52 protein-coding genes (2 of these 52 only partly in view) are annotated in these 56,775 nt (G+C 64.2%); 31 read left to right on the top strand and 21 right to left on the bottom strand.

The window, feature by feature from the left end; translation table 11 throughout:
• Positions 1 to 107: the start of a DUF4164 domain-containing protein gene (locus JJE66_RS14850; protein WP_027530137.1), read on the bottom strand. Its footprint begins 214 nt before the window's first position; the window shows 107 of its 321 coding nt (coding positions 1-107); the start codon lies at positions 105 to 107; its stop codon lies off the left edge, out of view.
• Between the two features lie 402 nt (positions 108 to 509).
• Between JJE66_RS14850 and tkt the strand changes: the two genes are divergently transcribed.
• The 10 genes from tkt (at position 510) to JJE66_RS14800 (ending at position 11,133) form a co-directional block, all read left to right on the top strand.
• Positions 510 to 2,495: a transketolase gene (gene tkt / locus JJE66_RS14845; RefSeq protein ID WP_200514974.1), complete on the top strand. Its 1,986-nt coding sequence runs from the start codon at positions 510 to 512 to the stop codon at positions 2,493 to 2,495.
• Between the two features lie 149 nt (positions 2,496 to 2,644).
• Positions 2,645 to 3,652 carry a type I glyceraldehyde-3-phosphate dehydrogenase gene (gap, locus tag JJE66_RS14840; RefSeq protein WP_200514973.1) on the top strand — a complete coding sequence of 336 codons (1,008 nt, stop codon included), beginning with the start codon at positions 2,645 to 2,647 and terminating at the stop codon, positions 3,650 to 3,652.
• Positions 3,653 to 3,791: 139 nt separating this feature from the next.
• Positions 3,792 to 4,988 carry a phosphoglycerate kinase gene (locus JJE66_RS14835; protein ID WP_200514972.1) on the top strand — a complete coding sequence of 399 codons (1,197 nt, stop codon included), beginning with the start codon at positions 3,792 to 3,794 and terminating at the stop codon, positions 4,986 to 4,988.
• 62 nt (positions 4,989 to 5,050) lie between these two features.
• Positions 5,051 to 6,118 carry a class II fructose-bisphosphate aldolase gene (fba, locus tag JJE66_RS14830; protein WP_200514971.1) on the top strand — a complete coding sequence of 356 codons (1,068 nt, stop codon included), beginning with the start codon at positions 5,051 to 5,053 and terminating at the stop codon, positions 6,116 to 6,118.
• A gap of 283 nt (positions 6,119 to 6,401) precedes the next feature.
• Positions 6,402 to 7,427, top strand: a complete 1,026-nt coding sequence (locus JJE66_RS14825; RefSeq protein ID WP_200514970.1) for a class I fructose-bisphosphate aldolase — start codon at positions 6,402 to 6,404, stop codon at positions 7,425 to 7,427.
• Positions 7,428 to 7,430: 3 nt separating this feature from the next.
• Positions 7,431 to 8,099 carry a thiamine phosphate synthase gene (locus JJE66_RS14820; RefSeq protein WP_200514969.1) on the top strand — a complete coding sequence of 223 codons (669 nt, stop codon included), beginning with the start codon at positions 7,431 to 7,433 and terminating at the stop codon, positions 8,097 to 8,099.
• Positions 8,100 to 8,107: 8 nt separating this feature from the next.
• Complete coding sequence (locus tag JJE66_RS14815; RefSeq protein WP_200514968.1) at positions 8,108 to 9,214, top strand: tetratricopeptide repeat protein; 1,107 nt, start codon at positions 8,108 to 8,110, stop codon at positions 9,212 to 9,214.
• 82 nt (positions 9,215 to 9,296) lie between these two features.
• Positions 9,297 to 10,082 (top strand): inositol monophosphatase family protein, encoded by a 786-nt coding sequence (locus JJE66_RS14810; RefSeq protein WP_200514967.1) that lies wholly within the window; start codon positions 9,297 to 9,299, stop codon positions 10,080 to 10,082.
• A gap of 336 nt (positions 10,083 to 10,418) precedes the next feature.
• On the top strand, positions 10,419 to 10,850 hold the full coding sequence (locus JJE66_RS14805; protein ID WP_200514966.1) for a type II toxin-antitoxin system RelE/ParE family toxin: 432 nt from the start codon (positions 10,419 to 10,421) through the stop codon (positions 10,848 to 10,850).
• 1 nt (position 10,851) lies between these two features.
• Entirely contained in the window at positions 10,852 to 11,133 is a 282-nt protein-coding gene (locus JJE66_RS14800; RefSeq protein WP_246756190.1) for a DNA-binding transcriptional regulator, read from the top strand.
• A 232-nt stretch (positions 11,134 to 11,365) separates the two neighbouring features.
• Here the strand turns inward: JJE66_RS14800 and JJE66_RS14795 are convergent, their stop codons facing one another.
• From JJE66_RS14795 to JJE66_RS14780, 4 genes are all read right to left on the bottom strand, one after another.
• Entirely contained in the window at positions 11,366 to 12,493 is a 1,128-nt protein-coding gene (locus JJE66_RS14795; protein WP_200514964.1) for an AAA family ATPase, read from the bottom strand.
• Positions 12,494 to 12,615: 122 nt separating this feature from the next.
• Complete coding sequence (locus tag JJE66_RS14790; protein ID WP_200514963.1) at positions 12,616 to 15,777, bottom strand: multidrug efflux RND transporter permease subunit; 3,162 nt, start codon at positions 15,775 to 15,777, stop codon at positions 12,616 to 12,618.
• A gap of 6 nt (positions 15,778 to 15,783) precedes the next feature.
• Positions 15,784 to 16,974 (bottom strand): efflux RND transporter periplasmic adaptor subunit, encoded by a 1,191-nt coding sequence (locus JJE66_RS14785; RefSeq protein WP_200514962.1) that lies wholly within the window; start codon positions 16,972 to 16,974, stop codon positions 15,784 to 15,786.
• A gap of 170 nt (positions 16,975 to 17,144) precedes the next feature.
• Positions 17,145 to 18,227 carry a cyclopropane-fatty-acyl-phospholipid synthase family protein gene (locus JJE66_RS14780; protein ID WP_200514961.1) on the bottom strand — a complete coding sequence of 361 codons (1,083 nt, stop codon included), beginning with the start codon at positions 18,225 to 18,227 and terminating at the stop codon, positions 17,145 to 17,147.
• Positions 18,228 to 18,424: 197 nt separating this feature from the next.
• On the opposite strand from JJE66_RS14780, the gene JJE66_RS14775 reads away from it, so the two are divergent.
• The 4 genes from JJE66_RS14775 (at position 18,425) to JJE66_RS14760 (ending at position 21,426) form a co-directional block, all read left to right on the top strand.
• Positions 18,425 to 19,447: a flagellar motor protein MotA gene (locus JJE66_RS14775; RefSeq protein WP_200514960.1), complete on the top strand. Its 1,023-nt coding sequence runs from the start codon at positions 18,425 to 18,427 to the stop codon at positions 19,445 to 19,447.
• Positions 19,448 to 19,471: 24 nt separating this feature from the next.
• Positions 19,472 to 20,500, top strand: a complete 1,029-nt coding sequence (locus JJE66_RS14770) for a peptidoglycan -binding protein (RefSeq protein ID WP_200514959.1) — start codon at positions 19,472 to 19,474, stop codon at positions 20,498 to 20,500.
• A gap of 130 nt (positions 20,501 to 20,630) precedes the next feature.
• On the top strand, positions 20,631 to 21,077 hold the full coding sequence (locus JJE66_RS14765; protein ID WP_200514958.1) for a GNAT family N-acetyltransferase: 447 nt from the start codon (positions 20,631 to 20,633) through the stop codon (positions 21,075 to 21,077).
• Between the two features lie 67 nt (positions 21,078 to 21,144).
• Positions 21,145 to 21,426, top strand: coding sequence for a hypothetical protein (locus JJE66_RS14760; protein WP_200514957.1), 282 nt, complete (start codon positions 21,145 to 21,147; stop codon positions 21,424 to 21,426).
• 17 nt (positions 21,427 to 21,443) lie between these two features.
• Here JJE66_RS14760 and JJE66_RS14755 read toward each other — a convergent pair whose 3' ends face one another.
• Complete coding sequence (locus JJE66_RS14755; RefSeq protein ID WP_200514956.1) at positions 21,444 to 23,270, bottom strand: ABC transporter ATP-binding protein/permease; 1,827 nt, start codon at positions 23,268 to 23,270, stop codon at positions 21,444 to 21,446.
• Positions 23,271 to 23,472: 202 nt separating this feature from the next.
• Here JJE66_RS14755 and rpmE point away from each other — a divergent pair, with 202 nt between their 5' ends.
• Together rpmE and JJE66_RS14745 are read left to right on the top strand one after the other, a co-directional pair.
• Positions 23,473 to 23,700, top strand: a complete 228-nt coding sequence (gene rpmE, locus JJE66_RS14750; protein WP_027530154.1) for a 50S ribosomal protein L31 — start codon at positions 23,473 to 23,475, stop codon at positions 23,698 to 23,700.
• Between the two features lie 395 nt (positions 23,701 to 24,095).
• Positions 24,096 to 25,067, top strand: coding sequence for an IS110 family transposase (locus JJE66_RS14745; RefSeq protein ID WP_200513218.1), 972 nt, complete (start codon positions 24,096 to 24,098; stop codon positions 25,065 to 25,067).
• A gap of 209 nt (positions 25,068 to 25,276) precedes the next feature.
• On the opposite strand, the gene JJE66_RS14740 is transcribed toward JJE66_RS14745, so the two are convergent.
• Together JJE66_RS14740 and JJE66_RS14735 are read right to left on the bottom strand one after the other, a co-directional pair.
• Positions 25,277 to 25,786, bottom strand: a complete 510-nt coding sequence (locus JJE66_RS14740) for a DUF1465 family protein (protein ID WP_200514955.1) — start codon at positions 25,784 to 25,786, stop codon at positions 25,277 to 25,279.
• Positions 25,787 to 26,287: 501 nt separating this feature from the next.
• Positions 26,288 to 26,479, bottom strand: a complete 192-nt coding sequence (locus JJE66_RS14735) for a DUF1192 domain-containing protein (protein ID WP_200514954.1) — start codon at positions 26,477 to 26,479, stop codon at positions 26,288 to 26,290.
• A 120-nt stretch (positions 26,480 to 26,599) separates the two neighbouring features.
• On the opposite strand from JJE66_RS14735, the gene JJE66_RS14730 reads away from it, so the two are divergent.
• Positions 26,600 to 27,598: an NAD(P)H-quinone oxidoreductase gene (locus JJE66_RS14730; protein ID WP_200514953.1), complete on the top strand. Its 999-nt coding sequence runs from the start codon at positions 26,600 to 26,602 to the stop codon at positions 27,596 to 27,598.
• Positions 27,599 to 27,763: 165 nt separating this feature from the next.
• Complete coding sequence (locus JJE66_RS14725; RefSeq protein ID WP_200514952.1) at positions 27,764 to 30,640, top strand: EAL domain-containing protein; 2,877 nt, start codon at positions 27,764 to 27,766, stop codon at positions 30,638 to 30,640.
• A 48-nt stretch (positions 30,641 to 30,688) separates the two neighbouring features.
• On the opposite strand, the gene JJE66_RS14720 is transcribed toward JJE66_RS14725, so the two are convergent.
• Positions 30,689 to 30,949 (bottom strand): hypothetical protein, encoded by a 261-nt coding sequence (locus tag JJE66_RS14720; RefSeq protein WP_200514951.1) that lies wholly within the window; start codon positions 30,947 to 30,949, stop codon positions 30,689 to 30,691.
• Positions 30,950 to 31,094: 145 nt separating this feature from the next.
• Between JJE66_RS14720 and JJE66_RS14715 the strand changes: the two genes are divergently transcribed.
• A complete protein-coding gene (locus JJE66_RS14715; RefSeq protein WP_200514950.1) occupies positions 31,095 to 32,591 on the top strand; it encodes a diguanylate cyclase in 1,497 nt (498 codons plus the stop codon).
• A 13-nt stretch (positions 32,592 to 32,604) separates the two neighbouring features.
• Here JJE66_RS14715 and JJE66_RS14710 read toward each other — a convergent pair whose 3' ends face one another.
• On the bottom strand, positions 32,605 to 33,480 hold the full coding sequence (locus JJE66_RS14710; RefSeq protein ID WP_200514949.1) for a UTP--glucose-1-phosphate uridylyltransferase: 876 nt from the start codon (positions 33,478 to 33,480) through the stop codon (positions 32,605 to 32,607).
• Between the two features lie 251 nt (positions 33,481 to 33,731).
• Between JJE66_RS14710 and JJE66_RS14705 the strand changes: the two genes are divergently transcribed.
• Together JJE66_RS14705 and JJE66_RS14700 are read left to right on the top strand one after the other, a co-directional pair.
• Complete coding sequence (locus tag JJE66_RS14705) at positions 33,732 to 35,081, top strand: lytic murein transglycosylase (RefSeq protein WP_246756189.1); 1,350 nt, start codon at positions 33,732 to 33,734, stop codon at positions 35,079 to 35,081.
• Between the two features lie 140 nt (positions 35,082 to 35,221).
• Positions 35,222 to 36,925: an SGNH family hydrolase gene (locus JJE66_RS14700; RefSeq protein WP_200514947.1), complete on the top strand. Its 1,704-nt coding sequence runs from the start codon at positions 35,222 to 35,224 to the stop codon at positions 36,923 to 36,925.
• A gap of 121 nt (positions 36,926 to 37,046) precedes the next feature.
• Here the strand turns inward: JJE66_RS14700 and JJE66_RS14695 are convergent, their stop codons facing one another.
• Together JJE66_RS14695 and JJE66_RS14690 are read right to left on the bottom strand one after the other, a co-directional pair.
• Positions 37,047 to 37,421: a CsbD family protein gene (locus JJE66_RS14695; protein WP_200514946.1), complete on the bottom strand. Its 375-nt coding sequence runs from the start codon at positions 37,419 to 37,421 to the stop codon at positions 37,047 to 37,049.
• A 78-nt stretch (positions 37,422 to 37,499) separates the two neighbouring features.
• Positions 37,500 to 38,237, bottom strand: coding sequence for an SDR family NAD(P)-dependent oxidoreductase (locus JJE66_RS14690; RefSeq protein WP_200514945.1), 738 nt, complete (start codon positions 38,235 to 38,237; stop codon positions 37,500 to 37,502).
• Positions 38,238 to 38,337: 100 nt separating this feature from the next.
• Here JJE66_RS14690 and JJE66_RS14685 point away from each other — a divergent pair, with 100 nt between their 5' ends.
• On the top strand, positions 38,338 to 39,117 hold the full coding sequence (locus JJE66_RS14685; protein WP_200514944.1) for an SDR family NAD(P)-dependent oxidoreductase: 780 nt from the start codon (positions 38,338 to 38,340) through the stop codon (positions 39,115 to 39,117).
• A gap of 204 nt (positions 39,118 to 39,321) precedes the next feature.
• Positions 39,322 to 40,209 carry a TauD/TfdA family dioxygenase gene (locus tag JJE66_RS14680; protein ID WP_200514943.1) on the top strand — a complete coding sequence of 296 codons (888 nt, stop codon included), beginning with the start codon at positions 39,322 to 39,324 and terminating at the stop codon, positions 40,207 to 40,209.
• A gap of 59 nt (positions 40,210 to 40,268) precedes the next feature.
• On the opposite strand, the gene JJE66_RS14675 is transcribed toward JJE66_RS14680, so the two are convergent.
• Complete coding sequence (locus JJE66_RS14675) at positions 40,269 to 40,913, bottom strand: YqgE/AlgH family protein (RefSeq protein WP_200514942.1); 645 nt, start codon at positions 40,911 to 40,913, stop codon at positions 40,269 to 40,271.
• Between the two features lie 142 nt (positions 40,914 to 41,055).
• Here JJE66_RS14675 and JJE66_RS14670 point away from each other — a divergent pair, with 142 nt between their 5' ends.
• From JJE66_RS14670 to JJE66_RS14650, 5 genes are all read left to right on the top strand, one after another.
• Positions 41,056 to 41,895 carry a protein-disulfide reductase DsbD domain-containing protein gene (locus JJE66_RS14670; RefSeq protein WP_200514941.1) on the top strand — a complete coding sequence of 280 codons (840 nt, stop codon included), beginning with the start codon at positions 41,056 to 41,058 and terminating at the stop codon, positions 41,893 to 41,895.
• A gap of 280 nt (positions 41,896 to 42,175) precedes the next feature.
• Positions 42,176 to 43,555 carry an oligosaccharide flippase family protein gene (locus JJE66_RS14665; RefSeq protein ID WP_409362809.1) on the top strand — a complete coding sequence of 460 codons (1,380 nt, stop codon included), beginning with the start codon at positions 42,176 to 42,178 and terminating at the stop codon, positions 43,553 to 43,555.
• Between the two features lie 41 nt (positions 43,556 to 43,596).
• Entirely contained in the window at positions 43,597 to 43,833 is a 237-nt protein-coding gene (locus JJE66_RS14660) for a hypothetical protein (protein WP_200514940.1), read from the top strand.
• A complete protein-coding gene (locus JJE66_RS14655) occupies positions 43,830 to 44,150 on the top strand; it encodes a type II toxin-antitoxin system RelE/ParE family toxin (RefSeq protein WP_200514939.1) in 321 nt (106 codons plus the stop codon). The genes JJE66_RS14660 and JJE66_RS14655 overlap by 4 nt, the downstream gene beginning before the upstream one ends.
• Positions 44,151 to 44,339: 189 nt before the next feature.
• Positions 44,340 to 45,164 (top strand): sulfite exporter TauE/SafE family protein, encoded by an 825-nt coding sequence (locus JJE66_RS14650; protein WP_200515367.1) that lies wholly within the window; start codon positions 44,340 to 44,342, stop codon positions 45,162 to 45,164.
• A gap of 71 nt (positions 45,165 to 45,235) precedes the next feature.
• On the opposite strand, the gene JJE66_RS14645 is transcribed toward JJE66_RS14650, so the two are convergent.
• The 8 genes from JJE66_RS14645 to cysG form a co-directional block, all read right to left on the bottom strand.
• On the bottom strand, positions 45,236 to 46,024 hold the full coding sequence (locus JJE66_RS14645) for a 3-hydroxybutyrate dehydrogenase (protein ID WP_200514938.1): 789 nt from the start codon (positions 46,022 to 46,024) through the stop codon (positions 45,236 to 45,238).
• Position 46,025: 1 nt separating this feature from the next.
• Positions 46,026 to 47,201, bottom strand: a complete 1,176-nt coding sequence (locus JJE66_RS14640) for a patatin-like phospholipase family protein (RefSeq protein WP_200514937.1) — start codon at positions 47,199 to 47,201, stop codon at positions 46,026 to 46,028.
• Between the two features lie 78 nt (positions 47,202 to 47,279).
• Complete coding sequence (locus tag JJE66_RS14635; RefSeq protein WP_200514936.1) at positions 47,280 to 47,783, bottom strand: CAP domain-containing protein; 504 nt, start codon at positions 47,781 to 47,783, stop codon at positions 47,280 to 47,282.
• Between the two features lie 152 nt (positions 47,784 to 47,935).
• On the bottom strand, positions 47,936 to 48,661 hold the full coding sequence (locus JJE66_RS14630; RefSeq protein WP_200514935.1) for a phosphoadenylyl-sulfate reductase: 726 nt from the start codon (positions 48,659 to 48,661) through the stop codon (positions 47,936 to 47,938).
• Positions 48,658 to 49,173 (bottom strand): DUF934 domain-containing protein, encoded by a 516-nt coding sequence (locus JJE66_RS14625; protein WP_200514934.1) that lies wholly within the window; start codon positions 49,171 to 49,173, stop codon positions 48,658 to 48,660. The genes JJE66_RS14630 and JJE66_RS14625 overlap by 4 nt, the downstream gene beginning before the upstream one ends.
• Complete coding sequence (locus tag JJE66_RS14620) at positions 49,160 to 50,815, bottom strand: nitrite/sulfite reductase (RefSeq protein ID WP_200514933.1); 1,656 nt, start codon at positions 50,813 to 50,815, stop codon at positions 49,160 to 49,162. The genes JJE66_RS14625 and JJE66_RS14620 overlap by 14 nt, the downstream gene beginning before the upstream one ends.
• Positions 50,816 to 50,826: 11 nt before the next feature.
• On the bottom strand, positions 50,827 to 51,144 hold the full coding sequence (locus JJE66_RS14615; protein WP_200514932.1) for a DUF2849 domain-containing protein: 318 nt from the start codon (positions 51,142 to 51,144) through the stop codon (positions 50,827 to 50,829).
• Positions 51,141 to 52,568: a siroheme synthase CysG gene (cysG, locus tag JJE66_RS14610; RefSeq protein WP_200514931.1), complete on the bottom strand. Its 1,428-nt coding sequence runs from the start codon at positions 52,566 to 52,568 to the stop codon at positions 51,141 to 51,143. The genes JJE66_RS14615 and cysG overlap by 4 nt, the downstream gene beginning before the upstream one ends.
• A 236-nt stretch (positions 52,569 to 52,804) precedes the next feature.
• Between cysG and cysD the strand changes: the two genes are divergently transcribed.
• The 3 genes from cysD to JJE66_RS14595 all read left to right on the top strand — a co-directional run.
• On the top strand, positions 52,805 to 53,599 hold the full coding sequence (cysD, locus tag JJE66_RS14605) for a sulfate adenylyltransferase subunit CysD (protein ID WP_200514930.1): 795 nt from the start codon (positions 52,805 to 52,807) through the stop codon (positions 53,597 to 53,599).
• A 20-nt stretch (positions 53,600 to 53,619) separates the two neighbouring features.
• Positions 53,620 to 55,557, top strand: coding sequence for an adenylyl-sulfate kinase (gene cysC, locus JJE66_RS14600; RefSeq protein WP_200514929.1), 1,938 nt, complete (start codon positions 53,620 to 53,622; stop codon positions 55,555 to 55,557).
• Between the two features lie 355 nt (positions 55,558 to 55,912).
• Positions 55,913 to 56,775, top strand: partial view of a malate synthase G gene (locus tag JJE66_RS14595; RefSeq protein ID WP_200514928.1) — the 5' end (the start) only. The gene runs 1,303 nt beyond the window's last position; the window shows 863 of its 2,166 coding nt (coding positions 1-863); it begins with the start codon at positions 55,913 to 55,915; the stop codon falls past the right edge of the window.

The following is a 56,775-nucleotide window of genomic DNA, read 5'->3' as shown; positions in this document are numbered from 1 at the left end:
GCGCTCTCGAGCGCGTCGAGCGCCGCCGTGAGCCTGCGGGTCGCGATCTCGATCTCGACGGCGGAGGACTCCGTCATGGCAGAGCTGTTGGATACGCGATCGTTCATGCAGTCAGCGGCGGAACCTGTGGCGTTGCCCGTGGGCTTTTCCTTGGGCTTATCCTTGGGCTTGCCGCCCGGCAAAAGACTCGGTTCGGCAAGCGGTTAGAAGCAGAAATTTACGTGGCAAGCCAGCCGAGCGCAACGCCGCCGCGAAACTATGCACTGCTAGATCGGGATGAGATTCATCCCGATCTAGCAGTTTCTCTTGGACATGATCTCGCCGGAAAACCGGCCCGCCACTTTTCCGGATCATGCCGTAAGCAACTTTTCCGGCCAAACCGGCGTTTGATCGCCTTGGACTCCCGGAACCGAGGTGCTATCCCAGCCCCGACTTTCAGTGGCCGAAAGGCTTCTTTCCGCGCGGGCGCACTCCGTCGCCAAGCGCCTCATTTCAGACGGATTTCAGACATGACGCAGGTCGACCACACCCGTATGGCCAACGCGATCCGCGGCCTCGCCATGGACGCTGTCGAGAAAGCGAAATCGGGCCATCCGGGCCTGCCGATGGGCGCCGCCGACATGGCCACGGTGCTGTTCACGCAATTCCTGAAATTCGACATTGCCGCGCTGGACTGGCCCGACCGCGACCGCTTCGTGCTCTCGGCCGGCCACGGCTCGATGCTGCTCTATTCGCTGCTCCATCTCACCGGCAGTGCCGAGATGACGATCGAGCAGCTCAAGAACTTTCGCCAGTTGGGATCGCTGACGCCGGGACACCCCGAACACGGCCACACCAAGGGCATCGAGACCACGACCGGCCCCCTCGGCCAGGGCATCTCGACTGCGGTCGGCATGGCGCTCGCCGAAAAAATGCTGGCCGCCGAGTTCGGCAAGAAGATCGTCGACCACCACACCTATGTGATCGCCTCCGACGGCGACCTGATGGAGGGCGTGTCGCAGGAAGCGATCGCGATGGCCGGGCACTGGAAGCTCAACAAGATGATCGTGCTCTACGACGACAACGGCATCTCCATCGATGGCCCGACCTCGATCTCGGATTCCGTCGACCAGGTGAAGCGCTTCAAGGCGTGCGGCTGGGCCGCCGAGAAGATCGACGGCCAGGACCAGGCGGCGATCGCAGCCGCCATCACCCGCGCGCAAAAATCCAGCAAGCCGACGCTGATCGCCTGCCGCACCACGATCGGCTTCGGCGCGCCGCACAAGGCCGGCACCGCGAAGGCCCATGGCGAGGCGCTCGGCGCCGACGAGCTCAAGGCGGCCAAGGAAAATCTCGGCATCTCGCTCGAGCCGTTCTCGGTGCCCGACGACGTGCTGAAGGCGTGGCGCGCGGCAGGCAGCCGCGGCGCGGCGGCTCGTCAGGAATGGGAAGCGAGGCTCGGTGAACTCGGCAGCCGCAAGCGCGCCGAGTTCGAGCGCCGCCTGCGCCATGAGCGTCCGGCGTCGCTGGCAAAGGCATTCAAAACCTACAAGAAGGAACTGCTGGAAAAGCCGATGACTGCGGCCACGCGCAAGTCCTCGGAGGCCGTGATCGAAGTCATCGCCGGGGCGATGCCGATGGAATTCCTCGCAGGCTCAGCCGACCTCACCGGCTCCAACAACAACAAGGCGAAGTCGGCGACCGCTTTCTCCGCCAAGACGCCGAAGGGCCGCTTCATCCATTATGGCATTCGCGAGCACGGCATGTGCGCCGCCATGAACGGCATCTTCCTGCACGGCGGCTTCGCGCCGAACGGAGCCACGTTCCTGGTGTTCACGGACTACGCCCGTCCGGCCATGCGCCTTGCCGCGTTGATGGGCACCGGCGTGGTCTATGTGATGACCCACGATTCCATCGGCCTTGGCGAAGACGGACCGACCCATCAGCCGGTCGAGCATCTCTCCGCACTTCGCGCCATCCCGAACATGCGCGTGTTCCGCCCCTGCGACTCCATCGAGGTCGCCGAGTGCTGGGAACTCGCGCTCAACCGAATCGACGGACCGACCGTGCTGGCGCTGACGCGACAGAACCTGCCGCAGCTCCGCACCAATGCGCCGAACGAAAGCCCCTGCCAATATGGCGCCTACGAGTTGGTCGCCGCGCAAGGCGAAGCCAAGGCGACCCTGTTCGCCTCGGGCTCGGAGGTCGAGATGGCTGTGGCCGCCCAGAAACAGCTCGCCGAGCGCGGCATTCCGACACGGGTGGTATCGGTCCCCTCGCTCGAACTCCTGCTAGCGCAACCAAAGGAACGCCGCGACGAGATCATCGGCAAGGCGCCGATCAAGGTCGCCATCGAGGCCGCGGTGCGCTGGGGCTGGGACGCCGTGATCGGCCCGGATGGCGAATTCGTGGGCATGCATTCCTTCGGCGCCAGCGCCCCTCTCAACAAGGTCTTTCAGCATTTCGGCATTACCGCCGAGGCTGCGGTTAACGCTGTCCTGAAGCGCGTTTCCTGAGAGTTGAGCTTGCCAAAAAAAAGGACTACGTAATCTCTCATATGATCAAGCTCCGCCCGGCTGAACCGGGCGTCCGCCCTAAAAAACCCTCGCTGACGCGTTAACCGCGCGTCCGGCGGGATGACAACGGTCATTGAAGGAGACGAAAGATGGCAGTCCGCGTTGGCATTAACGGTTTTGGCCGCATCGGCCGCAACGTCCTGCGGGCGATCGCAGAGTCCGGCCGCAAGGATATCGAAGTGGTCGGCGTCAACGACCTCGGCCCGGTCGAGACCAACGCCCATCTGCTCCGTTTCGACAGCGTCCATGGCCGCTTCCCCGGCACCGTGACCGTCGACGGCGACACGATCAATCTCGGCGGCGGCAAGATCAAGGTGACCGCCGAGCGCGATCCCTCGAAGCTGCCCTGGAAGGATCTCGGCGTCGACATCGCGCTGGAATGCACCGGCATCTTCACCTCGAAGGACAAGGCCTCTGCGCACCTGACCGCCGGCGCTAAGCGCGTGCTGGTGTCCGCGCCGGCTGACGGCGCCGACGCCACCATCGTCTACGGCGTCAACCACGACACGCTGACCAAGGAGCACATGGTCGTCTCCAACGGCAGCTGCACCACCAACTGCCTCGCGCCGGTCGCCAAGGTGCTGAACGATCTGGTCGGCATCGAGACCGGCTTCATGACCACGATCCACGCCTATACCGGCGACCAGCCGACGCTGGACACGCTGCACAAGGATCTCTACCGCGGCCGCGCGGCGGCGATGTCGATGATCCCGACCTCGACTGGCGCCGCCAAGGCGATCGGCCTGGTGCTGCCGGAATTGAAGGGCAAGCTCGACGGCGTCTCGATCCGCGTGCCGTCCCCGAACGTCTCGGTCATCGACCTCAAGATCGTGGCCAAGCGCGCCACCGATCCGAAGGAGATCAACGCGGCGATGAAGCGCGCCTCCGAGCAGCAGCTCAAGAGCATTCTCGGCTACACCAACGCGCCGAACGTCTCGATCGACTTCAACCACGATCCGCACTCGGCGACCTTCCACGAGGACCAAACCAAGGTGCAGAACGGCACGCTGGTGCGCGTGATGGCCTGGTACGACAACGAGTGGGGTTTTTCGAACCGCATGGCGGACACCGCCGTCGCCTTCGCGAAGGTGATCTAACTCCGCTCTCGTGTCCCGGACGCGATGCAGCGTGAAACGCTGCTTCGCGGATCCGGGACCCATGTTCCTCCAGCGTCAACTCCCGGTTCTGCATCGCGGCACTTCGCGCCGCAATGCGCCCGGGACAAGAGAGCCAGAGATGACCAACAAATTCCGCACCCTCGACGACGTCGACGTGAAGGGCAAGCGCGTGCTGCTGCGCGTCGATCTCAACGTGCCCATGGACAACGGCCGCGTCAGTGACGCGACCCGGCTCGAGCGCGTCGCGCCGACCATCACGGAGATCGCCGACAAGGGCGGCAAGGTCATCCTGCTCGCGCATTTCGGCCGGCCGAAGGGCCGCGATGCAAAGGAGTCGCTGAAGCCGGTGGCCGAAGCGCTGTCGAAGGTCGTGAACAAGCCGGTCGCGTTCGCCGAGGATTGCATCGGCGAGCCCGCGGCGAAGGCCGTCGCTAGCCTGAAGGATGGCGACATCCTCTGTCTGGAAAACACCCGCTTCCACCCGGAAGAGGAAAAGAACGATCCGGATTTCGTCGCGGAGCTCGCCAGGCTCGGCGACATCTGGATCAATGACGCGTTCTCGGCGGCGCACCGCGCCCACGCCTCGACCGAAGGCCTCGGCCACAAGCTGCCGGCCTATGCCGGCCGCACCGTGCAGGCCGAGCTCGATGCGCTGGAGAAGGCGCTGGGCTCGCCGACCAAGCCGGTCATCGCCATCATCGGCGGCGCCAAGGTCTCGACCAAGATCGACCTGCTGGAAAACCTCGTCAACAAGGTCGATGCGCTGGTGATCGGCGGCGGCATGGCCAACACCTTCCTGCACGCCCAGGGTGTCGGAATCGGCAAATCGCTGGCCGAGAAGGATCTCGCCGCGACTGCGCTGCGCATCATGGAGAAGGCGGAAGCCGCCAACTGCGCCATCATCCTGCCCGTGGACGCCACCGTTGCCTATCGTTTTGCCGCCAACGCGCCCTCGCATGCCTATGGCCTCGACGCGATCCCGGCGGACGGCATGATCCTCGACGTCGGCCCGCAGTCGATCGCGCGCATCCATGCGGCGATCGACGATGCCGCGACGCTGGTCTGGAACGGACCGCTCGGCGCCTTCGAGATGCAGCCGTTCGACCGCGGCACGATGGCGGCCGCGAAGCATGCCGCCGAACGCACCAAGGCGAAAAAGCTGGTCTCGATCGCGGGTGGCGGCGACACCGTTGCGGCCCTCAACCAGGCCCATGTGGCCGGTCAGTTCACCTATGTCTCGACCGCCGGTGGCGCATTTCTTGAATGGATGGAAGGCAAGCCCCTGCCCGGCGTCGAAGTTCTGCGCACCAAGTAATTCATCGGCAAGAAATCAGCAAGAAACAAGCGGCCCTTAGGCCCAAACGGAGAGAAAGACAGATGGCTCGGATCACGTTGCGTCAATTGCTCGACCATGCGGCGGAGCACGATTACGGCGTCCCGGCCTTCAACATCAACAACATGGAGCAGGCGCTGGCGATCATGGACGCGGCCAACCAGGTCGACGCCCCCGTCATCATCCAGGCCTCGCGCGGGGCACGCTCCTACGCCAACGACATCATGCTCAAGCACATGATGGATGCGGTGACCGAGATCTATCCGCACATCCCGGTCTGCGTGCATCTCGACCACGGCAACGGCCCCGACACCTGCATGACCGCGATCCAGGCCGGCTTCACCTCAGTGATGATGGACGGCTCGCTGAAGGCCGACGGCAAGAGCCCGGCCGACTGGACCTACAATGTCGGCGTCACCAAGACCGTGACCGACATGGCCCATCTCGGCGGCATCTCGGTCGAGGGTGAGCTCGGCGTGCTCGGCTCGCTCGAGACCGGCATGGGCGACAAGGAAGACGGCCACGGCGCCGAAGGCAAGCTCAGCCACGACCAGCTGCTGACCAATCCGGACGAGGCCGTGAAATTCGTCCAGGAGACCCAGGTCGACGCGCTCGCGATCGCGATGGGCACGTCTCACGGCGCCTACAAATTTACCCGCAAGCCGGACGGCGACATCCTCGCCATGAACGTGATCGAGGAGATCCACCGCAAGCTGCCGAACACGCATCTGGTCATGCACGGCTCCTCCTCGGTGCCGCAGGACCTCCAGGACATCATCAACGCCTATGGCGGCAAGATGAAGCCGACCTGGGGCGTGCCCGTTCCCGAGATCCAGCGCGGCATCAAGCACGGCGTGCGCAAGATCAACATCGACACCGACAACCGCATGGCCATGACCGGCCAGATCCGCAAGGTCCTCAAGGACAATCCGGAAGAGTTCGATCCGCGCAAGTACCTGAAGCCCGCGATGGAAGCCATGACCAAGCTGTGCAAGCAGCGGCTCCAGGAGTTCAATACCGCCGGCCAGGCCGCCAAGTTCAAGAAGGTCCTGACCCCGGCAGAAATGGCCAAGCGCTACGCCAAGGGCGAGCTCGCCCCCCGCGTCGCGTGATCTATCCCTCCCTCTCCCCGCTCTTCGCGGAGAGAGGGTCGGGTGAGGGGCTGCTTCCACAAAGGACGGTGAAAAACGGACTCGCGGAGAGTCCCCCTCACCCGGTCGCTTCGCGACCGACCTCTCCCCGCAGGCGGGGCGAGGTGAACCTTTGCCAGCCGCTCCTTTTTCGCCCCAACCGCCTCCTATCCCCCTTCCCCTGCGACCAACGTTAACTCGGCAATTGCCCGAGAACCGTCTATTTTCACAGGCAAGGGCAGCATCGTTTTGGGAGGACCTCTCGATGAATCTGACTGAGCTCAACAGGATCGCGACCGCCATGGTCGTATCAGGCAAGGGCATCCTTGCCGCCGACGAATCCTCCGGCACCATCAAGAAGCGGTTTGACGCGATCGGGGTGGAATCGACGGAATCAAGCCGCCGCGACTATCGCGAAATGCTGTTCCGCTCCAGGGACGCCATGAGCCGGTACATTTCCGGCGTGATCCTCTATGACGAGACGATCTGGCAGAATGCTGCGGACGGCACGCCGCTGGTCAAGCTGATCGAGGATAGCGGCGCCATCCCCGGCATCAAGGTCGACGAGGGCACGCAAGCCTTGCCGATGTGCCCGGGTGAAACCGTCACCGTCGGGCTCGACAAGCTCGCCGATCGCCTGAAGACATATTACGAGCGCGGCGCGCGCTTCGCCAAATGGCGGGCGGTGATCGATATCGGCACCGGAATCCCCTCCATGACGGCGATCAGGGTCAATGCCCATGCGCTGGCGCGCTACGCCGCGCTCTGCCAGGCCGCGCAGATCGTGCCGATCGTCGAGCCGGAAGTGCTGATGGACGGCGACCACGACATCGACCGCTGCTATGAGGTGACGAGCCGCGTGCTCAACAAGACGTTCCAGGAGTTGCGCGTGCAGCGCATCGCGCTCGAAGGCATGGTGCTGAAACCGAACATGGCGATATCAGGCAAGAAGTGCGCGAAGCAGGCTTCCGTCGAGGAAGTCGCCGAGAAGACGATACGGCTGCTGAAGGCGTGCGTGCCGGCGGCAGTGCCCGGCATCGCCTTCCTCTCCGGCGGCCAGTCGGACGAGGAGGCGACCGCGCATCTCAACGCCATGCACAAGCTCGGCCCGCTGCCCTGGGGCCTGACCTTCTCCTACGGCCGCGCCCTGCAGGCCGCGCCGCAGAAGGCCTGGTCCGGCAAGGCCGAGAACGTCACGGCCGGACAGAACGCATTCAGTCATCGCGCACGCATGAATGGCCTCGCCTCCAAAGGCGAATGGCAAAGCAGCCTGGAACAGAAGGCAGCCTAGATCTTGTCGAACAAATCGCCTCCGCCGCGCCCGGCGCCGCGCCTCTATCTCGCGACGCCTGTTGTCGATGATCCCACATCGCTTCTCGCCGAGCTGCCGGCCCTGCTCGCCGCGGCCGATGTCGCAGCCGTGCTGGTACGGCTGAAGGAGACCGACCAGCGCACCATGATCTCGCGGATCAAGGCCTTGGCGCCGATCGTGCAGAGCGCCGGCGCGGCCCTCCTCATCGACGGCCATCCTGATCTGGTCGCGCGCGGCGGCGCCGACGGCGCGCACCTCGCAGGCATCGCCGCACTGGAGGAGGCGATGCCGTCGCTCAAGCCCGACCGCATCGCCGGCGTCGGCGGGCTCGAGACGCGCCACGAGTCGATGGACGCCGGCGAGATCGGCGCGGACTATTTGCTGTTCGGCGAGCCCGACGCCAAGGGCCAGCGACCGTCGTCCCAGGCGATTGCCGAGCGGCTGGACTGGTGGGCCGAGCTGTTCGAGCCGCCCTGCGTCGGCTTCGCGGTCTCGTTCGAGGAGGCTCATGACTTCGCCGCCAGCGGCGCCGATTTCGTGCTGGTCGGCGATCTGGTCTGGGCCGACCCGCGCGGGCCCGAGGCCGCGCTGATCGAGGCCGACGCCGCGATCAAGAAGGCCTACACGGCTGTTGCCGTGGGCCAGAGCTAGCGCCCGCCATGACGCTCCCGCGCATCACGCTTCTGGCCACGCTGCTGCTGGCAGCGCCCGCGGCCGCGCAGCTCCAGATCACGCCGCCGGCGACGATCCCAAGCCCATCGACCGAGAAAGCCAGGGAAAATCCGAAGGAAAAGCCCAAGGAAAAGCTGAAGGAAAAGCCGAAGGTCGCGCCCCACACGATCACCAAGAAAAAGGAGGCCGCACCAAAGCCATCGGCCTCGCCGAGCCCGACGCTGCCGGCAACCGTGATCCCGGCGCCGGCGACCGACGATTCCAACGTCGACCTCGTGTTCGGCGCCTATCAGCGCGGCCAGTACAAGACCGCCTTCGATCTCGCCAGTGCGCGTGCCAAGACCGGCGACGCCAAGGCCATGACCATGCTGGGCGAGCTCTATTCCAACGCTATGGGCATCAGGCGCGACTACGCCAAGGCGGTCGAGTGGTACAAGCGCGCGTCCGACGCCGGCGACCGCGAGGCGATGTTTGCGCTCGCGATGCTGCGCATTGCCGGCCGCGGCGGTCCTGTCGACAAGGGCGAGGCGGTCAAGCTGATGGCCTCCGCCGCCAAGCTCGGCGAGCCCAAGGCCGCCTATAACCTCGCTTTGCTTTATCTGGACGGCCAGACCCTGCCGCAGGACGTCAAGCGCTCCGCCGAACTACTGCGCCAGGCGGCGGATGCCGGCGTGCCCGAGGCTCAATACGCGCTCGCGACCTTCTACAAGGAAGGCACCGGCGTGCCCAAGGACCTCGACAAGTCGGTGCGGCTGCTCCAGGCCGCCTCATTGGCCGACAACGTCGATGCCGAGGTCGAATATGCCATCGCGCTGTTCAACGGCACCGGCACGCCGAAGAACCAGCCGGCGGCCGTGGCGTTGCTGCGCAAGGCGTCCCGCCAAGGCAGCGCGATCGCACAAAACCGGCTGGCCTGGGTCTTGATCAACGGCATGGGTGCGCCCGTGGACAAGATCGAGGGGTTCAAATGGCACCTGGTGGCCAAGACGTCGGGCAAGGGCGATCCCGAACTCGACAAACAGCTTGCCGATCTGCCTGCTGACGACCGCGCCAAGGCCGAAGCCGCCGCCAAGAAATGGCTCGGGACCAAATGACTTGACGTTTGGTCCCTCGCGGGGCACCCAATCCCCTCAAATGGCGTGATTTCGCGCCCCTCCCCGATCAAGACCAGAGCTCATGCTGTATTCCGCCACTATCAACGTCATGGTCAAAGCCGCGCGCCGCGCCGGCCGCAGCCTCAAGCGCGATCTCGGTGAGATCGAGCATTTGCAAGTCTCGCTGAAGGGGCCGGCAAACTTCGTCTCGCTCGCTGACAAGCGCGCCGAAGAAATCCTCTATCAAGACCTCGCCAAGGCCCGGCCGGGCTACGGCTTCATCGGCGAGGAAGGAGGCCAGCGCGAAGGCTCCGACAAGAGCCACACCTGGATCGTCGATCCCTTGGACGGCACCACCAACTTCCTGCACGGCATCCCGCAATTCGCGATCTCCATCGGGCTTTCGCGCGAAGGCACCATCATCGCCGGCGTGATCTACAACCCCGCCAATGACGAGCTCTACATCGCCGAGCGCGGCAAGGGCGCCTTCCTCAACGATCAGCGCCTGCGCGTCGCCGGCCGCCGCCAGCTCAACGAATGCGTGGTGGCCTGCGGCCTGCCCCATCTCGGTCGCGGCGACCACGAGGAATTCCGCCGCGAGATGACCGCGATCCAGGACCGCGTCGCGGGCCTCCGCCGCTTCGGCGCCGCCTCGCTCGACCTCGCCTTCGTCGCCGCCGGCCGCCTCGACGGCTATTGGGAGCGCGACCTGCAACCCTGGGACATCGCCGCCGGCCAGATCATGGTGCGCGAAGCAGGCGGCACCATCAGCGACATCAACACACCGGGCGATGCCCTGGTGACGGGCGACGTCGTGTGCGGAAATGAGTTCGTCCACGGGGAGCTGGTGAAGGTGTTGCGGAAGTAGGCGGGCCGCATTGACAGTGCGCTCCCTCGCCCCGTTCTTACGGGGAGAGGGTTGGGGTGAGGGGCCGCTTCCGCAAAGACTGTACGAATTGGACTCGCGGACAGTCCCCCTCACCCGGATCGCATCTCACGATGCGATCCGGCCTCTCCCCGCAAGCGGGGCGAGGTGAAGAAAGCGACTTACGGCTACAACGCCAACCGCGTTCTCTGCCGTTGGCGTTGTCCAGGATCGCTTAAGCGCTGCACGCTCTCGCTCCCAAAAACGCACGATTCTTGCGCACAATCATCTTGAAATATAGCACTACAAACTCTAGTTTATAGAACTAGAGAGACGCTTTTGCGTATTTTCAAGACGAGAACGCTTGCTAAGTTCACCCGCCAGCATGGCATCGACGATGCAGCCCTTGTTGAGGCCGTTGATCGTGCCAAGCGTGGCCTGATCGACGCCGATCTTGGCGGCAAGGTCATTAAGCAGCGGGTTGCTCGTCCGGGGCAGGGCAAAAGAAGCGGCTTTCGTATGTTGATCGGGTTTGGCTCGGATCGCGCCGTCTACCTTTTTGCCTTCGCTAAGAATGAGCGCGAGAACATCAGCAACGGCGAGCTGTTCACTTTGCGTGAAATCGCAGCCTCGTTTCTGGGCGCGAACAAAGAGAAAATCGACCAAGCAATAAACGATGGAACTTTAATCGATGTGCATGATGGCAACGAAAGCAAAAAAGAAGGCAAAGACCAGTCGGCTCGCAAAGGAGCTGCTGGAAACGGCGCATGACATGCACAAGAGCGGTCTGCTATCGAAGGCAGCCCGCGACAAGATCACCATGCGACATCTCGGGGCCTCAGACATGCCCGCCGCTGCCACGGCGAAAATTTCAGGCGCCGACGTCAAGGCCATCCGCGAGCGGGCGAAACTGAGCCAAGCGGTTTTCGCCCGGTACCTCAACGTAACGGCTGGTTACGTGTCACAGCTCGAACGCGGCGACAAACACCCAACCGGCCCAACCCTCGTGCTGCTCAACGTGATCCGCCGCAAAGGCATCGAGGCTATTCTCTAGCCAGCGCTTCATCTGACCGAAGGCCGCTAAAGCGCGGCCTCCGGTCTTGCGTCAGGAGGTGAATTTACCACGCCACCCATTTGCGGCCGTGCCAATAGCCCCGACCCTCGTGCTCGCGAAGGCAAACTTTTCGTGCGGTCCCCAGTGCCGATCGTCCTCGTGGACGACGACGCCGGCTTCCTAGGGAAAGTCGTAGGCTTCATGCGTGTGCCAGCAGTTGTGGCCCTGATGTCTAGGAATCGTCGTCGTCCGATTCCTCGTCCCGATATTCACCGCCAATGGTCAGACCCTCGATGGTCGTGGCACCTTTCGGCTTGATCACCCGGCGAAGCGGGACCGAACTCTCGGTTCGCAATGCCTCCATCAGTTGCTCCGAATGGGTGACGATCCAGATGTCGGCGCGATGTGATGCCTTGGCGACCAGCCGCGCCAGTGGCGCCAGCAGCGACGGATGCAGGCTGGTCTCGGGTTCGTTCAGCGCGATGAAGGGCGGCAGCCGATAGCCCATGAAAACTGCGAGCAGGCAGATGTATTTCAGCGTCCCATCGGATAATTCGTGGGCCTTGAATGGCCGCGGCATATCCGCCAGTTGCAGATCAAATTCACACCAGCCATTTGCCTCCCATGCGCGGAGTTCAGCGCCCGGGAATGCATCCTGGATTGCGTCCTGCAGGTCGGTGGCGTCTTCCCGAATGGTATAGAGCGTCGCCAGGGCCGCGGCCAGATCGTTTCCATCGGCACTGAGCGAGGGCGTCGTAATCGCCAGACACGGCTTTCGTATCGGTGACGCCGGATCGGTGCGAAAGTCGTGATAGAAGCGCCAGCCCAGCATTGCGTTTCTGATCAAATCGATTTCGGGGCATTCTTTGCCATCGGAAAAACCCGCAAGCGCCGTCTCGGACGGAAGCACCGCGTCCTTGTGGCTGCTCCATGCGCCGCTTTCGCCGCGAACGCTGACGAGCGAATTTTTCCGTTCCATCAGTTGAACCGTTCGCTTGCCCTGCGTCGCCTCGATACTTTCGGCCTTGATCATCGGCTCGCCGGAAAACGCCGCCTCAGCCGGGCTAGGAAATCCGATCTCGATGGAATAGTTGAGACGCTCGAATTTGGCCGACAACCGCAGTCGTCCATCCTCGCCGCGCTTGCGGAGGCCGGACCAGCAGACCGAATTCAATCCGCCTTCGTCGGCGATCGTGCGCGTGATCCGCCCGGTTGCCGCGTCGCGCAACAGCGACAAGGACTTGTAGAGATTGGATTTACCGACACCGTTCTCGCCCACGAATACGGACAAGGGGTGGATTGGTATCGAGAGCTGCCGAATGGAGCGGTAGTTAGAGATCGCAACGTCGGTCAGACGCATCACATGTTCTCAATCGGCGGGTTGGCTGTGCATTTGCGCGATGGCGCGAACACATGCTCATTCAATCCAGAGATGCAGTCTGGATTGACGCCTCCGAGAAAGCAAGCCGACCGATCCCGCGTTCAGTGACCGGCCCTCGCCGGTGCCGGCGGCCCGTACGCCTCGCCTTCAACCTTCTCTGCCTTCTCGCTGTCCCCCGCCAACACGCGCTGTACCGTGACGAAGAACACCGGCACCATCAGTAGCGCCAAGATCACCACCGCGATCATGCCGCCCATCACGACGGTGCCGAGCGATTGCTGGCTGGCGCCGCCGGCGCCGTGGGCGATCGCCATCGGCAGCACGCCGCAGATGAAGGCGAGGCCGGTCATCAGGATCGGACGGAAGCGCAGGCGGCAGGCCTCGATGGTGACGTCCACCAGCGGCTTGCCTTCTTTGCGCAGATCCCTGGCGAACTCGATGATCAGGATCGCGTCCTTGGCGGCGAGACCAATGATGGTGATGAGGCCGACGGTGAAATAGACGTCGTTCGGGAGACCCCGCAGCATCGCGGCGACCACCGCGCCGACGATGCCGAGCGGCACGGTGAGCAGCACTGCGAGCGGAATGGTCCAGCTCTCATAAAGCGCGGCCAGACACAGGAACACCACGAAGACCGACAGCGCCAGCAGGAATGGCGCCTGCGAGCCCGACAGTTTTTCCTGGAGCGACTGTCCGGTCCATTCATAGCCGAAGCCGCGCGGCAGTTTGCCGGCAAGCCGCTCCATCTCGGCAATCGCATCGCCCGAGGTAAAGCCGGGTTTGGCTTCGCCGGAGATGCGCACGGCGGGATAATAGTTGAAGCCGGCGATCTGGGTCGGACCGCGCGACCATTCGACCGTCGCAAAGGAGGAGAACGGCACGAGCTGGCCGCGGCTGTTCTTGACGTTGTAGTTGAGGATGTCCTCGGTCCTCATGCGGTCGCGGGCGTCGGCCTGCACCACGACGCGCTGCATGCGGCCGCGGTTCGGGAAGTCGTTGATATAGTTCGAGCCGAGATTGGTCGAGATGGTGTTGTTGATGTCCTCGAAGGTGACGCCGAAGGCGCCGGCCTTCTGGCGGTCGATCACGAGATTGACCACGCCGGCTTCGGGCAGGCCCTCGACATAGACCTTTTGCAACACCGGACTCGCATTGGCTTCCGCGATCAGCTGACCGGCGGCGCGCATCATGGCCGGATAGCCCTTCTGGCCGCGATCCTGGAGGCGGAACGAGAAGCCGGACGAATTGCCGAGATTGTCGATCGGCGGCGGCTGCAACGCCGAGATCTTGGCGTCGCGGATCGACGACGACAAGTCGCGGTTGATGTCATTGACGATCGCCGCGGCAGATTCCGTCGGCCCGCGCTCCGACCAGTCCTTCAGCGTAATGAAGGCCTGCGCGGTGTTCATGCCCTGGCCGGAGAAGCTGAAGCCAGTGAGGAAGGTGACGTTGTCGACGCCTGGCCGCTGCGCCAGATATTTTTCCACCTTTTCGATCACGGCCTCGGTGCGGCCGTACGACGAATCCGATGGCGTCTGCACGTCGGTGGTGACAAAACCCTGGTCGTCCACGGGCAGGAAGCCGCCGGGCAAATTGACGAAGGCCCAGGACAGGCCGGCCAGCAGCGCGACATAGACCAGCATCAGGCGTCCCGTACGCTTCAGCGAGAAGCCGACGGTGCGGGAATAGCCCTCCTTGCCGCCTTCGAGCATGCGGTTGAACCAGCCGAACACGCCCTTCTTCGCATGACCGTGACCCGCCGTGACGGGCTTGAGCAAGGTTGCGCACAGCGCCGGCGTCAGCGACAGCGCCAGGAAGGCCGAGAAGCCGATCGCGGCAACCATGGTCACCGAAAACTGGCGGTAGATGATGCCGACCGAGCCCGGGAAGAACGCCATCGGCACGAACACAGCCATCAGCACCAGCGTGATGCCGATAATGGCGCCAGTGATCTGTGACATGGCTTTGCGCGTCGCTTCCTTCGGCGGCAGGCCTTCTTCCGCCATGATGCGCTCGACATTCTCGACCACGACGATGGCGTCGTCGACGAGGATGCCGACCGCGAGCACCATGCCGAACATCGAGAGCATGTTGATGGAATAGCCGGCGAGCAGCAGAATGGTGCAGGCGCCCAATAGCGCCACCGGCACCACGATGGTCGGAATGATGGTGTAGCGGATGTTCTGGAGAAACAGGAACATCACCACGAACACCAGCACCACGGCCTCGACCAGCGTCGACAGCACCTTCTTGATCGAGGCTTCGACCACCGGCGTGATGTTGTAGGGGATCTCATAGGAGATGTTGGCGGGGAAGAAGCGCGACAGCTCCTTCATCTTCTCCTCGACCGCGCTTGCGGTCGCGAGCGCATTGCCGGTCGGCGACATCAGCACGGAGAGACCGGCGGTGGGCTTGCCGTCGAGGCGGGTGTTGAACTGGTAGCTGAGGCCGCCGACCTCGATGCGCGCGACGTCGCGCAACCGCACGGTCGAGCCATCGGCGTTGGCGCGCAGGATGATCGCGCCGAACTCGTCGGGCGAGGACAGCTGGCCCTTGACCAGCACCAGCGCGGAGGTGCGCTGGCTCGAGGTCGACGGCTCGGCGCCGATACTGCCCGAGGCGACCTGCGCGTTCTGCGCTGATATCGCCTTGTTGACGTCGTCCGCGGTCAGCCCATAGCCGACCAGCTTTGCCGGATCGATCCAGACACGCAAGCTGCGTTCCGTCGAATAGAGCGTGGCGCGGCCGACGCCGGGAATGCGGCGGATCTCGCCGAGCACGTTGCGGATCATGAAGTCGCCGAGGCCGACTTCATCGAGACTGCCGTCGGTCGAGTTCAGCGTGATGATCTGGAGCACCGCGCTCGAGGCTTCCTCGATCAGGATGCCTTGCTGGATCACCGCCCGCGGCAGACGGGCTTCGACGCGCTTGATGCGGTTCTGCACCTCGACCGAAGCCGCGCTGGTATCGGTGCCCGGCACGAAATTGGCTGTGATCTCGACCTGGCCGAGCGAGTCGCTGGTCGATTCGAAATTGAGAATGCCGGAGGCGCCGTTGAGCTCCTCCTCGATCAGCCGCGTGACGCTGTTGTAGAGGTTTTCCGGCGACGCGCCGGGGTAACTCGTCGAGATCGAGATCGATGGCGGCGCGATGATCGGATATTGCGCGATCGGCAACAGCGGGATCGCGATCGCGCCGATCAGACAGATGAACAGCGCGACGACCCAGGCGAAGATCGGCCTGTCGATGAAGAAGCTCGCCATGGTGCGTTACTGCACGAGTTGCGCGCGTTGGCTTTCCACGGTCGCGTCGGCCTCGGCCCAGGATTGCGGCTTGACCCTATCGCCGGCCGCGAACTTCTGGAATCCTTCGACCACGACCTTGTCGCCGGCCTTCAACCCTTCCGTCACGAACCAGACGCCGTCCTGAACCGAACCGGTGCGCACCGGTTGCACGGCGACGCGGTTGTCGTCCTTGACGACGAACACCTCGCTACCGCCGCCGCCATTGCGCTGGACTGCCTGTTGGGGCACGGCGATCGCGTCGGAGTCGAGGCCCTGATCGATACGCACGCGGACATACATGCCCGGCAGCAATTCACGCTTGGGATTGGGGAACTCACCGCGCAGCGTCAGCTGGCCGGTATTGGCCTCGACCCTGGCGTCGGAGAACAGAAGTTTGCCGTTCAGCTCATAGACCGAATTGTCGTCGAGCACGAGCCGCACCTTGGCGGCGCCCGCTTCGATGCGCTCGAGATCGCCGCTTTCGAAGGCACGACGAAGCTGATTGAGCTCCGTGACCGACTGGGTGAAGTCGGCGTAGACCGGATCGAGTTGCTGGATGGTGGCGAGGTTGGTCTCGTTCTGTACGACCAGTGCGCCTTCGGTGACCAGCGCCGCCCCGACCACCCCGTCGATCGGCGCGCGCACGGTCGCATAGTCGAGATTGAGCTTGGCTCGCGCCAGATCGGCCTTGCGTCCCTCGACCTCGGCCTGGGCCTGCCGCTCGGATGCGATGGCTTTCTCGTTCTCCGCCTCGGGGGCTGCACGCTGGTTCGTCAGGGTCGCGATGCGGCGGGCATGCTGTTGAGCCTGCTGGAGCTGCGCTTGCGCCTTGGCCAGCGCCGCCTCGTTCGAAATCACCTCGACCTCGAATGGCCGCGGGTCGATGCGGTAGAGCGGATCACCCGCCTTCACTTCGCTGCCCTGGTGGAAGAGGCGCTCGACCACGACGCCGGAGACGCGCGGCCGAACCTCGGCAACGCGAGTCGGCGCGATCCGGCCGGGCAGTTCCCGGACCACGGCGCGCGGCTGCGGCCTGACCGTGACCACGCTGACATCGGGTTCGGACGGCTGGGCCTGAACGATCGCGGAGTTCGACTCATCGCAGGCCGCAAGAAGCGGCGCCGCGGTCACCAGCATCACTGCTAGGCATGCGGATCGCGCACGAAATCCTGACATATGGAAAGTTGCCCCGGTTGAATTGCACACTGCTCTTTGAACTCTCCGGGTTGTTCCGGAGAGTGTGATTTGAAATCGAAAATAAATGGTGGTTGCTGCAATGCAATGAGGACAGCGGCGGCCCAATGTCACATGAGCTACAGCACTAGAAATACAGAGCCTTTCAGGATTCACCGGATTGTGAGTCGGGTTCCATCGCCGCGTGCTGCGACACAACATCGCAATTCATCGGCAGGTTTCATCCGATAGTGGCTCACGCCCCACTCGGTTCCGTCGGCGTAACCGAACAGGCCTGCAGTGGCGAGGAAGAACCAGCGCCAGCGCCGCATCCACAGAGTGGTCTCGTCGCCATAGACGTTGCGCAAGGACGATTCGATCGCATCGCGATGCGCGTCGAAACTGTCGAGCCAGTCATTGGCGGTGCGCTGATAATGCGTGCCGCTCCAGCGCCATTCCTTCTCGATCGCGAAGATGTCGGCGTATTGCCGGATGAGCTGATGGCTCGGCATCACGCCGCCGGTGAAGAAATGCTGCGCGATCCAGTCCTCGCGATTGGAGCGGTCGAACTCGTAGGAGCCGGCGCGATGGGTGAAGATGTGCATGAAGAAGCGCCCTTCGGGGGCGAGCCATGACCGCACGCGCGTCATCAGCTTGCGCCAGTTCATCATGTGCTCGAACATCTCGACCGAGACGATGCGGTCGAACTGGCCTTCCGGCGCGAACACGTTCATGTCGGCGGTGACGACGCGTAGGTTGAGCAGGCCGCGGCTCTGCGCCATCCCCTCGATATGGGTGCGCCGCGACTGCGAGTTCGACACCGCCGTCACCTTGGCATTCGGAAACTGCCGTGCGATCCACAGCGACAGCGAGCCCCAACCGCAGCCGAGCTCGAGAATGGCCTGGCCGTCGGCGATGCCGGCATGCTCGACGGTCTGACGTAGCGCTTCCTCCTCGGCCTCCCGCAAGGTGGTCGCATCGGTCTTGTAGAAGCAGGACGAAAATTTGCGGTTCGGGCCCAGGACCTGCGCGAAGAAGTCTTGCGGCACTTCGTAATGCTGGATGTTGGCGGCGTCGGTGTGCTCGGCGATCGGTCGCAGCATCATCCGTCCTGCGAAGGCCGCATCGTCGGACACGCCGTGTGCGGCGAGACGCGTTGCGGTGCGCGAGCACAGGCGCTGGATTGCGGCGCGGACCACGAGGTCGGGCAGCGGCACACGTTCGGCAGTCCCGATGATCGTGGACACGACGCTCATGCGGCCATTCCTTTTGCCAGTTTTTGCCTTTTGCCAGTTTTTGCCAGTTTTTCCTTGGAGGGCAATGGGAAGAATGCCCGGTTTCGGTGCAGGGTTCCCGCCCCCTTCCCGAAATCGGCACATCCGGCGCTTTTTTTGGGCGGGCGCTGTGCCATAGTGCGGAGGCAAGCAAGCTTTCGTAACGGATGATACCGGCCATGCCGTCAGGCGCCTCGCCTCGCTCCACCCTCGACATCGAATACGCGAAACTGTCCTCCCCCAGCGTTTTCCTGGTGCGGATGCTGGTCTTTCTGGTGCTGTGCGCGCTGGTGGGCGTGGTGCTCTACAAGCAGATTATCCAGGCCTTCTTTGCCAATCCGGGCCTCAACGCCCTGATCGGGGCGGTGCTGTTCATCGGCATCGTGCTGGCCTTCCGCCAGGTCATCCGGCTCTACCCCGAAGTCTCCTGGGTCAACAATTTCCGTATCGCCGATCCCGGCCTGGCGCCGGCCCGGCACCCGAAACTGCTGGCGCCGATGGCGATGATCCTGGGCGGCGAGCGCACCGGGCGGATGACCATCACCCAGACCACCATGCGGCACCTGCTCGATTCCATCGCGACCCGCCTCGACGAGTCCCGCGACATCTCCCGCTACATGACCGGGCTGCTGGTCTTCCTCGGCCTGCTCGGCACCTTCTGGGGCCTGATCGAGACGGTCGGCTCGGTCGGCAAAGTGATCGACGGGCTCAAGGTCGGGGGCGACGCCGGCGCGCTGTTCGACACGCTGAAGGAGGGGCTGGCCGCTCCGCTCGGCGGCATGGGCATCTCGTTCTCCAGCTCACTGTTCGGCCTCGCCGGCTCACTGATCCTCGGCTTCCTCGATCTGCAATCGAGCCAGGCGCAGAACCGCTTCTACACCGACCTCGAAGACTGGCTCGCTACCACCGTGCGCGAGTACGGCAGCGGCGAGGTCGCGGTCGCGGCCTCCGGTGGCGGCGGTGTTGCCAGCGGCGAGCTTCAGGCTGCCGTCGAGCGCTTGCGCTCCGTGCTCGAGGAAGGCAGCGCCAGCCGCGGCACCACCGCGGCGATGGCGAGCCTGGCCGAAGCCATCCAGGCGCTGGTCTCGCACATGCGGACCGAGCAGCAGATGATCCGCGAATGGGCCGACGGCCAGGGCGAACAGAACCGCGAGATCCGCCGCCTGCTGGAGCGCATCGCGCGCCAGCCCGAGAAGAGTTAACCAATCAGCATCTGAGAGACGAGCATGGCTCTAGCCCGCGGCCGCCGCAGCGAAGGCGCCTTCAATTACTGGCCCGGATTCGTCGACGCGCTGTCGACGCTGGTGCTGTCGATCGTGTTCCTGCTCTCGGTATTCCTGGTCGTGCAGTTCTTCCTGTCGCAGGAGGTGACCGGCAAGGACAAGGCGCTGGAGCAACTCAACGCCAAGATCGCCCAGCTCAACGAGCTGCTGTCGCTGGAGAAGCTCGGCAAGCTCAGCCTCGACGACGAGGTTTCGCAGCTGAAGGCCGGGCTCGCCTCGGCCGAGACCGAGCGCGACCGCATGAAGGGCCTCTATGAGGGCCTCGCCAATGCCGGCAACGACGCGCAGGGCAAGACCACCGAGCTCGGCAAGGCGCTGGACTCCGAGAAGGCGGTCTCGGCGCGGGCGCTGGCGCAGATCGAGGTGCTGAACCAGCAGATCAGCGCGCTGCGCCGGCAATTGGCGGCGCTGGAGGAGGCACTCGACGCCAGCGAGAAGCGCGACAAGGAATCGCAGAACCGTATCGCCGATCTCGGCTCCCGCCTCAACGTCGCGCTGGCGCAGCGCGTGCAGGAATTGTCGCGCTACCGCTCCGAGTTCTTCGGCCGTCTCCGCGCCATTCTCGGCAATCGTCCTGATATTCGCGTGGTCGGCGACCGCTTCGTGTTTCAGTCCGAAGTGTTCTTCGACACCGGACAGGCGACGCTGCTGCCCGAAGGCCGCGCCGAGCTCGACACGGTCGCGGCCGCGCTGATCGAGCTCGACAAGAAAATCCCGCCCGAGATCGCCTGGGTGCTGCGCGTCGACGGCCACACCGACGTGCGGCCGGTGAATGGCCCGAATTTCAAGTCGAACTGGGACCTGTCGTCCGCCCGCGCGATCTCGGTGGTGCAATATCTGATCTCGCTCGGCGTGCCCGCCCAGCGCCTGGTCGCCGCCGGCTTCGCCGAATTCCAGCCGCTCGACACCGCCAATACTGAAGACGCCTACAAGCGCAACCGGCGCATCGAGCTGAAGCTGACGGAGCGGTAGTGGTGAGGGTCGCGCGATACACACCCCACCGTCATGGCCGGGCTTGTCCCGGCCATCCACGATCTTCGGTCCACGGGGATAGAAAGGCGTGGATGCCCGGGACAAGCCCGGGCATGACGACCTTCGCTAAATGAGCGCGCTCCGCCTGCGCCCTTACCGTCCCGAGGACGAGGCTGCTTCCATCGACCTCTGGCATCGCACCTGGCAGCAGGCCTATCCACAGATCGATTTCGCCGCGCGGGTGGAGTGGTGGCGCGAGCGCTGGCGCAAGGATCTGGTGCCGAAGGCTGCGATCGTGGTGGCCGAACAGGACGGCGCGCTGACCGGCTTCGTCACCATCGACGGCGACGGCTATCTCGACCAGCTCGTGGTCGATCCCAGCCACTGGGGCTCGGACGCGGCAAGGCTTTTGGTCGACGAAGCCAAGCGCCTGTCACCATCGGGCGTCACGCTACTCGTCAACAAGGACAACAGCCGCGCCATCCGCTTCTACGAGCGCAACGGCTTTGCCCATGAGGGCGAGGACGTGAACCCGACGTCGGGACGGCCAGTGCTGAAGATGATTTGGCGGCCGTGACTGAAGTCACGGAGAGGCCCGACGCGGTTTGCTAGTGTCGCAACCAGCAAGCAGATGGAGAGGATCGATGCGGCTGAGCGATCTGGCCAAGGGATCTTCGGTCTTTCTCGGCGTCATCGTCGCCGGATACGTGTCGACGATCTACGTCGACCAGCATCTCGCGCCGCCGCCCCAGGCGGCGAGTAAGACACCAAGTGAGACGACGGGTTCGCCTGTGCCGACCAGCACCCCTGCGCCGACAGACAGCCCGGCTCCGGCCAACGGCGGGTCGGCCTGTATCGGTGAGGGCGGCAGCTGGAAGAACTGGCCGTGGCCGAATGTGCCGATGGGCTCGCCGAGGTGCAAGTGAGCGAATGAAACAGGGCCTCACGCCCCCTCGAACTGCAACCTGGCCAGCCTCGCATAAAGCCCGTTCGCCGCGACCAGCTGGGCATGCGTGCCCTGCTCGACGATCTTGCCCTGGTCCATCACCAGGATGCGATCGCAGGACAGCACGGTGGCGAGACGGTGCGCGATCACCAGCGTGGTGCGGTGGCTCATCAACTCTTCCAGCGCGGTCTGCACCAGCGTCTCGCTTTCGGCGTCGAGGGCGGAGGTCGCTTCATCGAGCAGGAGGAGCGGCGCATCGCGCAGGATGGCGCGCGCGATCGCGATGCGCTGGCGCTGGCCGCCGGAGAGCATCACGCCGCGCTCGCCGAGCGGGGTCTCGAAGCCGTCGGGCAGACGGCGGATGAATTCGGCGGCATGCGCGAGCTCGGCCGCACGCTCGACCTCGGCATCACCAGCATCGGGCCGGCCGAAGCGGATGTTCTCGCGCGCGCTTGCCGCGAACACGTTCGATTCCTGCGGCACCAGCGCGATGCGCGCGCGGAAATCGCGCGGATCGGCGGACTTCACCGGTACGCCGTCGAGCGAGATCGCGCCGGCCTTCGGATCGTAGAAGCGCAGCAGCAGATGGAAGATGGTGCTCTTGCCGGCACCGGACGGGCCGACGATCGCAACCTTCTCGCCGGGCCGCACCGTGAACGATACGGCGTCGAGCACGTTGACATCGGGCCGCGCCGGATAGGCGAAGCTGACGTGATCGAAGCCGACCTCACCGCGCCCCGGCACCGGCAGCGCGCGCGGCGACGCCGGCGCTCTGATGTCGGGCTGCACGTGCAAAATCTCGAACAGGCGTTCGGCGGCACCGGACGCGGCCGAAACCTCGCCCCAGACCTCGCTGAGCTGGCCGAGGCCTCCCGCCGCGAAGGCCGCATAGAGCACGAACTGGCCGAGCCGGCCCGGCGTGATCGCGCCGGTCAGCACGTCATGCGAGCCGATCCAGAGAATGCCGACCACGCTTGCGAACACGATGAAGATGACGATGGCGGTGAGAACCGCGCGTGCCTGCGTGGACGTGCGAGCCGCGTTGTAGGCCTGCTCGACCTCGCCACCGAAGCGCTTCGCCGCCAGCCCTTCGCTGGTATAGGCCTGCACGGTACGGATCGCGCCGACCAGCTCGCCGGCATAGGCGGACGCGTCCGCGAGCGTGTCCTGCGCATTGCGCGACAGACGCCGCACCCAGCGCCCGAAGGCGACCAGCGGCAGCACGATCAGGGGGATCGCAAGCAGCACGAAGCCGGAGAGGCGCGGGCTGGTGATCACCATCATCGCCGCCGCGCCGAAGAACATCATCAGATTGCGCAGCGCGATCGAAACGGAGGCGCCGACCGCGGATTTGATTTGCGTCGTGTCGGCCGTGAGCCGCGACACCAATTCGCCGCTGCGCGCGGAATCGAAGAAGGCCGGCGACAGCGACAGCAGATGCGCAAACACGTCGCGCCTGAGATCGGCGACGATGCGCTCGCCGATGGTCATCACGAGGTAGTAGCGCGACGCACTCGCGAGTGCGAGCACGGCGACCACCGCGATCATCACCGAGAAGTAGCTGTTGATCAGCGCGATGCCTTCCGGCGTCAGGCCGAAATCGATCATCCGGCGCACCGCAACCGGCACCAGCAGCGTGGTCAGCGCCGCAACCGTCAGCGCGACGAAGGCGAGCGCCGCCCGGCCGCGATAGCGAGCCACGTAAGGCGCGAGCGCCATCAGCGGCCGCAGCTTGGCACGGCCTTTCGCCGGCTGCTCGATCAGTTCGACTTCGATCGACGGGGCCTCAGCGGGCCCGGTTTCAAGCCGTTCTACTGCGCTCATTGGAATCCGACCAAAAGAGAGACGTTGGCTCCACATAGGCTCCGGCAGGGAGCGAGGCAAATCCGGGATGTCCCTTAGGGGACGGCCCGGTTCTGCTGTGCCCACAATGGCTTGTTTTAAAGGAGCCTGTGGGGTATAGACCCCGCCAAATCCGTCATTCGATAGCCACTCGAGCAAGGCGCCGGGCGCCCTAGGAATTGCCATGAAAGCCGAAATTCATCCGGATTATCATACGATTAAGGTCGTGATGACCGACGGAACCGAGTACCTGACCCGCTCCACCTGGGGCAAGGAAGGCGACACGCTGAACCTCGACATCGACCCGAAGTCGCACCCGGCCTGGACCGGCGGCAACGCCCAGCTGATGGATCGCGGCGGCCGCGTCTCGCGCTTCCAGAAGAAGTTTTCGGGCTTCCTCAAAAAGGATTGATCGGGCCCCTCAAGGCTGGACACGAAAAACGCCCCTGGCAGGACCGGGGGCGTTTTTGTTTGGGGTGGGTCGTCGACAAGGGCCGAGAATTCGTAGGGTGGGCAAAGCGTAGCGTGCCCACCAACTTTTATCGTGATCCTGTAAGAGAGATGGTGGGCACGGCGCTGCGCGCCTTTGCCCACCCTTGTATTGGCGGGCCGGGCTATGATGGGCTGGTTCCGTGAGGAATGGCCCAGCCCGGGTGGCCACCCGGGCTGGGCCGCCGATCGATCGGATCGATGCCCACCGAAGCCCCTGAGAGCTGCGTTTCGTAGCAAGATCGCGGTCGGCACTTCATCGGGACCCGCATGGTTGAACGAACTTCAGGTTCGCATCACAAGGGAGGGTCGAGGAAGATGGCCAAACGTAACACGATCTGTGCCGGAATCGATACTAGCAAAGACAAGCTCGACGTGGCGCTCGATGGCAGTTCGGAGGAGCTGCAGGTCAAGAACACGGCGGAAGGTCACCAGGAGTTGGTGGAGTGGCTGAAGCGCCACAAGGTCAAGAGGGTTGGGATCGAGGCGAGCGGTGGTTATGAGCAGGCGGCGGTTGCCGAACTGCGACGCAAGCGGTTTGTCGTCATCGTATTTCAGCCGATCCAGGTCCGTGCCTATGCCACGTTCCATTTGCAACGGGCCAAGAACGACAAGATCGATGCTGCGTTGATTGCGGCCTGCACCGCCGCGGTCAAGAACATCCATCCCGCTCCAGACCCCCGGCTGCAGCCCTTTGCCGTGCATCTGACGATGATCGACCAGATCAAGGAGGACATCGCAAAGCTCAAAAATCGGCTGGAGAGCTGCCGTGACGAGCGTATCCAGAAGTTCTGGAAGGAGCAGATTGCTCTGTTGGCCAAGCACAGACGAGCCGAGTTCAAGGCCTTGGTGGCAGCGATCCGCAAGCATCGCGATCTCGCCGCACGTCTCGATCTGATCTACAGCGTTGGCGGCAGCGGCTTGCCGACCGCGGTTGCCATCTTGATCAGGATGCCCGAGATCGGTCGGATCACCCGCGAGCAAGCCGCAGCCCTCACCGGACTTGCGCCTTACGATGACGACAGCGGCAAGCATATCGGCGCCCGTCGAATTGACGGCGGACGCCAGCGCTTGCGTCAGGCACTCTACACCGCAGCTCTTCCGGCCTCCTTCCGCTGGAACCCGCAGCTCATGGCCCTGTACAGCCGGCTGATCGCCGCCGGCAAGGGCCACAAGCGCGCGCTCGTCGCCTGTGCCAGAAAGCTGATCGTCATCATCAACGCCGTCGTCGCCCGCGGAACACCGTGGGTCGCTGAACCGCCCAAAACCGTGAGTGTGTCCGTCACCTGATCGCGTTTCTTGGTTCGACCAGGCGACCGTTTCTTCGTCCCGACCTGCCGTCAAGACGACGCCGCGCACCGCGGCCGTCAAGGATGGCCGTCGCGCGCGTCTCACCTCACATCAACTGCCGCCAGGCCACGCCTTGACGGCCGCGGCGCGCGGCGTCAGCCTCAAGGCTATCGGGACGCCATACTTAATGGTTGCTACGGCACCTGCGCTTACCGCTCGAATGCCGCCTTCAGGGCGTTGAGCTGCGGCACCAGCGGGTTGCCGATCGCGATGTGGTCGGCCGGCGGAGTGTGGATGGTGGTGTCGAGCCGGCGCACGCGGGTCTGCAGGCTCATCGAACGATGGATCAGGTCCTGGAGCTGCGTCGGCAACTTCTCGATGGTGTCGGCGGCACCGGGATCGGCCGCGGAGAGCTTGACCTTGGTCTTCTCGCGGTTGGCCTGGACCAGCGTCATCTCGCCTTCCTTCACCGCGCGGTGCAGCAGGAGCCACGAGGCGAGCTGCATCAGGCGGGTGGTGAGGCGCATGCTCTCGGTCGCGTAAGTCAAGCTGACGGCGCGGTCGAGCGCCTTGGCCTCGTTGCGGCCGTCGCCGTCGAGATAGGCGGCGGTCTGTTCGACCAGATCCATGCCCTCGCGGAACAGGGCACCGAATGCTGCAGAATTGGTGAACCGCTCGCTGAGTTGAACGAGAGCGCCGTCGGCTTGCAAACGTTCCATGGTTAACGCCCCTTACGCAACTGTTTACCCACCCGGCTTTGCACCGGCTTATGATAAACAAATCATTGCGCGGGCGAACCGCGGAGTCCAGCGACAAGCGCGGATATGGTTTCCGCGGGTCTTTCCTCGGAATTCAACCAACGTGAGAGGAAAAAAAAAGAGCCGCCGGAAGACCGGCGGCTTTGAAAGTTGATAACAGGGAGGCGTCAAACAGAGTGGACAGGAGCCACTCGGTGTCCAAACGAGGACAGTTCCAGTCATAAACCCGAAAGCTTAATCGGGAGTAAACGAACGAATTTTTTGAGGGTTCGTTAGCCATGTCGGTCAGTGGCTCAGTGGTCTCATCGCGGGCTCCTCTCTACCGTCGCCCCGGCGAAGGCCGGGGCCCATAACCACAGAGAGGAAACGTCGCCCGAACCGGTAACCCCGAGTCTTCGCCAAACCACTTTCTGTGGGTATGGGTCCCGGCCTTCGCCGGGACGACAGCGGAGGGTGCAGCGACTACGTCTTGAAGATACTGTTCGCCGCATCGCGCGAGGTGCGCTTCTTGGTGGCGGCTTCTTCCAGCCTTGCGATCTCGGTCTTGAGCAATGCGACCCGCTCGGTCAGTTCCTCGACCGACAACAGTGCGAGCTCCTGTCCGATCTCATGGCTGATCTTCTTGCGCGGGCGGTCGTCGTCTTCCATCGGCATCGTCATTCCTCCGATCAGGTCCGCCAGGCGGTTAAACGAAGTTGAAGCGGTTGCCAGCGCCGGGCGCTCTGGCTAATCAACTGGCTCACTCGATCCTGCCCTCGTCTTCAAGGACAAATCATGGAAAAGCTGCCCGCGCAAATGACCGTGGTCGCCATCTCCAAGCCCGGTGGGCCGGAGGTCCTGCTGCCGGAACAGCGCACCGTGCCGCAGCCCGGTCCCGACGAAATTTTGGTCAAGGTGCAGGCCGCCGGCGTCAACCGGCCCGACGTGGCGCAGCGCTCCGGCGCCTATCCGCCGCCGCCCGGCGCCAGCGACCTGCCGGGGCTCGAGATATCAGGCGAAGTGGTCGCGGTCGGCAGCAACGCCAAGAAGCACAAGATCGGTGACATCGTGATGTCGCTGGTCGCCGGTGGCGGCTACGCGCAATATTGCATCGCCCAGGACGCCCAGGCCATGAGCGTGCCGCCGGCGCTGTCGATCAAGGAAGCCGGCGCACTGCCGGAAACCCTGATGACGGTCTGGCACAATGTGTTCGAGCGTGGCGGGCTGAAGGCCGGCGAGACGCTGCTGATCCATGGCGGGTCCTCCGGCATCGGCACGATGGCGATCCAGCTCGCGAAGGCGTTCGGCGCAAAAGTGTTCGTCACCGTCGGCTCGCAGGACAAGATCGATGCCTGCCTCAAGCTGGGCGCCGACCGCGCCATCAATTACAAGACCGAAGACTTCGTCGCCGTGGTCAAGGAAGAGACCAACAAGGTCGGCGTCAATCTGATCCTCGACATGGTCGCCGGCGACTATGTCGACCGCAACTATGATGCTGCCGCGGTCGACGGCCGTATCGTGCAGATCGCAACCCTCAACGGCCCGAAGGTCAGCGTCAACATCGCCAAGGTGATGGTGAAGCGGTTGACGCATACCGGTTCGACCTTGCGCCCCCGTAGTAATGCGGACAAGGCGGCGATGGTGGCTGCGATCGAAGCCAAAGTGATGCCGCTTTTGCGCGAGGGCCGCGTCAAACCGCTGATGGACAGCGCTTTCCCGCTCGAAAGGGCATCCGACGCACACCGGCGCATGGAGACCTCCGCACATATTGGCAAAATTGTGTTGGAGGTCTAGGCCGGTGGCCCGCTGGGCAAGGCGGAAACCCTTTGATTTTCCTCGCTTTCGTGGCATCTATCGCGACGCGCCGAACCAATTCCGTCCGGTCTGAAATCGCCCTTACGTGCCAGCCTTACGTTCAGCCTTGCACACCAAGTTTGCGTCGAACGCGGAGAACTGACCTTGCGTCTGATCAGGTGCCTCGCGCCCATTGCGCTGGGCCTCATGATTCTTGTCGCCGCGTCGCCTGCACGCGCGCTCGACGCTGTCAGCGTTCGCGGTGACGCGCCCGCAATCGACCTCACCGGCGTGCTCGAGCATCAGCGCAGCGACGCCGACCGCATCCAGGTCTCCACCGCGCCCGGAACCGACGGCATCGTCCGCCGCATCGAGGTGCGCGCCCGCGAGGGCGGCCAGAACTGGGTGGTGTTCGCGCTCGCCAACAACACCGACGACCAGCTCGACCGCCTGATCGTCGCCCCGCATTATCGCATCGTCTCCTCCGGGCTGTTGTGGCCCGACCTCGGGCTATCGCGCATCGCCACCATCACGCCCTCGACCGGCGACCGGCCGGAACGGCAGGACAGCCCGACCGCCGACGTCTTCCGCGTCACGCTCGACCCCGGCGCCGTCATCACCTTCGTCGCGGAACTGCGCACCGATAAGTTACCGCAGCTCTATCTGTGGGAACCGGACGCCTACAAGGACAAGGTCAACTCCTTCACCCTGTACCAAGGCATCGTGATCGGCATCTCCGGGCTTCTGGCGCTCGTTCTTACCATTCTGTTCGTGGTGAAGGGCAGCATCATGTTCCCGGCGGCCGCGGCGCTGGCCTGGGCGGTGCTGGTCTATATCGGCGTCGATTTCGGCTTCTGGGGCAAGGTGCTCGACATGTCGAACAACGCCGAGCGCATCTGGCGCGCGGCGGGCGAAGCGATTCTGGCGGCGACGCTGCTGGTGTTCCTGTTCGCCTATCTCAACCTCAGTCGATGGCATGTGCGCTACTCCCATATTACCGTGGGCTGGCTCGCCTTCCTGGGCTCGCTGGTGGCGCTCGCTCTGTTCGACCCGGCCGTGGCCTCCGGCATCGCCCGCATCTCGCTGGTGCTGATCGCCTTCGCCGGCTTCGCGCTGATCGTTTATCTCTCCACCCACGGCTTCGACCGCGCGGTGCTGTTGATCCCGACCTGGTTCCTGCTCGTGGTCTGGGTGGTCGCGGCCGGCATGACGGTGGCGGGCTCCGTCACCAACGACATCGTCGGCCCTGCGCTGCTCGGCGGCCTTGTGCTGATCGTGATGCTGATCGGCTTCACGGTCATGCAGCACGCCTTCGCCGGCGGCGGCGCCACCACCGGCGTCGTCTCCGACATTGAGCGGCGCGCCCTGGCGCTGGCCGGTTCCGGCGATTTGATCTGGGACTGGGACGTCTCCGCCGACAAGGTTTTCACCAGCCCCGAGACCGAAGCCCTGCTCGGCCTCAAGCGCGGCGCGCTGGAGGGCCCGGCCGCCTCCTGGCTCGAAGTGCTGCATCCGCTCGACCAGGACCGCTTCCGCGCAGCTCTCGACAGCGTGCTCGACCAGCGCCGCGGCAGGCTGGTGCAGGATTTCCGCCTGCGTACCCCGGATGGTCATTTCATGTGGTTCGCGCTGAAGGCGCGGCCGGTGGTCGGCTCCGACGGCGAGGTCTCGCGCGTGGTCGGCACGCTCACCGACGTCACCGAACTCCGCAACGCCGAGGAGCGCCTGCTGCACGATTCCGTGCATGACAACCTCACCGGCCTGCCCAACCGCAAGCTGTTCATGGACCGGCTAGGCGCGGTCGCGCATTTCGCCAAGACCATGCCGACGCTGCGACCGACGCTGATGGTGATCGACCTCGACCGCTTCAAGCAGGTCAACGATTCCGTCGGCATCGCGGTCGGCGATTCCATCCTGCTGACGCTCGCCCGCCGCCTCACCCGCATCCTGAAGCCGCAGGACACGCTGGCGCGGCTCGCCGGCGACCAGTTCGGCCTGATCCTGCTGTCGGAGCAGGATCCCGCGCGCATCACCGCCTTTGCGGAAACCATCCGCAAGACCATCCGCGCGCCGATCGCCTTCAACGACCGCGAGATTTTTCTCACCGCCTCGATCGGTCTCGCCCTGTCTGATCCGCAGACCCAACTGACGGACGAGATCATCAAGGACGCCGAGCTTGCGATGTATCATTCCAAGCGCATCGGCGGCGACCGCATCGACGTCTACAAGCCGGCGATGCGCGCGCGCAAGACCGACCGCCTGACGCTGGAAAGCGAGCTGCGCCGCGCCATCGAGCGCCAGGAGCTCACCATCCTCTACCAGCCGATCGTGCGGCTGGAGGATCGCTCGGTCGCCGGTTTCGAAGCGCTGGTGCGCTGGGATCATCCGAAGCTCGGGCGCATGGCGCCGTCGGAATTCATCACCATCGCGGAAGAGACCGGTCTGATCATCGACCTCGGCATGTTCGTGCTCGACCAGACCGCCAAGCAGCTCTCGATCTGGCAGCGCGCGATGCGCTCACGCGAGCCGATCTTCGCATCCGTCAACGTCTCCTCGCGACAGTTGCTGCGCCACGACCTGATCCACGACATCCGCACGGTGCTGTCGCGCTCCTCGGTGGCGCGCGGCACGCTGAAGCTGGAATTGACGGAATCGCTGGTGATGGAGAATCCGGAGCACGCAGCGCAAATGCTGACGCGGATCCGCGAGCTCGGCACCGGACTGTCGCTCGACGATTTCGGCACCGGCCATTCCTCGCTCGCCTATCTCCAGCGCTTCCCGTTCGACACCATCAAGATCGACCAGTCGTTCGTCCGCACCACCAATCGCGGCACCCGGCCGGTGATCCTGAAGTCGATCATCGCGCTCGCACACGATCTCGGCATGGACGTGGTGGCGGAAGGCGCGGAGACCGATTCCGACGCGGTCGAGCTCTACCAGCTCGGCTGCGAATACGCGCAAGGCTTTGCCTTCGGCGAGCCGATGGACGCCGATGCCGCGATGCGGCTGCTGACGGAAGTGCGGCTGGAAGCGGCGAGCTAGCCTCTATCTTCCTTCTCCCCTTGTGGAAGAAGGAAGACCGGCGCGCCCTTACCTCTTCGTCGGTTTCAGCTTCGTGAACCGCACCGTCTGGCCGTCCGGCATCCGCATCGCCTTGAAGCCCGCGGCGAGGCAGGCTTCCCGCTGCGGCATCTGGATGTCGGGGCTGCGCAGGCTGTCCCACCATGAGGCACGGTTCGCCGCCCGCGGCAGCGCCGCGCCGATGATTTCCTCGATCTGTTCAAAGCTCAGCACGAATTCCGTCTGCTTCTGCCGCATCAGGTAATCGCGCAACGCATCGTAGTCGTTCACAGCCGTCCTCAACTCCTGGTCCATGCCGCGACCCGTTCAATCGCACCAGACGCGGAAACCGCTTCTTAACTGATTGCCGCACCGGCGTCCCGGCTTAAACACTACGCAAGATTTCGGGCGCATCCACTAGTGTCGGGAGTAATCGATGCTGTCTGGATGGCGCGAAACCTCGGCCCGGCGGCCGTGGCGGATTTCCGCGAAGCTGCTGATCATCTCGTCCGTCGTGACGGTGATCGGCTTTTCCGCCGTTTGCGTCAACGTCATGCTCGACATGCGCCACGGCGAGGAGGCGCTCGCCCGCCAGACGCTGGAAAACCTGGCCACGTCCATCGACGCCGACATCAGCCGCAATATCGAGATCTACGACCTTTCCCTGAAGGCGGTCGTCAACAACATGCTGCTGCCCGAGATCGCCACGGTCTCGACGCCCGTCCGTCACCTCATCCTGTTCGATCATGCGACCACGGCGCGGCATTTCGGCGCCATCCAGGTGTTCGATGCCGACGGCAGGCTGACCATCGACGCCTCCACGCTCGATCCGCAGCCGGAGAACCGCGCCGACGAGGACTATTTCAGGATTCATCGCGACAACCCCGACGCCGGATTGTTCATCAGCCGCCCAATGCTATTCCGCGGCGCCTATTCGATCGTGCTGAGCCGGCGCATCAGCGACACCGATGGCGGCTTCATGGGGGTGGTCGCCGGCTCGATCCGCTTCAGCTATTTCCACGAACTGTTCGAGCGGCTGAACCTCGATGCCGAGGACACCATCACCGTGCTGAAGCGCGACCGCACCATCATGATGCGGCGGCCCTTCGATCTCGACGTCATCGGCAAGAACCTCGGCGAACGGCCGGACTGGAAGTCCGACAATCTCAAGGTGGGCGGCGCGTTTGCCGGCCAGGGACCGATCGACGGCACGTCGCGGCTCTATGTCCGCAGCAGCGGGACCAATCCGCTGTTCGTGGTGGCCGGAAAGCCGCTCGGCTCCGTCTACGCGCTGTGGCAGAAGGAGGCGCTTCGCATCGGCGCCGTGGTGCTGATGCTCTCTTTGTTCGTGCTGGGATCGGCGATCGTGCTTGCCCGCGAAATCAGCCGGCGCGCGGATGCCGAACGCAAGCTCGAGGAGATGGCAACGACCGACGCGCTCACGGGCTTGCGCAACCGCCGCAAGTTCGACCAGGCGATCGACATCGAATGGCGCCGCGCCATGCGCCAGAAGACGCAGGTCGCGCTCTTGATGATCGATGCCGATCACTTCAAGTCGTACAACGACACGTTCGGCCACCAGGCCGGCGACCAGGTGCTGGTCGGCATTGCCATCTGCATCTCCGATTCGGTGCGCCGCGCCGGCGACTGCGCCGCACGCTATGGCGGCGAGGAGTTCGCCGTGCTGCTGCCGGACACGTCCGCCGCCGATGCCTTCAAGATCGCCGAATTGATCCGCGGCAAGGTGCAGGGCTGGTCCGACGGCGGGGCGGGATCGACCGTCTCCTGCGGCATCGCCAGCCTCGCGCCCAGCGCCGGCATGGACTGGGCCATCCTGGTCGCCGCCGCCGACAAGGCGCTCTACGCCGCAAAGGCCGGCGGCCGCAACCAGTCGGTGGTGGCGAGCCTGCCGCAGCTGTCGCTGGTGGCTTAAAGGGCGGCGAGCCCTACTGCCCGAGATACTTCTTCATCTCCGCGATCAGCCCTTCGCGCAGCTCGGGCCGCTTCAGCGCGTAGGCGATGTTGGCGCGGAGGAAGCCGGGCTTGGAGCCGCAATCATGGCGCTCGCCCTCGAACTCGACGCCGTAGAATTTTTGCGACTTGGCGAGGCCGATCATGGCGTCGGTGAGCTGGATCTCGCCGCCGGCGCCGCGCTCCTGGGTCTCCAGGATCTTGAATATCTCCGGCTGGAGAATGTAGCGGCCGGTGATCGAGAGGTTGGAGGGCGCGGTACCCTTGGCCGGCTTCTCGATCATGCCGTCGACCTCGAACATCTTGCCGGTGCGCTTTCCCACGCCGCAGATGCCGTATTGGTGGGTGAGATGATCGGGCACCGCCTCGACCGCGATCAGGTTGGATTTCTCGCCGAGCGAGGACGCGGTCTCGATCATCTGCTTCAGGCAGCCGGGCGAATTGAGCACGAGCTCGTCGGGCAGCACCACCGCGAACGGCTCGTTGCCGACGATGTCGCGCGCGCACCAGACCGCATGGCCGAGGCCGAGCGGCGCCTGCTGGCGGGTGAAGCTGACGGCGCCGGCTTCCGGCTGGTTCTGCGCCAAAACGTCCTGCTCGGCCTTCTTGCCGCGCGCAGCTAGCGTCGCGTCGAGCTCGTACATCCGGTCGAAATGATCTTCGATGACATTTTTGTTGCGGCCGGTGACGAAGATGAAGTGCTCGATGCCGGCCTCCCTCGCCTCGTCATAGACGTACTGGATCAACGGCTTGTCGACGATGGTGAGCATTTCCTTGGGCATCGCCTTGGTGGCGGGCAAGACGCGGGTGCCGAGGCCGGCGACGGGGAATACAGCTTTGCGGATTTTCATGTGATTGATCGAATACCTTGGGGCGCACGTGAAGAAGCAATGGCATCTTGCTAGCCGTTTTGCAGCCGGTAACAAAGGCGGATGTAGGGCTTCCTCTCACCGAATTTGCGAAAAAGGTGACCAACGAAATTTCACGTTTGTTAAGATATTGGCAACCGTAACGAGGCCTCCTGATGGCGGATTTTCGGCCGGGCAGGTGGGACATGAGACAATCGGTGACAGCGGTAACGTTATCTTTGACCGGCGCAACAATGCTTGCGGCCGCCCTGCTGTTCCCTGTGTCCGCGCAGGCCCAGGGACAACAAGGGCAAAACGGCCTGTCGAACCTGTTCGGCGGTATTTTCTCCGGCCCGAACCCGGCGCCCTCGCAAGGAGCGCCCGGCCCCGGCGGCGCTCAGACGGGAGTTCTGCCTTGGAGCGGCGAAGACGGGGCCTCCGGCCATCCGCTGATGACCGCCGCCGCAATCCGCGAGGCGGCCGGCAATTTCGACAATTGCGTCGCCGGCATGTGGCCTGATGCCGCACGCCGCCACATCACGCAGGAGAATTTCCAGCGCTTCACCGCGGGCCTTTCGCCCGATCTGCGCATCATGGACCTGATGGATTCGCAGCCCGAATTCACCAAATCGATCTGGGACTATCTCGACATCCTCGTCAACGACAACCGGCTCGCCAAGGGCAAGGAGGTCCTCGCCAAATACAAGGCGCAGTTCGACGCCACCGAAAAAGCCTATGGCGTCGACCGCTACATCATCGCCGCAATCTGGGGCATCGAGTCCAATTATTCGACGCAGATGGGCGACCGCAGCGTGCTGCAATCGACCGCGACGCTCGCCTGCGTCGGCCGCCGCCAGACCTATTTCAAGGACGAATTCCTCTCGGCGCTGGAGATCGTGAACCGCGGCGATCTCAGGCCTGAGCAGATGCGCGGCTCCTGGGCCGGCGCGTTCGGCCCGACCCAGTTCATGCCGACCGCGTTCAAGCGCTTCGCCGTCGACGGCGACGGCGATGGCCGGCGCGACGTCGTCGACAATGCCAGCGACCTGATTGCGTCGACTGCCAACAATCTGAAGAAGGACGGCTGGCAGAGCGGCCAGACCTGGGGCTACGAGGTCGTGGTGCCGCAGGGCTTCAATTACATGTTGGCCGACCGCGCCAGGACGATGACGATCGCGCAGTGGGAAAAGCTCGGACTGAAGCGCGCAACCAACCAGCCCTTCCCGCATCCGGCGGAAAAGGCCTATCTGTTGGCGCCCGCCGGCGCGCAGGGACCGGGCTTCCTGATGCTCGGGAATTTCCGCGTCATCATGAAATACAATCCGGCGGAGGCCTATGCGATGGCGATCGGTCATTTCGCCGACCGCCTGCGCGGCGGCCAGCCCTTCGTGCAGCCATGGCCGCGGCAGGAACGGGAATTGTCGAGGGGTGAGCGGCTGGAACTCCAGCAACTGCTGGCCCAGCGCGGCTTTTACAAGGGCACCCCGGACGGCCAGTTCGGCGGCCAGACCCGGGACGCGCTGCGCAACTTTCAGGCCTCGATCGGGGTCCCCGCCGACGGATTTGCCTCCTCCGACGCGCTGGAGCGGCTGCGCGGGCGGTAAAATCGCGCCGAAAGTAACCCTGACCGGGGATTTGCCCGGTGTAGAGGGCAAGAATCTGCAACAGAATTTGCCCGTTTAGCGCCCGATTCCGCTATTATATCGGACGACTTCCAGACCCCGTTGCGCGCGCCCGAGATCGCATGTCGAAGCATAAGTCCCTGTTCAAGGCGCTGACCGAGACCGGCCCGTTGATCGCGCTGGGGACGGCGCTTGCGATCCTGGTCTCGATCGCGGGGCCCGCCTCGGCGCAGTTCTTCAACTTCCCCGGCTTCGGCGGCCCGCCGCAACGTCAAGCCCCGCCACAACGCGGCGGCCGCGAAGGTGGCTGGTTCGGCGGCGACTTCTTCGCACCGTTCCAGCAGCAACAGCAGCAAGCGCCGCGACAGGATTTTTCGCGCGCGCCTTCGCCGGCCAAGCGCGACACCATCCCCGACAAGAACGTGCTGGTGATCGGCGACGCCATGGCCGACTGGCTCGCCTATGGTCTGGAAGACGCCTACACCGAGCAGCCCGACATGGGCGTGATCCGCAAGCACAGGACCACCTCAGGCCTGATCAAGTACCAGCCGAAGGGCGAGCCCGCGGACTGGGCGGCGGCCGCGAAGGGCATTCTGGAGACCGAGAAGCCTGACGTCATCGTCGTCATGCTCGGCCTCAACGACCGCATCGCGATCCGCGAGCCCGTCGCCGACAAGTCAGACAAGCCGGCGGATAAAGACAAGAAGACCGACAAGGGCGCGCGCGCCAGGCCGCAAGGAAAAGGTGACGCCAAGCCCGGCGACGCCAAGCCGGATACCGCCGCCAAGCCGGACGACAAACCCGCCGACACCGACTTGCCGCAGGACGACGCCGACAACGCCGATACACCTGCGGCTGCGCCCGAGAAGGCCGCGCGTAATCCAAATGGTCTCTACGAATTCCGCGACGACCGCTGGGTCGAGCTCTACAGCAAGAAGATCGAGGAGCTCGCCAACATCCTCAAATCCAGGGGCGTGCCGGTGCTCTGGGTCGGCCTGCCGGCGATCCGCGGACAGAAGGGCACCGCGGACATGCTGTTCCTGGATTCGCTCTATCGCGAGGGCGCGGCCAAGGCCGGCATCACTTATGTCGACGTCTGGGACGGCTTTGTCGACGAAGCCGGCCGCTTCCTGCAGAAGGGTCCGGATTTCGAAGGCCAGATCCGCCAGCTGCGCAGCTATGACGGCGTCTACTTCACAAAGCCGGGCGCGCGAAAACTCGCGCATTATGTCGAGCGCGAGATCACGCGCCTGCTGGCGGGACGCTCCGGCCCGATCGCGCTGCCGAGCGAACCGGGGACGCCGGACACCAGCGCCGAGCCCGGCAAGCCGGCGCCGCGCCCACTCGCCGGCCCGATCGTGCCGCTGGTCGCGGCTTCGATCTCGACCGATCAATTGCTGGGTGGACCGGGCACGCGCCCCGCCGCCGTCGATGCGCTCGCCGCCAGGACGCTGGTGAAGGGCGAGCCTCTGGCGGCGCCCGCAGGCCGTGCCGACGATTACGCCTGGCCGCGCCGTGAAGTCGGCCGCGAACAGGCCAAGGGCGATACGCCGATGGCGACGACGACGCCTGACGGTGGTGCTGCGGCTCCCGGCACGCACGGTGCTGCCGCTGCTATCGTGCCGCCGAAGCCGCTCGCGCCGAAGAAACCAACGCCGCCGCAGCAGCCGGCACAGGCGACGCCGTCATTGCGCGATTTCTTCGGCTTCGGCTCGCCGCAGCCAGCGCCGCGTCAACTGGCGCCGCCGCCGCGCAACCTGAATCCGAACCCTGCGATTCCGCGGCCGCCGGGCAATGTCGGGCGTTCGGCGGAAGTGGTGCGGTAGTCGTTGCTCTGAATTAAGGTGTCATTCCGGGGCGCACGGAGCGCGAGCCCGGAATCTATCAATGTCGAGAAATGGAGTCCGGGCTCGCGCCAAGAGTCGCGCCCCGGAATGACAGGCGGAGCTAGCCGTAATAGCGCCAGCGCGGCGGCGGGCGACGTGCGGGGCGCGACATCAACAGCGCGAGCGCAAAGCCGATGCCGCCGGCAACCAGCAACGCACCGAGCGGATTGTCCTGCACCTTCTGCGAAATGGCCTCCGTGCCACCGCGAAGTGTGTCGCCGCTGTTCTCGTAGGCGTCCTTGGCGTAGCTCGCGGCGGTATCCGTGGCGTCACGCACGGCATCCTTGGCCTGGCCGTAAAGATTCTGCACAGAGCCCGCAGCTTCACGCGTCTTACCCGACGCCTGCGTCTGCGCATCGCCTGCGAGATCACCGACGGCGCCTTCCGCCCGTCCAGTGAATTCCTTGGCCGATCCGACGATCCGATCCTTGTCCATGATGCTCCTCCTCGGGGGTCTGCCGAAGTAACCGATCAGGAGCAGCGCAGTTCCAATGCTGCTGAGAGAATGAGCCTGTCAGAGAATGAGCCCGCCATCGACGACCAGCGTCTGGCCGATGATGTAGGACGACAGCGGCGAGGCCAGGAACAGCGCCGCGCCGGCCATGTCGGCCGGCGTGCCCAATCGGCGCAGTGGAATCCGTGACAAGGCACCTTCGAGCCGCTTGGGATTGTCGGTCGTCACCTTCGTCATCTTGGTGTCGACGAGACCGGGCGCAATGCCGTTGACGCGGATGCCGTCCCCGGCCCAGGCCTCGCCCAAGGTCCGCGTCAATCCGACCGCGCCGGTCTTCGACGCATTGTAGGCAGGATTGCCCATGGTGGAATGATAGGCCGCGGTCGAGGACACCATGATCAGCGCGCCCCTGGAATCCCGCAACATGTAATGAAACCGCGTCGCGCACGCCATCAGGCTCATCAGATTGACTTCCACGACCTTGCGGAAGCCAGCCATCTCGAACTCGCCGCGACGATAGAGCACCGCGCCCTGCGCCAGCACCAGGATGTCGAGCCGGTGGAACGACGGCTTGAACGCTTCGATCGCGTTCGTATTGCTGACGTCGAGCTGCGCGTAAGCAAGTCCGGTGAGATCGGACCCCTCCTCCGCAGAATAGTCCGTAGGTCGAGCACGCGTGCCGCAAACCGCAACTTGCGCGCCTCTGGCGCGAAAGGCCTGCGCGATGCCGTTACCGATACCGCTGGAACCACCGACGACCAGCACCTGCTTGCCAGAGAAATCGAGCTCGTTCGCCATCGCCGCCTCCCCTTTTGTCTTGCTTGTTTGACCTGTCTGCGGATCGATGCCAGCCTTGTCAATCTCATAACAAGAAGCAAGAGACCGAGAGGAAACAGCATTGTCCGAATTCAAACAGCTCAGCCGCTCCGTAAAGGGCCTGACCGTTCTCGTCACAGGCGCGGCGAGCGGCATGGGCCGCGCGACTGCGCGGGTGTTCGCGACTGAAGGCGCCAACGTCGCCGTCACTGACTATGACGAGCAAGGCGCGCATGCGGTCGCCAAGGAGATCGCGGCAAGCGGCGGAACGGCAAAGGCGTGGAAGCTGGATGTCGCCGACGGCAGCGAGATTAAGCGCGTGGTCCATGATGTCGCGGCGCATTTCGGCGGGCTCGATGCCGTCGTCAACAATGCCGGCATTTCCGTGCGGGTCGCGATCGATGATGAGGCTTATGAAGACGCCTGGGCCAAGGGCATCGCGGTGATGCTGACGGCGCACCCGCGCATCATTCGCGCCGCGCTGCCGTATCTACGCAAGTCGAAGAGCCCGCGCATCGTCAACATTGCTTCAACCGAGGCGCTCGGCGCCACCGCTTTGCACAGCGCCTATTCGGCGGCCAAGGGTGGCGTCGCCAGCCTCACCCGCTCGCTCGCCGTCGAACTCGGCCGTGAGGGCATCACCGTCAACTGCATCTGTCCGGGCCCGATCCGCACCGCGATCACTGACCGGATCTCGGAGGAGCACAAGACCATTTACGCCAAGCGCCGCACCGCACTCGGCCGTTACGGCGATCCGGAAGAAGTCGCGCATATGACGCTGAGCCTGTGCCTGCCGGCGTCCTCCTTCCTCACCGGTGCCGTGATCCCGGTCGATGGCGGCCTGATGGCGCGCAACGCGTGAGAGGCGTCGAAGGCGGAGTAGCCCGGATGGAGCGAAGCGCAATCCGGGAAGGTCTTTCTGCGGGATGAGAACCCCGGATTTCGCTGCGCTCCATCCGGGCCACGGGGGAGCTATGCGCGCCGAGCGTTGACAACGGCCAATGCGGGAGTAGCTTTTTCTTCAACAGAGCGGGACCAACCGCTCGCGGTCCGCGGGAGAAATGCCATGACGATCGCCATCCGGCAGCTTCAGAAACATTTTGTCGGCGAAGTTTCGGGCCTCGATTTGCGCAAGCCGCTCACCGAGAGCGAGGCGCGCGAGGTTGAAGCGGCCATGGACAAATATGCGGTGCTGGTTTTCCACGACCAGGACATCACCGACGAGCAGCAGATGGGCTTCGCGCTGAATTTCGGCCAGCGCGAGGATGCCCGTGGCGGCACTGTCACCAAGGCGCAGGACTACCGGCTCCAGTCTGGCCTCAACGACGTCTCCAATCTCGGCAAGGACGGCAAGCCGCTGGCGAAGGACAGCCGCACGCATCTGTTCAATCTCGGCAATTGCCTGTGGCACTCCGACAGCTCGTTCCGCCCCATCCCCGCAAAATTCTCGCTGTTGTCGGCGCGCGTGGTGAATCCGAAGGGCGGCAATACCGAGTTCGCCGACATGCGCGCGGCCTATGACGCGCTCGACGACGAGACCAAGGCCGAGATCGACGACCTCGTCTGCGAACACTCGCTGATGTATTCGCGAGGATCGCTCGGCTTCACCGAATACACCGACGACGAGAAGGCAATGTTCAAGCCGGTGCTGCAGCGGCTGGTGCGGACGCACCCCGTGCATCGCCGCAAGTCGCTCTATCTCTCATCCCACGCCGGCAAAATCGTCGGCATGAGCATGCCGGAGGGACGGCTGTTGCTGCGCGATCTCAACGAGCACGCGACGCAGAACGAATTCGTCTACGTCCACAAATGGAAGCTGCATGATCTCGTGATGTGGGACAATCGCCAGACCATGCACCGCGTCCGCCGCTACGACCAGTCCCAGCCCCGCGACATGCGCCGCGCCACAGTGGCGGGGACAGAGGCGACGGTGCAACAGCAGGCGGCGGAGTAGGTCATCGTCGTCCCGGCCTTCGCCGGAACGACACCAGAGGTGTGCGACAGCGGAGCGAACTACGCGTGCCCGGCCTCGTTCGAGAGCATGCCGGGGTCGATGCCGATCTTGCGCAAGGCGCGGCCGTATTTCTCGTCGACGTCGTCGCCGAAGATCAAATCCGCATCCGCGTCGCAATGCAGCCAGCCATTGCTCTGGATCTCGGTCTCGAGCTGGCCCGGCGCCCAGCCGGCGTAACCGAGTGCGAGGATGGCGTGCTTGGGCCCGGAGCCGTTGGCGATCGCGCGCAGGATGTCGACGGTTGCAGTGAGGCAGACGCCGTCGTCGATCCGCAGTGTCGCGTTCTCAATGTAAAAATCGCTGGAATGCAGCACGAAGCCGCGGCCGGTATCGACCGGGCCGCCACGCAGCACCTTCATGCTTTCGGCATTTTCGGGCAGCTTGATGTGCTCGCCCTTCTTGACGATGCCGAGCTGCTCCAAAAGCTCGGGAAAGTCGATGCTACCGGCCGGGTGATTGACGATGATGCCCATCGCGCCTTCGGCGGAATGGGCACAGAGATAGATCACCGAGCGCTCGAAGCGCTCGTCGCCCATGACGGGCATCGCGATCAACAGCCGGCCGTCGAGATAACTGGCCGAACTGGGAAGCGCGGGGCTCGCCCTGCGGGTGCTTTCGCCCGTCCTCTTGCCTGTGGGAGCCATCGGTGAAGCACTCCGGTTTCAATTCCTATCCTGATGTCGGGCCGGGCGGCTGTCAAATCAAGGCTTGCAGAGGCTTGATTCAAGTGCATCCATCACAAGCAATTCAATGGCTTGCCCCGGGGCGACCCTGTAAAGACGTGCCATGCTGACAAGAGTTCCCCTGCATGCGGCGATTGGCGTCGCGACTACCTTGCTTGCGTCGTCGCTGGCGATGGGTGCCCATGCCGACGACGCTTCACTGTGGCAGCGCGACGGACATTCCGCGGTGCGGTTGCTCGCGGGATCGCGCAGCGGCACGGTCCTGCTCGGCGGGATCGCTTTCCAGATCCAGCCAGGCTGGAAGACCTACTGGCGCATGCCGGGCGATTCCGGCGTTCCGCCGCGGTTCGACTTCTCGAAATCGGATAATGTCGAAGCGGTGACGGTGATGTGGCCGGCGCCCCTGAAGTTCGACGACGGTGCCGGCGGCCATTCGATCGGCTATCACGACCAGATCGTGCTGCCCTTGCGTATCGTCGCCAAGGCTGCCGACAAGCCGGTGACGTTGCGCGCCGAGATCAATTACGCCGTCTGCGAAAAGCTCTGCATTCCCGTCGAGGCCAATATCGAGCTCGGCTTCAACAACGTCGCCTCGACCGAAGACGCCAATCTGCGCGCGGCGCTGGACGCGGTGCCGAAGCCCGCCAATATCGGCGATCCCAATCCACTGACCATCCGCGACGTCAAGCGCGACGGGCCCAAGAACGTGGTGGTCGACGTCGTCGTACCTGATGGCCGCAACGTCAATCTGTTCGTGGAGGGACCGACGCCGGACTGGTCGCTGCCGATTCCTGATCCGGTCGAGCACAGCCCGCCCGGGGTGAAACGATTTTCCTTCGAGCTCGACGGACTGCCGCCGGGCGTCAAGCCCGACGGCGCGGCGTTGAAATTCACGCTGGTCGGGCCGGAGAAGTCGTACGAGTTCAATACGAATTTGGAGTGAGTGTCGTCCCGGCCTAGTGCGCAATTGCGCACGGGGGCCGGACCCATACCGCGTAATCTATCGACCGTGAGCGGTGACAATCCCGAACGACGAGTCTTCGCCAAATCACGTCCTGTGGCTATAGGTCCCCGCCTTCGCCGGGACGACACTGTTGGTTGAGGCGATAGCACACATCCCACCCAACCGAATCTTAACGAATGGTTGCTAATTCCTAAGGCGATCGCAAAGGCTATCGCAGCAAGCCTGCCGCAGCAGGCGGGACGCTCGGAGATTCTTCGAATTGGCCGTGATGGATGCAGACCCCGCAACGACCGGACCGGCCGGGCTGATCGCGCGGCTGCGTGCCAGGCTGACAGGCGGATCGAGCGAAGCGTCGCTGACGCGGCGGCTGGCCGGCACCATCTTCATCATCCGCGTCATCAGCGCGGGCCTCGCCTATTTTTCGCAGGTCCTGCTCGCGCGCTGGATGGGGACGTCCGACTACGGCATCTATGTCTATGTCTGGACCTGGGTGCTGCTGCTCGGCAGCATGATGGACTTTGGCATCTCCGCATCCGCGCAAAAAATCATTCCGGAGTATCGCGCGAGCGGCGACCATGCGCTGTTGCGCGGCTTCCTCTCCGGCAGCCGCTGGCTGACCTTTGCCGTCTCGACGCTGGTGTCGCTCGCGCTCGCCGGTATCGTCATGCTGTTGTCGCCCTGGATCGATGCCGCCGAGGCGCTGCCGCTCTATATCGGCTGCATGACGCTGCCCGCCTTCGTCGTCGCCAACACCCAGGATGGCATCGCGCGCTCGCATGACTGGATGCAGCTCGGCCTGATGCCGCAATTCATCATCCGCCAGGCGCTGATCATCGGCATCACGGCGTGCGCCTTCCTGCTCGGCTATCATCTCGGCGCAATCGCGGCGATGGTGGCGAGCGCAGGCGCCGTGTGGATCGCAATGACCGGGCAGATGGTGGTGCTGAACCGCAAGCTCGCCGATCACATCGGCCCCGGTCCCAAGTCCTACGACATCAGTGGCTGGCTCGCCGTCTCGCTGCCGATCCTGCTGGTCGAGAGCTTCTATCTGCTGTTGTCCTACACCGATGTGCTGGTGCTGCAGCAATTCCGCCCGTCCGACGAGGTCGGCGTCTATTTCGCTGTCGTGAAGACGCTGGCGCTGGTGTCCTTCATCCATTACGCGATGTCAGCAACGACCGCGCATCGCTTCGCCGAATACAACGCGCTCGGCGACAAGGCGCGACTGTCGGCCTATGTCGCCCACGCCATCAACTGGACGTTCTGGCCGTCGCTGGCGGCGACCGCCGTGCTGCTCGCGCTCGGCAAGCCGCTGCTCTGGCTGTTCGGGCCGCAATTCGTGGTCGGCTACGACATCATGCTCATCGCCGCGATCGGCTTGGTGGTGCGTGCCGCGATCGGGCCGGTGGAGCGGCTGCTCAACATGCTCGGCCAGCAGAAGATCTGCGCGCTGGCCTACGCGCTCGCCTTCGTGATGAACCTCGTGCTCTGCATCGCACTGGTGCCGCGCTTCGGCGGCCACGGCGCCGCGGCCGCGACCTCGATTTCGCTCACCTTCGAGACGGTGCTGCTGTTCTGGATCGTGCGGCAGCGCCTCGGGCTGCACGTGCTGGCGTTTGGACGCTTGCCATCGGCCTAAGGCAATTGGAAAGCCATCCAACAGCTGCTATGGTCACATCCATGGCTGCAAGCGATCTGCGAAATCTTCTGGAACGCGCCCAGACTTGGCCTGAAGAGGCTCAGAACGAGCTGGTTGCGCTTGCTAACGAAATCGAGAGCGAGTTGCTCGGCGGCGAATATTTAGCAACGCAAGAGGAACTACGGAGCATCGACGCGGCCTTGGCCTCGATAGATCGTGGCGAGGTCGCTACGGATGCCGAGGTCGCGGAGGCCTTCGCGAAATTTGGGCGCGGATGAAGGTCGTCTGGACGCGAGAGGCGCTTGCTGACCTCGCGACGATCTCGACGTACTATGCGGCAAACGCCAGCCCTGTAATCGCCGAAGCGGTCGGACGCAGATTTCTTGACGTCATCGAGCGCGTCCGGAGCGCTCCCTCCTCGGCACCAAGCGTCACGAACCGTTCCCAGATTCGTGTTGCAACAGTCGTTCGCTATCCATTCCGGATATTTTACCGTGTTCGTGGCGACGTGATCCATATCGTTCATATCCGACATACGTCACGGCGACCGCTCTCAGGGCTGAACGAGCCGTCACAACAAGGCATTGCTCCGTGATTATCTGCGCTTTCCGCTGCCCACCCACGAAACACCCGTTTCGCAGATCATCGGCGAATGGAGCAAAACAACTGCCTGCTCACCCATATGCGCACGATTTTTCTTATTCGCCCGAGGTAGTTGCCTCTCAGGGAAAGTTTATTCTACTCGTATTGCCCAACTGACGAGATGAACCTAGATTCCCTGACCATGATCGATCCGCTCTACGTCGCTTCGGGATTTGGCGTCGGCCTGCTTGTCGGGTTGACCGGCGTGGGAGGTGGCTCGTTGATGACGCCGCTCCTGATCCTGCTGTTCGGCATCCACCCGACCACCGCCGTCGGCACCGACCTGCTCTATGCCGCCGCTACCAAGACCGGCGGCAGCGTCGTGCATGGCTGGTCGCGCAGCGTGCACTGGCCGGCGGTGCTGCGACTTGCCTGCGGCAGCATCCCGGCGAGCGTGCTGACGCTGCTGGTGCTGTGGAAGCTCGATCTCAGGAGCGATTCCGAGCGCAATCTGGTCAATCTGGTGCTGTGCTTTGCGCTGATGCTGACCGCGATCTCGCTGATCTTCCGCAAGTCGATCATGGAGCGCTATCGCCGGCGCATAGAGCAGGTCGACGAGCGCACCACGGCAATTGCGACCGTGATCACGGGAGCCGTGCTCGGCGTGCTGGTCTCGATTTCGTCGGTCGGCGCCGGTGCGGTCGGCGTGACCGTGCTGCTGCTGCTTTACCCGCGCCTGCCGATGGCAACCATTGTCGGCTCCGACATCGCGCACGCCGTGCCGCTGACGCTGGTGGCCGGGACCGGACACTGGCTGCTCGGCTCGGTCGACTGGCATCTGATGGGGGTACTGCTGCTGGGCTCCCTGCCCGGCATCATCCTCGGCAGCTACAGCGCGACCCGCGTCCCGGAGACGGTGCTGCGCGCCGCACTCGCCTGCGTCCTCATCGTGGTCGCCGGCAAGATCATGTTCACGGAGCTGAACCTGCAATCCGTGATCGTGACGGCATTGGCCTGGAGCCGTTGAAGGCAAAACGGCGAACGCAAAACGGCGGAAGCTTGCCGCTCCCGCCGTTTGCGTCACTCGTTGCGAAAACTCTACTCCGCGGTCCAGCCGCCATCGATCGAGAGGTTGGTGCCGGTGATCTGCGCGGCATCGTCGCTGCACAGGAACAGCGCCAACGCTGCGACCTGCTCGGATGTCACGAACTCCTTGGTCGGCTGCGCATCGAGCAGCACGTCGTTGATGACCTGCTCGCGCGTAAGATTGCGGGCCTTCATCGTGTCGGGGATCTGCTTCTCCACCAGCGGCGTCCAGACATAGCCGGGGCTGATGCAGTTGCAGGTGATCTTGTTGGTCGCGACTTCGAGCGCCACGGTCTTGGTCAGACCGGCGATGCCGTGCTTGGCCGACACATAGGCCGACTTGAAGGGCGAAGCGACCAGCGAGTGCGCCGACGCGGTGTTGATGATGCGGCCCCAGCCCTTCTTCTTCATGCCGGGCACCGCGGCGCGGATGGCATGGAAGGCCGAGGACAGGTTGATCGCGATGATCTGGTCCCACTTTTCCGGCGGGAATTCCTCGATCGGCGATACGAACTGGATGCCGGCATTGTTGACGAGAATATCGACCGAACCGAACGACGTCTCGCCCAGCGCGATCATCCCGGCGATCTCGGCCGGCTTGGTCATGTCGGCGGGCGAGTAGACCGCCTTGACGCCGAAATCGGCCTCGATCTTCGCGCGCTCCTTCTCGATGTCTTCCGGCGAGCCGAAGCCGTTGATGACGACGTTGGCGCCGGCGGCGGCGAAAGCGCGCGCATAGGCGAGCCCGATGCCGCTGGTCGATCCGGTCACGACGGCGTTCTTGCCTGACAGAGTACCCATGTTATTCGCTCCTTTTTGGCGGGGGCACGGTGACGTCCCCCGTGAGATCGTAGGTCACCATGGTCTCGCCGGATTGCGGCCGCTCGAGCCAGTCCTTGTGGCGCATCGACAGATGCACGTCGCGCACGCCGCTTTCCCAATGCTCGACCATGGCGACATGCGAGAAGTCGTAGTCCTTGGACGAGGATTCGTAGTTCTTGCTGCGATAGATCAGGTGCACCACCGTAACGGTGCTTTCACGCGAGACCTTCGCGAGAAACTCGACGGATGGGTGGTTCTTCAGATAGTCCGGCAATTTGCCGATCAGGTCGCGCACGGCCCGGCGGGCGTTATGCACCTGCTTGTTCTTGTCGGTGTTCATCCGCGTGCGGCTGGAGAAGCGGATGTCCTTCTCGCGCTCGGTGGCCTCTAGCAGCGAAGTCGGCAGATCGCCGCGGGCGCTGAACAGGTCGACCTGGAAGATCAGGAGGTCGCGATCGAGCTCCGCGTCTAGCACGAAGTCGAGCGGCGTGTTGGAGGCGATGCCGCCATCCCAATAATGCTCCCCGTCGATCACGACCGAGGGAAAGCCCGGCGGCAGCGCGCCGGAGGCCATGATGTGCTCGGGGCCGATGGTCTTGCCGAGCTTCTTGAACTCGTAATTGTCGAAATATTTGAAGTTGCCCGAAGTGACACCGACAGCGCCGACCGACAGGCGGGTCTTCAGATCGTTGATGCGGTCGAAATCGACCAAACGCTCCAGCGTCTTCTTCAGCGGCGCGGTGTCGTAATAGCTCTCGGCCTGCGGGCTGCCCGGCGGCCAGAGCGGCGCAGGCGGGATGCGCGGGGTGAAGAAGCCGGGCACGCCAAATGTCGCGATCAGTGCGGCGCTGGTGGAATTGAAGAGCTCGCGGCTATGGTCGCTCTTGCCGATCGGCTTCCACGGCACCGGCTTGGAGACCATCTCCCAGAATTCCTTGAGCCGCTTGACTCGGGTCGGGCCCTCATTGCCGGCGATGATGGCGGCATTGACGGCACCAATCGAGATGCCGGCAACCCATTCGGGCTCGAAATCGAAATGGCACAGCGATTGGTAGGCGCCGGCCTGATAGGAGCCGAGCGCACCGCCGCCCTGGAGAACCAGGACACGCTGCGCCTTCGCGGGGACTGTTGCGACTTCCGGGCTATGATCTGTCATTCGGGAACAATAGCAGATGGCCAGCGACCGTGGCGACAGTCTGCCGCGGCGTCAATGCATCCCGGGATCAAGTCTGGCTTATCGGGGGTCGGTCGACGCCAGGATCATGGTCCAGAACACCTTGTACTTGGTGCCGGGAGCATAGCTCGCCGCTATGCCCAATTTTGTGACACCGCTTTTGAGCATGTTGGCGCGGTGGGGAGGCGAGTCGCGCCAACCGGAAAACGCTTCCGCCAGCGTATGATAGCCGGCCGAGATGTTCTCGACCGCCACGGTCGCGGGATAGCCGCCGCCGGCGAGGCGCTTGGCCAGGGGCGCGCGGACGTCATGGTCCATCTTGTTGGCCGCGGCCATGGCGTTGGACTGGGATTCGGCGAGCCGCATCAGATCGGGATCGATGACCACGGTGCCGAGGCCGTTGTTCTGGCGGTACTGCGAGATCATGATCGCGGCCGCTGGCGCATCGAGCTTGGTGCCCGGGACCGACATGTCGGCATACATCGACGGCTGCTGGACCGGCGCTTCATTGCCGGCGCAGCCGACCAGAAGCAAAGTGATGAGAATTGCGGCCGCAGCGCGCATGAATCGGGCCCCCAAGGAAGGGCCGTTGTTGCATACCAACCGTGGCTGAAAGGTGAATTTTGAGGAAAAATTGAACCTTCGGCGGCGCCGTCCTGGCGGGACCGACCGGAAACGATGGCGCGTCAGGCCGCAAAATAATGGCCGCGATGCGGTTACGACATCTTCATAGTGTGAATGCCGCATTCGGTCTTGGCTTTGCCGCGCCAGCGCCCCGCGCGCTCATCCTCGCCTTCGGCCGTTCTGCTCGTGCAAGGCATGCATCCGACCGACAGGAAGCCTGAGGCCGCCAACGGATGCCGCGGCAATCCGGCGCGGACAAAAATCGCTTCGAGTTCCTCGCGCGAGACATTGGCGAACGGATTGAACTTCAACCGCGCACCGTCGTCCTCGACCACGGGAATGTCGGCCCGCGCATTGCCCTGGAAGCGCTTGCGGCCATTGAGCCAGGCGGAGAACGGCTTCAGCGCACGCGCCAGCGGCTCGACTTTGCGGATACGGCAGCAGGCGTCGGGATCGGAGAACCAGAGGTCGCGCTCGGGATCTTCGCGCGACAACGTCTCCTCGGCCGGCTTGATCGAGCGGACGTCCTTCAAGCCCAGCGTCGCGATCAGCGTGTCGCGATAGGCCAGCGTCTCCTCGAACAGCCAGCCGGTGTCGAGGAAGATCACGGGGATTGCCGGATCGACGTCCGCCATCACCTTGAGCAGGGTCGCCGATTCCGTTCCGAACGACGACACCAGCGCAAGCTTTTCGCGACCAACCGCCTTCAGGGCCGCCGCGATGACCTCGGCAGGTGACGCATCGCGCAAGGCGCGATCGAGCTCTACCGCCGACGGCAGCGAGGACACGGGCGAGACCTGAGGCGCGATGGCGTTCACGTGCCGACACCTTCGGAGTGACGCAGCTGCATGCGCCGGTGCAGCGCCGTGATGCGGCCGTCGCCGGTCGGCTGATAGAACACCGAATAGCGCTTGGCGGTCTGCATGAAGGCTTCGGCGTCGGCCGGCTTCTTGACCTCGAAGGAATCGAAGCCGGCGCGCAGCATGAACACGAATTGGTCGCGCAGCACCTGGCCGGTGGCACGCAAATCCCCGCGATAGCCATAACGTTCCCGCAGCAGCCGTGCCTGGCTATAGGCACGTCCGTCGCGGAAACTCGGGAACACCAGAGCCACGCTGGCGAGCTTGCCGAGATACGGCACGAGCTCGGCAATGTCGCGGTTGTTCGGCCAGATCACACCGACCTTGCCCGAGCGCTCGAGCAGCGCATCGGCTTCGCTCAGGAAGCGCTCGGCCGGCACCAGGATATCGCCGCCCTCGGGCAGCGGCGTGTCGACGGCAAGCTTGACGAAGCCGTCATTGACGATTTTTCCGCCGTTAACGAGTGGCATAGACGCGCTCCTTGAAGGGTTCGACGCCGAGGCGTTTGACGGTGTCGACGAACAGCTCCTCCGGTCGCTCGCGCAGCGCCAGATAGGCTTCCACGATGTCCTCGACGACGTCGGCGACCTCATCGAACTTGACGCCGGGGCCGATCAGATTGCCAAGAGCCGCGCCCTCGTCGGCGCGGCCGCCGATGGTGATCTGATAGACCTCCTCGCCGTTCTTCTCGACACCGAGAATGCCGATATGGCCGACATGGTGATGGCCGCAGGCATTGATGCAGCCGGAGATGTTGATGTGGAGACGGCCGATCAGATTGGCGAGCTCGTGGTTGGCGAACCGCCGCGTCAGCTCCTGCGCGATCGGGATCGAGCGCGCATTCGCCAGCGAGCAATAATCGAGACCCGGGCAGGCGATGATGTCGGTGATCAAATTGACGTTCGGTGTCGCAAGCCCGAGCCTGTCGAGTGCCTTCCACAGCGCCGGCAAATCGCGCTTGGCGACGTGCGGCAACGCCAAATTCTGCTCGTGGCCGACGCGGATTTCGCCGAACGAATATTTGTCGGCGAGATCGGCCAGCGCATCCATCTGCTCGGCGGTGGCATCGCCCGGAGGCGCGCCGATCGGCTTCAGCGAGATGGTGACGATGGAATAGCCCGGGATCTTGTGCGGGGCGACCGAGTTCTTGCGCCACGCCTCGAAATCGGGATCGGCCGCCGCCTGCCGCAGCTCGTCCGGCATGTGCGGCAGCTTTTCGTAGGCCGGATAGATGAAGCGCGAGCGGATGTCCTCGATCACCTCGTCGTCAATCTGGAGCGAGGAGTTGCGGATCTGCTGCCACTCCTCCTCGACCTCGCGCGAGAATTTCTCGATGCCGAGCTCGTGCACCAGGATCTTGATGCGCGCCTTGTAGATGTTATCGCGCCGTCCATACTGGTTGTAGACGCGCAGGATTGCCTCGATGTAACTGAGGAGATCGCGGCCGTGCACGAAGTGCTTGATGGTCTTGCCGATGAACGGCGTGCGGCCGAGACCGCCGCCGACCAGCACCTCGAAACCGGTTTCGCCCTTCTCGTTCTTGATCAGACGCAGACCGATGTCGTGGACCTTGATCGCGGCGCGGTCGTGGTCCGACGCGGTGATCGCGATCTTGAACTTGCGCGGCAGGAACGAGAATTCCGGATGCAGCGTGGTGTGCTGACGGATCAGCTCCGACCAGATCCTGGGATCCTCGATCTCGCCCGGCGCAACGCCGGCCCATTGGTCCGAGGTGACGTTGCGCATGTTGTTGCCGGAGGTCTGCATCGCATGGATGCCGACCTCCGCAAGATCGGCCAGCGCATCCGGCAGCTCGGCGAGTTTGATCCAATTGAACTGGATGTTCTGCCGCGTGGTGAAGTGGCCGTAGCCGCGGTCATATTTGCGCGCGACATGGGCGAGCGCACGCAACTGGTTCGACGCCAGCGTCCCGTAGGGAATCGCGACGCGGAACATGTAGGCATGCAGTTGCAGATAGACGCCGTTCTGCAGGCGCAACATCTTGAACTCGTCCTCGGTGAGCTCGCCGGAGAGGCGCCGCTTCACCTGGTCGCGGAATTCCAAGACGCGCTCATTGACGAGCGTGCGGTCGATTTCATCGTAAGCATACATAAGAGAGTGCCTTAAGCCTGGGCCGGCTGTCCGATGGTCACACCGGTGCGACGAATCTGTTCGCGCAGATTGCCGGGTTCGATCTTGCCGTCCGCACCGACCTGCACCGGAGCGATATAGGGACCGATCGCACCGACGTCATCGGCGACGGACTCCGCAAGCAACGCTTTGGCTTCGTCCGAGGTGCGCACGATCGCGGCTTCCAACAAGTCGGCGGACCAGCTCTTGGCCGCGGTACGGTAAACCACGATGCCGTCCCAGGTGCGGTTGGCGGTCACGATCGAGGGGCCGGCGATTTTGATCTTCTTCTGTTCAAGGGGGGAGGTCATTCGGCTGCATCCAATAGGTCAGAGATGATTTGCTTGGGTGTTTCGCGGTGAAGCGAACCGGCATGCCGGACCACGTCGCCGATGATGAGAATGGCGGGACCGCCGCTGGTCTGCCGCACGAGCTCGGGCAAGTCGCGCAACGTTCCGATCGCGCCTTGCGCATCGGGCCGCGTGACGCGGGCGAAAACGCCAACCGGCGTTTCCGGCGAGCGGCCCGCGGCGAATAGGCCAGCGCGAATAGCGGGCGCAGCGGTCATGCCCATGTAGACCACGACGGTCATCTTGGTGTCGGTCAACGTCGACCAATCCACGGCTTCCGCGTCGCGCGCCCTGTGCGCGGTGAGGAAGGTGATGCGGGTCGCTTCATGACGGTAGGTGAGCGGCACCTCGAAATCGGCGGCGCCGCCGAGCCCCGCGGTAACGCCGGGAATGATCGAATAGGTCACGCCAGCCGCGCGCAAGGCCTCGACCTCTTCGCCGCCGCGGCCGAACACGAAGGGGTCGCCGCCCTTCAGTCGCACCACGCGCTGGCCGGCCTGCGCCGCCTCGATGATACGCTTGTTGATGGCGTCCTGGCCGATACCGGGCTTACCGACGCGGCGCCCGACCGGAACGCGCGTGGTGTCGCGGCGGATGCGGTCGAGAATTTCCGGCGAGACCAACTCGTCATGGAAGACGATGTCGGCGTCCTGCAACGCGCGCAGCGCCTTGATGGTGAGGAGATCGGGATCGCCGGGGCCGGCGCCGACCAGCGCGACCGAGCCTTCCGGCTTGTCGGCACGCGCGAACGCCGACGGATCGGAAATAGCCTTGAGCGCCGCATTCGCCTCGCTGTTGCGGCCGGCGAGCACGGAGGCGCCGATCGGGCCGTCGATGACGCGCTCCCAAAAGCGGCGGCGCAGCGGAAACTCCGCAATGCGCTCGTTGATGGATTTGCGGAAGCCGCCGATGAATTCCGCGAGCTCGCCGATACGGGCCGGCAGCAACGCCTCGATCTTCTCGCGCACGCGCCGCGCCACCACCGGCGAGGTGCCGCCGGTGCCGACCGCGACCACGACATCGCCGCGGTCGACGATCGCCGGGAAGATGAAGCTGGAATGGTCGAGATCGTCCATGACGTTGACGGGAAGGCCGAGCGACTTCGCCCGCGCCGACATCGCCACGCCGACATCGCCCGCGCCGGCGCAGACGATGGCGATGACGCCGGCGAGATCGGCCGTGAGCGGATCGCCGTCAGCGAACTCAACCCGCGCCGTGTCATCAGGACTTAGCCCGCCCAGGTCATGATCGCCGTCGATCGCATGCACGCGGATGCGCGCAGCGGCGGCCGCGAGCACACGCAATTTGGCGCGCAAAAGCTCGCCCGCGCCGATGAGGACCACGGGACCGGCCTTGAGATCGAGGAACACCGGCAAGAACCGCATGCGATACTCGCTTCCCCCACATCCGGGGTTGACTGGAATTATTTTCTATATATGTGTCGTTTCGACCGCGCAAAGAGAAAATTTCTTTTTCTCTTCTGCGCTGCAACTATAGAATTTTCGCCTCCAAACGCAAAGTGGCAGAGATGCATCTTCTTAGGACCGAATCCGGTGCAGATGGACGGGGTTTCCAGACTCCCATTTCCCAGCAAATTCCGGTCGAGCTGGCGGCCCCCAGCATGGACCATCTCGACCAGTTGGAAGCGCAGAGCATCTACATCTTCCGCGAGGCCTTTGCCCGCCTGAAGAAGATCGCCCTGCTGTGGTCGCTCGGCAAGGACTCCAACGTCATGATCTGGCTGGCGCGCAAGGCCTTCTTCGGCCGCCTGCCGTTCCCGGCCCTCCATGTCGATACCGGCAAGAAGTTTCCGGAGATGTATCGCTTCCGCGATCATTACGGGAAGGAGTGGGAGCTCGATCTGCGCGTCGAGCCCTGCCCGCCCATCGATGCCGTCGACCCAACGCTGCCGCCGGCCGCCCGTTCCGCCGCGCGCAAGACCGAAGGCCTGAAGATGGCGCTGACCAAATACGGCTTTGACGGCCTGATCGCCGGCATCCGCCGCGACGAGGAAGCCACCCGCGCCAAGGAGCGCGTGTTCTCACCGCGCGGGCTAGAAGGCAATTGGGACGTGCGCGACCAGCCGCCGGAGTTCTGGGATCATTTCAATGCGTCGCCGCCGCAGGGCGCGCATTTGCGCATCCACCCGATCCTGCATTGGACCGAGGCCGATATCTGGGCCTACACCAAGCGCGAGAACATCCCGATCATTCCGCTCTATCTGTCGCAGAACGGCAAGCGCTATCGCTCGCTGGGCGATCAGGACATCACCAATCCGGTCGCTTCGACCGCGTCGAACATTGACGAGATCCTGATCGAGCTCGAGCAAACCAAGGTGCCGGAGCGCGCTGGCCGTGCGCTCGACCACGAGACCGAGGACGCCTTCGAGCGTCTGCGCGTCGCCGGCTATCTCTGATTCAAGGACGCGAGCGTCGTATGAACATGATCGTCACCCCCGCTTCGCCTGCCACGCCGAACGGCACCAATTCGATGCCAAATGGCACGACGCGACCGCAGGTCCGCATCGTCATCGTCGGCCATGTCGACCATGGCAAGTCGACGCTGGTCGGCCGCCTGCTGCATGAGACCGGCAGCCTGCCTGACGGCAAGCTCGAAATGCTCAAGGCCGTCAGTGCGCGGCGCGGTATGCCGTTCGAATGGTCGTTCCTGCTCGATGCGCTGCAGACCGAGCGCGACCAGGGCATCACCATCGACACCACGCAGATTCGCTTCCGCACCAATTCGCGCGACATCGTGCTGATCGACGCGCCCGGCCACGCCGAATTCCTGCGCAACATGATCACCGGGGCCTCGCAGGCCGACGGCGCGGTGCTGATCATCGACGCGCTCGAGGGCGTGCGCGACCAGACAAGGCGGCACGGCTATCTCCTGCATCTGCTCGGCGTGAAGCAGGTCGCCGTGGTCGTCAACAAGATGGACCGCGTCGACTTCTCCGCCGATCGCTTCAAGGCAATCAGCGACGAGATCTCCGCGCATCTCAACGGCCTCGGCGTAACGCCCACGGCCGTCATTCCGATTTCCGCCCGCGACGGCGACGGCGTGGCTGAGCGCACCGACCGCATCGACTGGTACAAAGGCCCGACCGTGGTCGAGGCGCTCGACCGGCTCGAGCCGGCGCGGCCGCTGGAGGCGCTGGCGCTGCGCCTGCCGGTGCAGGCGATCTACAAGTTCGACGATCGCCGCATCGTTGCCGGCCGCATCGAATCCGGCAGCCTGATTGCCGGCGACGAGATCGTGATCATGCCGGCCGGCAAGATCGCGAAGATCAAGACGGTCGAGAACTGGCCGGTGACGCCGGTCGCGACGCGTCAGGGCGCCGGCCGCTCGGTCGGCATCACGCTTGATCGCGAATTGTTCATCGAGCGTGGCGACATCATCTCGCATGTCAACGTCGCCCCGCGCGAGACGCGGCGGCTGCGCGCACGCATCTTCTGGCTGCACGACAAGCCGCTCGCCAAGGGCGACCAGATCCTGGTCCGCTCGGGACCGAAGGAAAGCCGCGCCACCGTGGTGGCGATCGAGAAGGCGGTCGATCCCGGCGAGCTCGAAAGCCGCGAGAACAAGGCGATCGGCCGCAACCATGTCGGCGAGATAGACATTTCCCTGTCCAGCTCGATTGCTGCGGATCCCTACACCGAGAATCCGCGCACCGGCCGCCTCGTGATCGAGGTCTCCGGGCGGATCGCCGGCGGCGGCCTCGTGCTGTCGGTCGATGCCGGCCAGCGCGCCGTGCCAGTCGACATAGTGCCGGTGGAATCGGCGCTGCGGCCGGATGAGCGCTCCGCACGCTATCGCCACAACGGCGCCGTGGTCTGGCTCACGGGCTTGCCGGCCTCCGGCAAGTCGACGCTGGCGAAGGCGCTGGAGCGGCGTCTCTTCACCAATGGCGGCTCGCCGATCCTGCTCGACGGCGACACGGTGCGCGCCGGGCTCAACAGCGATCTCGGCTTTTCCGCCGCCGATCGCAGCGAGAACATCCGCCGGCTTGCCGAAGTCGCGACGCATCTCGCCCGCAACGGCCATATCGCCATCGTCGCCGCCGTCTCGCCCGCCCGCGAGGACCGCGCCACCGCGCGCCGTATCGCAGACAGCTCGTTCCGCGAGATCCATGTCGCGACACCGGCCGAAATCTGCGAGGAGCGCGATCCAAAGGGCCATTACAAGAAGGCCCGCGCCGGCGCGCTTGCCTCTTTCACAGGCATCGGCAACGACTACGAGCGGCCCGAGGCAGCCGAGCTCGTGATCGACACGTCGACACGGACGGTTGCGGACGCAGCGGATGAGATCGAACAGATGCTGAAGACAACCGGCGTGCTGTTCGATGAAGTCGTGGATCTCGCCGCGAACATTTGAGTCTGTCCAGTCCCAACTGTCGTCGTCCGGCTTGACCGGACGACCCAGTATTCCAGAGACAGCGTTGGGATACGGAGAAGCCGCGGCGTACTGGATTCCCCGCTTGCCGCCTGCCCCAAAGCTTCGGGGGGCCTCGACATCAACCGCGGCGAAGCCTTGGCGTAGCCGGGTCGGGGAATGACAGCGGTGCCCTCGGCCGCGACCTCACCTTGACATTTTGACAACTTCTGAGGGTCTTCTCACCGCCCCGATTTTGAGGCTAATAAGACCTCGAAAGCTGCTCCTCGTGGGCGCATTTTGCTGCTGTCGGGTCAAAAACAGCCAAAAACAGCCATTTCCAACAAGAAAGACCATCATGAAACGCGTCGATGCCCACGGATTGAAGATCGCCCCCGTCCTTTTCGATTTCATCGCCAAGGAAGCGGCCCCGAAAACCGGGATCGCGCCGGATGCATTCTGGGCCGGGCTTGCCGCCATCATCAAGGAGTTGGGGCCGAAGAACCGGTCACTGCTTGCCTTCCGTGACTCGCTGCAGGCCAAGATCAACGACTGGCATCGCGCCCACAAGGGCAAGGCGTTCGACGTCGACGCCTACACCGCTTTCCTGAAGGATATCGGCTATCTCGTCCCGGAGCCTGCGACGCAGAAGGTCGAGACCGCTGACGTCGACGAGGAGATCGGCAAGATTTGCGGTCCGCAGCTGGTCGTGCCGCTCACCAATGCGCGCTATGCGCTGAACGCAGCGAACGCGCGCTGGGGCTCACTCTATGATGCATTCTACGGCACCGATGCGATTCCTTACGACGCTGCCGAGAGCGGCAAGGGCTACAACAAGGCACGCGGCGACAAGGTCATCGCCAAGGCCAAGGCGTTCCTCGACGCTGCCGTGCCGCTGGCGACCGGCAGCCACACCGACGTCATCGCCTACAGCGTCGTCGCGGGCCAGCTAGCCGTGAAGCTCAAGAGCGGCAATGCCACCGCGCTGAAGAACGCCGCACAGTTCGCCGGCTTCCAGGGCGATGCGTCCGCGCCCTCCGCGGTGCTGCTCGCCAACAACGGCCTGCATGTCGAGGTCAAGATCGATCGCAGCAGCACGATCGGCAAGGACGACCCGGCCGGTGTCGCCGACATGATCATGGAATCTGCCGTATCGACCATCCTCGACATGGAAGACTCGGTCGCCGCCGTCGATGCCGAAGACAAGGTGCTGGTCTATCG

The organism is Bradyrhizobium diazoefficiens (genome assembly GCF_016612535.1).
GTDB classification, from domain to species: Bacteria; Pseudomonadota; Alphaproteobacteria; order Rhizobiales; family Xanthobacteraceae; genus Bradyrhizobium; species Bradyrhizobium diazoefficiens_C.
The sequence above is the reverse complement of the archived record's forward strand: the minus strand, read 5'-3'. Positions and strand labels throughout refer to the sequence as shown.

What these genes read in the sequence shown, in the direction of transcription:
- JJE66_RS14675 (WP_200514942.1), bottom strand. Translation starts at nt 40,913, where the DNA reads ATGGCTCCCACAGGCAAGAGGACGGGCGAAAGCACCCGCAGGGCGAGC.
- JJE66_RS14670 (WP_200514941.1), top strand. Translation starts at nt 41,056, where the DNA reads ATGCTGACAAGAGTTCCCCTGCATGCGGCGATTGGCGTCGCGACTACC.
- JJE66_RS14795 (WP_200514964.1), bottom strand. Translation starts at nt 12,493, where the DNA reads ATGCGTCTGACCGACGTTGCGATCTCTAACTACCGCTCCATTCGGCAG.
- cysG (WP_200514931.1), bottom strand. Translation starts at nt 52,568, where the DNA reads ATGCGGTTCTTGCCGGTGTTCCTCGATCTCAAGGCCGGTCCCGTGGTC.
- JJE66_RS14615 (WP_200514932.1), bottom strand. Translation starts at nt 51,144, where the DNA reads ATGACCTCCCCCCTTGAACAGAAGAAGATCAAAATCGCCGGCCCCTCG.
- JJE66_RS14770 (WP_200514959.1), top strand. Translation starts at nt 19,472, where the DNA reads ATGGCTCTAGCCCGCGGCCGCCGCAGCGAAGGCGCCTTCAATTACTGG.
- JJE66_RS14700 (WP_200514947.1), top strand. Translation starts at nt 35,222, where the DNA reads ATGTCGAAGCATAAGTCCCTGTTCAAGGCGCTGACCGAGACCGGCCCG.
- JJE66_RS14835 (WP_200514972.1), top strand. Translation starts at nt 3,792, where the DNA reads ATGACCAACAAATTCCGCACCCTCGACGACGTCGACGTGAAGGGCAAG.
- rpmE (WP_027530154.1), top strand. Translation starts at nt 23,473, where the DNA reads ATGAAAGCCGAAATTCATCCGGATTATCATACGATTAAGGTCGTGATG.
- JJE66_RS14695 (WP_200514946.1), bottom strand. Translation starts at nt 37,421, where the DNA reads ATGGACAAGGATCGGATCGTCGGATCGGCCAAGGAATTCACTGGACGG.
- cysC (WP_200514929.1), top strand. Translation starts at nt 53,620, where the DNA reads ATGAACATGATCGTCACCCCCGCTTCGCCTGCCACGCCGAACGGCACC.
- JJE66_RS14790 (WP_200514963.1), bottom strand. Translation starts at nt 15,777, where the DNA reads ATGGCGAGCTTCTTCATCGACAGGCCGATCTTCGCCTGGGTCGTCGCG.
- JJE66_RS14815 (WP_200514968.1), top strand. Translation starts at nt 8,108, where the DNA reads ATGACGCTCCCGCGCATCACGCTTCTGGCCACGCTGCTGCTGGCAGCG.
- JJE66_RS14715 (WP_200514950.1), top strand. Translation starts at nt 31,095, where the DNA reads ATGCTGTCTGGATGGCGCGAAACCTCGGCCCGGCGGCCGTGGCGGATT.
- JJE66_RS14660 (WP_200514940.1), top strand. Translation starts at nt 43,597, where the DNA reads ATGGCTGCAAGCGATCTGCGAAATCTTCTGGAACGCGCCCAGACTTGG.
- fba (WP_200514971.1), top strand. Translation starts at nt 5,051, where the DNA reads ATGGCTCGGATCACGTTGCGTCAATTGCTCGACCATGCGGCGGAGCAC.
- JJE66_RS14655 (WP_200514939.1), top strand. Translation starts at nt 43,830, where the DNA reads ATGAAGGTCGTCTGGACGCGAGAGGCGCTTGCTGACCTCGCGACGATC.
- JJE66_RS14635 (WP_200514936.1), bottom strand. Translation starts at nt 47,783, where the DNA reads ATGCGCGCTGCGGCCGCAATTCTCATCACTTTGCTTCTGGTCGGCTGC.
- JJE66_RS14690 (WP_200514945.1), bottom strand. Translation starts at nt 38,237, where the DNA reads ATGGCGAACGAGCTCGATTTCTCTGGCAAGCAGGTGCTGGTCGTCGGT.
- JJE66_RS14705 (WP_246756189.1), top strand. Translation starts at nt 33,732, where the DNA reads ATGCTTGCGGCCGCCCTGCTGTTCCCTGTGTCCGCGCAGGCCCAGGGA.
- cysD (WP_200514930.1), top strand. Translation starts at nt 52,805, where the DNA reads ATGGACCATCTCGACCAGTTGGAAGCGCAGAGCATCTACATCTTCCGC.
- JJE66_RS14765 (WP_200514958.1), top strand. Translation starts at nt 20,631, where the DNA reads ATGAGCGCGCTCCGCCTGCGCCCTTACCGTCCCGAGGACGAGGCTGCT.
- JJE66_RS14755 (WP_200514956.1), bottom strand. Translation starts at nt 23,270, where the DNA reads ATGAGCGCAGTAGAACGGCTTGAAACCGGGCCCGCTGAGGCCCCGTCG.
- JJE66_RS14825 (WP_200514970.1), top strand. Translation starts at nt 6,402, where the DNA reads ATGAATCTGACTGAGCTCAACAGGATCGCGACCGCCATGGTCGTATCA.
- JJE66_RS14735 (WP_200514954.1), bottom strand. Translation starts at nt 26,479, where the DNA reads ATGCCGATGGAAGACGACGACCGCCCGCGCAAGAAGATCAGCCATGAG.
- JJE66_RS14775 (WP_200514960.1), top strand. Translation starts at nt 18,425, where the DNA reads ATGCCGTCAGGCGCCTCGCCTCGCTCCACCCTCGACATCGAATACGCG.
- JJE66_RS14620 (WP_200514933.1), bottom strand. Translation starts at nt 50,815, where the DNA reads ATGTATGCTTACGATGAAATCGACCGCACGCTCGTCAATGAGCGCGTC.
- JJE66_RS14810 (WP_200514967.1), top strand. Translation starts at nt 9,297, where the DNA reads ATGCTGTATTCCGCCACTATCAACGTCATGGTCAAAGCCGCGCGCCGC.
- JJE66_RS14625 (WP_200514934.1), bottom strand. Translation starts at nt 49,173, where the DNA reads ATGCCACTCGTTAACGGCGGAAAAATCGTCAATGACGGCTTCGTCAAG.
- JJE66_RS14780 (WP_200514961.1), bottom strand. Translation starts at nt 18,227, where the DNA reads ATGAGCGTCGTGTCCACGATCATCGGGACTGCCGAACGTGTGCCGCTG.
- JJE66_RS14645 (WP_200514938.1), bottom strand. Translation starts at nt 46,024, where the DNA reads ATGGGTACTCTGTCAGGCAAGAACGCCGTCGTGACCGGATCGACCAGC.
- JJE66_RS14640 (WP_200514937.1), bottom strand. Translation starts at nt 47,201, where the DNA reads ATGACAGATCATAGCCCGGAAGTCGCAACAGTCCCCGCGAAGGCGCAG.
- JJE66_RS14710 (WP_200514949.1), bottom strand. Translation starts at nt 33,480, where the DNA reads ATGAAAATCCGCAAAGCTGTATTCCCCGTCGCCGGCCTCGGCACCCGC.
- JJE66_RS14680 (WP_200514943.1), top strand. Translation starts at nt 39,322, where the DNA reads ATGACGATCGCCATCCGGCAGCTTCAGAAACATTTTGTCGGCGAAGTT.
- JJE66_RS14650 (WP_200515367.1), top strand. Translation starts at nt 44,340, where the DNA reads ATGATCGATCCGCTCTACGTCGCTTCGGGATTTGGCGTCGGCCTGCTT.
- JJE66_RS14740 (WP_200514955.1), bottom strand. Translation starts at nt 25,786, where the DNA reads ATGGAACGTTTGCAAGCCGACGGCGCTCTCGTTCAACTCAGCGAGCGG.
- tkt (WP_200514974.1), top strand. Translation starts at nt 510, where the DNA reads ATGACGCAGGTCGACCACACCCGTATGGCCAACGCGATCCGCGGCCTC.
- JJE66_RS14800 (WP_246756190.1), top strand. Translation starts at nt 10,852, where the DNA reads ATGCACAAGAGCGGTCTGCTATCGAAGGCAGCCCGCGACAAGATCACC.
- JJE66_RS14785 (WP_200514962.1), bottom strand. Translation starts at nt 16,974, where the DNA reads ATGTCAGGATTTCGTGCGCGATCCGCATGCCTAGCAGTGATGCTGGTG.
- gap (WP_200514973.1), top strand. Translation starts at nt 2,645, where the DNA reads ATGGCAGTCCGCGTTGGCATTAACGGTTTTGGCCGCATCGGCCGCAAC.
- JJE66_RS14760 (WP_200514957.1), top strand. Translation starts at nt 21,145, where the DNA reads ATGCGGCTGAGCGATCTGGCCAAGGGATCTTCGGTCTTTCTCGGCGTC.
- JJE66_RS14730 (WP_200514953.1), top strand. Translation starts at nt 26,600, where the DNA reads ATGGAAAAGCTGCCCGCGCAAATGACCGTGGTCGCCATCTCCAAGCCC.
- JJE66_RS14745 (WP_200513218.1), top strand. Translation starts at nt 24,096, where the DNA reads ATGGCCAAACGTAACACGATCTGTGCCGGAATCGATACTAGCAAAGAC.